The organism is Buchananella hordeovulneris (assembly GCF_001907235.1).
Classification (GTDB): Bacteria; Actinomycetota; Actinomycetes; order Actinomycetales; family Actinomycetaceae; genus Buchananella; species Buchananella hordeovulneris.
Genome location: NZ_MQVS01000002.1, coordinates 1 through 57,207, shown reverse-complemented (window position 1 = coordinate 57,207; position 57,207 = coordinate 1). Strand labels below are relative to the sequence as shown.

The window sequence follows — 57,207 nt, the reverse complement described above, 5'->3', positions numbered from 1 at the left end:
CAGCCGCTCCGAAGTCATCGCCTGGGCCAACAAATCCATTCGCGAGGGCACGCAATACGTGCGGGAGAACGCCGCCACCCTGGCGGGCGAGGTGCTGTCCAATGCCTCCGTCATCGCCCTCATAATGACCGTGCTCGCGCTTTCGGCGTTCGTCGGCATCTGTCTGCTGCTGTCGGGAGACAAAATGTGGCTCTGGTTCGTCAACCAGCTGCCCGCCCACGTGCGCGAGCGCACCCACCGAGCCGCCTGCGCCGGGTGGTATACCTTCTCCGGCTACGCCCGCGGCACCATGATCGTGGCCGGTTCAGACGCGCTCTTTGCTTTCATTTTCCTGTCGATCCTCGGGATCCCCTTGGCTGCTCCCCTGGGGCTACTGGTGCTCATCGGGGCCTTCATTCCCCTGATCGGGGCACCCGCCGCGATGCTGGTGGCGATGATCGTGGCGCTGGCCTCCAAGGGGCTGATGGCCATGCTGATCGTCGGTATCGGCATCACCCTCATCGGCCAGTTCGAAGGCCACGTGCTCCAGCCCCTGGTGATGGGCAAACAGGTCTCGCTGCATCCCATGGTCGTGGCGGTGGGGGTGGCCGCCGGAACATTCTGGGCCGGGCTGATCGGGGCGTTCCTCGCCATCCCCCTCATCGCGGTGTGTTGGGCCGTCTACAACGTGCTGCGTCCCTTGGATCCACCGGAAAGCGCGCCCCTGCCGACCGTGCGGGAAGTGATGGAAGCTACCGCCAACCTGCGGTGAGCTGGTAGCTAGCGAAAATCGCGCGCAGCGGGAGCGCACACCAACGCCAGCGGCACCAACTGGTCAGCTAGCAGATTGCAGGCCCCATCGTTGGTCTCCAGGATGCCGCGCACCACCAAAGCTTTGCTCGTGCGGGCCAGCACGCGGTAGCGCTGCCACAGCCCGCGCGAGCAGACCACATTGACGATTCCGGTTTCGTCCTCCAGCGACAAGAAGGTCACGCCCCCCGCGGTGGGGGGCCGCTGCCGGTGCGTTACCACCCCCGCCACCCGTATGCGCCGCCCAGCCGGGGCCGCGGGAACCTCGGCGGCCCGCAGCACACCGGCGGCGGCCAGTTCCGCCCGCCGCAACCCCACTGGGTGCAGGTGCGGGCTGACCCCAGTCAATGTCAGATCCGCTGCCACCACCTCCCCCACCTCTAGCGGCGGCAAAGGCGGGGCGCTGGCCCCGATCTCCAGTCCCGGTAACGGCGGCTGGTAGGCCTGCCCCGCCGGGGCGGGCCCGGCGTAAGCGTCGGCCAGTGCCCCGGCGGCCCAAATGTCGGCGCGCCGCGAGCGCCCCAGGGCCCGCAGTGCGCCCGCGCCCGCCAAGGCTTCGCGTTGGGCGGTAGTCAGCGACACGCGCGCGGCCAGGTCAGCGAAGCTGGTGAAGGCTCCGGCTTGGCGAGCCTCCACGATCCGGTGTGCTGCGGCTTGCCCGAGACCGCGAATGTCGCCCAGTCCGAGGCGCACGCACAGTTCGGGGTGCGGGTTTACTAGCCCGGCGACGAGCGGTGGGGCAGGGTGGGCGGAGGGGGGATGGTGCTCGACGCGGGCGTGTACGTCGGAGCGTTGGACGCAGGGGCGGGCGGTGCGCACTCCGAAGCGTCGGAAGTCTGCGACGAGGGAGGCGGGCGAATAGAAGCCTAGCGGTTGGGCCGCGAGGAGGCCGGCCAGGAAGTCCTCGGGGTGATGCACTTTCAGCCATGCCGAGGCGTAGACCAGGTGGGCGAATGAGAACGAGTGGGATTCGGGGAAGCCGAAGTTTGCAAAGGCGCGCAGCAGCGCGAATATTTCTTCGGCGACGGGGCGCGGGATGTTGTTGGCGAGCATGCCGTTGATGGCCTGGTCGCGGAGGCGGTCCATGCGGGCGAGGGAGCGTTTGGCGCCCATGGCTTTGCGGAGTTCGTCGGCCTGCCCGGGGGTGAAGTTCGCGCAATCCATGGCGATTTGCATCAGCTGTTCCTGAAACAGGGGCACCCCGAGGGTTTTTTCTAGTGCGGGGCGTAGTTTTGGGTGCAGGTAGGTGACTGGTTCGCGGCCGAGGCGACGTTTTATGTAGGGGGTGACGGCGTTGCCTTGAATGGGACCCGGGCGGATGAGGGCCACCTCCACGACGATGTCGTAGAAGTTTTGGGGGCGGAGGCGGGGCAGTGTCTGCATCTGTGCCCGGGATTCGACTTGGAAGACTCCCACCGTTTCGGCAGCGCACAGGAGGCGGTAGACGGCGGGGTCCTCGTTGGGCAGGGTGTGCAGTGTGAGGGGCTGGTCTGGGCGGTCGGGGCAGTGCACGCCGCGCGCGGCTAGTGAGGTGAAGGCAAGGCGCAGGGCGGTGAGCATGCCTAGACCGAGGAGGTCGAATTTGACTAGGCCTGCCTCCGCGCAGTCGTCCTTGTCCCACTGCAGTACGGTGCGGCCGGGCATGGTCGCCCAGTGCACGGGGCACACTTCGATGACGGGGCGGTCGCACAGCACCATGCCGCCTGGGTGGATCCCTAGGTGGCGGGGCAGGTCGACGTACTGGCGGGCCAGGTCCAGCACGCTGGTGGGTATCTCGTCGCTTTGGTCTGGCACGCTGCGCCACCTGTCGCAGGATTTGGCCCAGGCTTCTGCCTGGCCAGGGCTGTGTCCTAGTGCTTTGGCGGCGTCTCGCAGGGCTGAGCGGGCCCGGTAGGTGACGACGTTGGCCACTAGGGCGGCTTGTTGTCGGCCGTAGCGCTGGTAGACGTACTGGATTACTTCTTCGCGGCGGGCTGACTCTATATCTAGGTCGATGTCGGGTGGGCCGCTGCGGCCGGGTGAGAGGAACCGTTCGAAGAGCAGTTGGTGTTGCACTGCGTCGACGGCGGTGATGCCGAGGGCGAAGCAGACAGCCGAGTTGGCGGCTGAACCCCTACCCTGGGCCAGGATGCCGCGGCGGCGGCAAAACTCCACGATGTCGTGGACGATGAGGAAATATCCGGGGAAACCCAGTTGGCAGATGACGGTCAGTTCATGTTCCAGCATTTGCCAGGCCCGCGGGTGGTGGTGACGCTCGCCGTATCGGCGCCGCGCCCCTTGCCGGGTCAGTTCCCGCAGCCAGGAGGCCTCGTCGTGCCCGGTGGGGACCGGAAAGCGCGGTAGTTGGGGAGCGATCAGCGCTAGGTCGAAGGCGAGGTCTGCTCCGAGGGCGGCGGCTTCCTGGACGGCGCCTGGGCGGCGGTGATGCAGTTGGCGCATTTGGGCTGCGGACCGCAGGAAGGCACCCCGGTGGGGCAGGCTGGCTTCCACTTCACTCAGGTTGGCGCGCTCGCGGGTGGCGAGCAGGGCCTGCACGAGCGGTAGGTCGCGGGGGTGGGCGGCGCGGGCCGCGGTGGTGGCCACTAGGCGTAATCCCGCTTCGTCGGCCAGCGTTCCTAGGGCGCAGGTGAGGGCGGCGTCGTGGGGGCCGGCGTCTAGGTTCAGCTCTATCGCCACGTTGTCCGCTCCGAAGGCCTCGCGTAATTCGGCGATGACTGTGCGGGCCGCGGCGCGTCCTGCCGCGAGCGCGCGGCGCAGGGGGCCGTGCCGGGTGCCGGTCAGGGCAAGCCAGTCTGGGTGGGCGGCGTCGGCCAGTTCGGCCAGGCAGAAGCGGGGGTGGCGGGGAGCGGGGTCGGAGGGGAGGGACAGGTGGGCGCGGGCGAGGGTGGCGGATAGGGCCGCGTAGCCGGCGGGAGAGCCGACGAGGAGGGGCAGGTGGGTGTCGGTGAGGCTGGTGGGAGCGGGGGCGGGGTGGGAGTCTGGAGGGCCTGCGGGGCGGGGTGGCGGGGAGCGGTGGACGCCTGCGGGAGCGGCGGGGTCGCGCAGGGTTAGTTCGGTGCCGAAGATGGTGGCGGGGACGGGGCCGCCGTCGGCTTGTTGTTCGCGGGCGGCTTGGGCGAGGGCGACGACGCCAGGCAGGCCGGTGGTGTCTGTCAGGGCCAGGGCGGTGAGTTCGAGTTCGGTGGCCCGGCGCAGGAGCGTGGCGGGGTGGGCAGCGCCGTCCAGGAAGCTGTAGGAGCTGTGTGCGTGCAGTTCCGCATACGATTCGAACACATGTTCGATTCTAGTTGGCGGGGGGCGGGTTGTCGCGCTCGGCTTTGTAGGGCAGTTGACCGCCGGCTTGCAGGTAGCAGGCGCCGCAGAGGGACTCGTAGCCAACATCCACCCCGTCGATGGCTACTTGGTCGCCCGCGAAGACGAAGACGTCGGCCACTTTCCGGCCGTTGAATATGGCTTTGCGGCCGCAGCGGCAGATGGTTTTGAGCTCTTCGAGGCTGTGGGCCACTTCGAGCAGGCGGAGGGCCCCGGGAAAGGAAATGGTGCGAAAGTCGGTGCGGATGCCGTAGGCCAGGACGGGGATGTTGAGGGTGACGGCCACTTCCACGAGGTCGTCCACTTGGGCGGGGGTGAGGAACTGGGCCTCGTCTATAAGGAGGCAGGAGATGGCGGCGGCGGGGAGATCCGGCAGGAGGGCAGTGGCGTCGTGGCCGCGGGCTCGGTCGGCGACGAGGGCGAAGAGGTCGGTTTGGGGGTCGACGAGGAGGTCGACGGTGCGGCTGACCCCGAGACGGGAGATGATCTGGTTGTCGCCCTTGGTGTCGATGCGGGGCTTGGCAAGGAGGACTCGCTGTCCGCGTTCTTCGTAGTTGAAGGCGGCTTGAAGCAGGGCGGTTGATTTGCCGGAGTTCATTGCCCCGTACCGGAAGTAAAGCTTGGCCACGTGCCGTCCTTTCGCCGGTGTTTGATCGTACCGGTTGGGGGCGGGCTGCTAGTCGTAGACACCGTCCAGGTGCCATGTGTCTGCCCAGTGGGCGAGCAGGAGGGCGGGACCGCGGTCGGTTTCCAGGGCAAGGTAGGCCCGGGCGGGCAGACCGGCGGAGAGCCACCATTGGCCACTAAAGACCCAGGGCCAGCTGTAGCCGGTGATTTGGTAGCGCCCGGCAGGCAGCAGGAAGTCAGTGGCGGCAGGCAACAGGAGCTGGGTGGGGGTGGCGCTGAGGGTGCCGTCCGCTTGGATGGTGACGGGGGCGGCGGCGGCGTCCAGGAGGCGCACCACGGGCGGGGTGGCGGGAAGCAAGGTGGGGGAAGGGGCAGGCAGGGCATGCGGCCACGGCCCCGGCTGGCTTGGTGGGGACGGCAGCGCCTCCCCCCAGGCCACGACACCGGTGCGGGAGCGAGGATCGTTGCCGGGGTGGGCGAAGGGCCGCACTACGGCCGCGGGGCCGAGGATGCCCTGCAGGCGGAGGGCGGCGCGGTTGGCGGCCTGCTCGGCGGCGGTTTGCTTGCCCCATAAGCCTGCTTGGGCCCCGCTGGCCGGGTAGGTGTCGGTGCCGCGCAGGCGGAGGCGGTGCAGGGGCCCGTCGCCGGAGTGAGCGGGGCGGGCGGCGAGCCAGCCGTCGAGTTGCCAACGCACGCGATCAGTGAGGTCTGTGGCGCTGGGCGGGGCAGTTAGGGACCAGATGCGGCTGCGCCAGGTGCCGTTGGTGGTGCAGGCCGCGATTTCCAGGCTGGCGCAGGCCTGCCCGCGTTCGGCCAGCCCGGCCAGGAATTGCGCCACCAGTGATTTGGCGACGAAAGCGGCCACGTCGGCGCGGTGCACGGGCGGGTCCAGTTCGCGCGTGACTGCGAAGTCACGGGGGCGATCGGCGGGCCGCGTGGGGGTGACCTCGTTGCCGCTGGCTAGGCGGTGCAGCAGCTGCCCCAGCTGGCCGAATCTGTCTGCCACTTGCGCTGCGGGCAGCTGGGCGAGCTGCCCGAGCGTGCGGATGCCTAATTGGTCCAGTGTTTGCTGCAGCGCCGTCAAGTCGTGGCCGGGCAGGGCCCGCCCGGCTGCCCGCAGCGGCCAGGGAGCCAAGAATTGCTGTTCCTGCCCAGCGGGGATGAAGCGCTGCGCCTGCGCAGCGAGGATGGCCGTCAGGGTGCCGCAACCGCCGCCGACTTGCACTTCCTGCCCGGAGCCTTCCGCCACTGCAGCGCCGAGTTTTTCGGCCAGTTGCTCACGGCCCCCCGCCCAGCGGGCGGGCCCGCGGGCAGGCACCAGCACCAGGCCAGGACGTACCACGTGCACGGCGGCAACCACTTCGTCGAGGTCCCGTAGCACTTGCTCGAACACTCGGGTTTGGCGGGCCGGATCGTCGCGGTGCACGGCCAGTTCCGGGCACAGCTCGTGCGCGGTACGCACTGTCATGCCGGGCTGTACACCGCGGTGGGCGGCCGCCGGGGTGGCGGCCCGGATCCGGTTGCGCACGGTCAGGGCTACGGGGGCGGCTGCCAGTTCCGGTGCGCCAACTAGCAGGGCCGCTAGCGGCCAGTTCGGCACCCAGGCGCATAGCCATTCCCGCCCGCTCATCGCCCGCTCCGCACTTGCCGCAAGGCGATTACCTGCCGTTCGGCCCGGCGCGCGCTCGCTGCCTGCAGGCCGTCCCCGTCCCAGGCGACCGTTATTGGCGCATACCCGGGCCTGTCGGCACGCGTCACGCGCCAGCTGGCCCCGGCTATGCGCCCCTCCCCCAGCCCCAACTGCGGACAGGTCACCTTCTGGGCCACCACGTGCGGCACCCCCGGCCAGGCCTGGGCACTCAGCAAGAAACCTTCTTGCCGCCACAGCTTTTGACCGATGGTGCGCTGCTGGGGCGCAGACAGCTGCACCGTTGGCCCCACCACCAGCACTCCTCCCACCTCACTGAGCACCCCCAGCACGCGGGCGGCAGCACTACCGGGGTCTGGCACCGCCACCACGCGCCCCAGATCAATGCCCGCCTCCCGCGCTGCATCCCACCCCAAGGTCGGAAAACCGACGATGGCCCCCCAGTCGTCGGCCCGCATGGCCGCCGCCCACACCTGCAGCAACAACGCACTAGAACCGCTGACCGCCACCCCCAAGCAGCGGGCCCCCAGCAGGCCGTGCAGGACCGTCGGCACCGGGCGCCCCCCAGGGGCAGCAAGCGGGCGTTTCCGCACCCCCACCCGCTCCTCCGCCGCCGCGAGCGCGGCGCGGGCCTGGGCTAACCGGTTGGACAACTCCCCCACCCCCTCGAACGTTTGTTCGATAAGTCTACGGGGTGGGGCTAACTTTTTCCTTCTCCCCCTAGACTGCGGGCAGCCCCACACGGAAGGAGCCACAATGAGACTGGATCGCCCAGTTGCCCCCGACCCGTACGCGCTGCTGCCGCAGTTTCCCTCCTTCACGCTGCGTTCCAACGACTTTGCTGACGGGGAGTCATTGCCGCCATTGCACAGTGCACAGGGGGGCAACGTCTCTCCGCACCTGGCGTGGAGCGGATTTCCGGCGGAGACTCGTTCCTTCGTGGTGTCGTGCTTTGATCCCGATGCCCCCACCCCGGCCGGATACTGGCACTGGACGGTGGTCGACATCCCGGCCACTGTCACTGAGTTGGCGCAGGGCTTGGGGGAAAGCGACCTGCTGCTGGACGGCGCCATGTTCCACGTGCGCAGCGACGGGGGCGCACACGCCTATGAGGGTGCCGCGCCCCCGCCGGGGGATCGGCCGCACCGCTACATCTTCGCGGTGCACGCCCTGGCGGTGGACAGCCTGGAGCTGACTGACGAGGCCTCCCCCACCGCGGTGGCGTTCACGGCGCTGGCTCACACGCTGGCGCGGGCGACGTTGACGGGCACGTTTGCCCACTAGGGTGTGCTGCTGGGGGGACGTGGGAGGATGACGCCCATGTTGCGTCTTTGTTTTTTCTCCCCGCGCATTCCCGGTAACACCGGGTCTGCTATCCGCTTGTCGGCGTGCACGGGAGCGCACCTGCATTTGGTCGATCCGCTTTTTGCCATGGACGACGCCAAGTTGCGGCGGGCGGGCCTGGACTACCACGACCTGGCGCATGTGGAGGTCAACGAGTCGATCGAGGACGTTTACGCGTTAGCGGCCCCGGGGCGCATCTTTGTTTTCACGGGGCAGGCCACAACGCGCCACACTGAGGTGGCCTACCAACAGGGGGATCTGTTGGTGTTTGGTCCAGAGCCGACGGGGCTGCCACCGGAGATGATCGCCGATCCGCGGGTGCAGCCCGTGCGGTTGCCGATGGTGCCCGCGGCCCGTAGTTTGAACCTGTCCAACGCTGCGGCTATCGCCTTGTACGAGGCTTGGCGTCAGTTGGGTTTCGTCGGCGCGGTGTAGGGGCAGGGCCCGCTCCGGTAGGTGGGGAGGGCGGGCGGGGCCTACCATGGAGGCATGACCGCTATTTCCCTAAGCAGCAAAGATGTTGCCAAGTTCTCTGCCGATGTCGTCGTTTTTGCCGTGTCTGGTGCGCAAGTCCAGGGCGTAGCCAACAAAAAACTTGCCAAGGAGCTGGAGCGCCTGGCTGCCCTGTTGCAGGTGCGCGGCAAGGACGGGGAGTTTGTGCAGTGCCCAGCCCCGGCGGGGGTGGGGGCCCCGGTGGTGGCTTTTGTGGGCCTGGACGCGGAGCGCTACAGCGCCACGGAGGCGCGACGGCGGGCGGCGGGCAGTGCCGTGCGGGCGCTGGCCGAGACCGCGCACGTGGCCCTGGCGTTGCCCGCAGACACGGAAGACCAGCTGCAGGCGATCGTGGAGGGAGCTTTGCTGGGGGCGCATTCCCCGGGCCTGTACAAGTCGGACGCGGACGCCGTCGCGGCGCAGGTAACGGTGCTGGCGGCCGGGCCGCGGGGCACCGACTTCGCGGCGGCCTGCAAGCGAGGCCAGATCCTGGCCACGCACGTGTTGGGGGCACGTGACCTGGTCAACTCCTCCCCCAACCACCTCTACCCGGAGGCGTTTGCCAAGCACGCGGCGGGGTTGGCCAAGGGGAAGGTCAAGGCCAAGGTGTACGACGCCGCGGAGCTGGCCAAGATGGGGTGCGGCGGCTTGGTCGGGGTGGGGCAAGGCTCGCACCGCCCCCCGCACCTGGTGAAGTTGACGTACACGCCTGCCAAGGCGGGGCGGCACGTGGCCTTGGTCGGCAAGGGCATCACTTTTGATTCGGGGGGCCTGTCCCTCAAGCCCGCCAAGGGCATGGAGGAGATGAAGTCGGATATGGCGGGGGCGGCCGCGGTGCTGCACACCGTCTTGGCGGCTGCCGAGTTGGGGCTGCCGGTGAAGGTCACTGCGTGGTTGGCGCTAGCCGAGAATATGCCGGGCGGCGGGGCGCAGCGCCCCAGCGACGTGATCACAATGCGCAACGGCAAGACGGTGGAGGTGCTCAACACTGACGCGGAGGGGCGGCTGGTGATGGCCGACGCGTTGGCGTTGGCAGCGGAGGAGAAGCCAGACCTATTGCTCGACATGGCGACCTTGACGGGCGCCCAGGTTATTGCGTTGGGCACCGAGATTGCCGCCGTGATGGGGTGCGAGTCTGTGCGCGAGGCGGTGGTGGCGGCCGGGGCGGCCAGCGATGAGCAGGTGTGGCCGATGCCGCTGCCACAGGCCCTGCGCGAGGGCCTGCAGTCGCCGGTGGCGGATTTGGCCAACATTGGCGGGCGTGAGGGCGGCATGTTGAGCGCGGGCCTGTTCTTGCGGGAGTTTACCGATTCGCTGTCTTGGGCCCACATCGATATTGCGGGTCCGTCCTTCCGTGCCGGTAAACCCGCCAACTACGTCTCAACCGGCGGCACGGGCTACGGGGTGCGGTTGCTGACGGCGCTGTTGGCCCAGTAGGCGTAGATTAGGGGCTTGGGACTTTCGTCTCGCACGCCTCGCGCACCGTCGACGCCCGGCGGTGCCACAATTGCAGAAGTCAGGCTTTCTCGTTAGAGGAGAAATTGGTGAACGATCCCCAGTACGACATCGTTATTCTCGGTGGTGGTTCGGGCGGTTACGCGGCCGCGTTGCGTGGCGCTCAGCTTGGGCTAAAGGTGGCCCTCATTGAGGCCGACAAGCTCGGTGGCACGTGCCTGCACCGCGGCTGCATTCCGACTAAGGCCCTACTCCACGCCGCTGAAACCGCCGACGCGGTGCGCGAAAGCGCCGCCTTTGGGGTCCGCTCGGCCTTCGAGGGCATCGATATGGCGGGCGTCAACAGCTACAAAGACGGCGTAATCTCGCGTCTCTACAAGGGCCTGCAGGGTCTGGTGAAGTCGCGGGGAGTGGACTACGTCCAGGGCTGGGGCGTAGTCAAGGACGCACACACGGTGCAGGTGGGAGACCAGCAGGTCACGGGCAAGAACCTGGTGCTGGCCTCGGGCTCCTACTCCAAGTCCCTACCGGGCCTGGAAATCGGCGGCCGGGTGCTGACCTCGGAGCAGGCCTTGGCCCTGGACTATGTGCCGCAGCGCGTAGTCGTGCTGGGAGGCGGGGTCATCGGGTGCGAGTTCGCCTCGGTGTGGAACTCTTTTGGCGCCAAAGTCACCATTTTGGAGGGCCTGCCCCACTTGGTACCCAACGAGGAGGAGGTCATCTCTAAGGCGCTGGAGCGGGCCTTCCGCAAGCGCGGCATTGACTTCCACCTGGGGACCCGGTTTGCGGGGGTGGAGCAGCACGCCGATGGCATCGTCGCCCGGACCGAGGATGGCAAACAGGTCGAGGCCGACCTACTGCTGGTGGCTGTCGGGCGTGGCCCGGCTACCGCCAACCTCGGCTATGAGGAGCTCGGGTTGCGGATGGACCGCGGCTTCGTGCTCACCGACGAGCGCCTGGCCACCAATGTGCCGGGAGTTTACGCCGTGGGCGACATCGTGCCGGGCCTGCAACTGGCGCACCGCGGATTCCAGCAGGGCATCTTCGTGGCAGAAGAGATCGCGGGCCTCAACCCGCAACCATTGGTGGAGTCCAGCATTCCGCGCGTTACCTACTGCGAACCGGAGATCGCCTCAGTGGGGCTTACCGAGAAGCAGGCGCGGGAGAAGTTCGGTGACGCCGTGCAGACCGTCGAATACAACTTGGGCGGCAACGGCAAATCCCAGATTCTGGCCACCACCGGCTTCATTAAGCTGGTGCGGCAGGCTGACGGCCCGATTGTTGGCTTCCATGCGATTGGGGCGCGCGTAGGCGAACTGGTCGGTGAGGGGCAGCTGTTGGTGTCGTGGGAGGCCTACCCGGAGGACCTCTCGCCCCTCATTCACGCCCACCCGACCCAAAACGAAGCGCTTGGCGAGGCTGGCTTGGCTTTGGTCGGCAAGCCTTTGCACGCCCACAACTGACCACCTAGGAGACGATTTTCATGTCCGAATCAGTAAAGATGCCCGCCCTAGGCGAGTCGGTCACCGAGGGCACGGTCACCCGCTGGCTCAAGGCCGTCGGCGACCAAGTAGCGGTGGACGAACCCCTGCTGGAGGTCTCCACCGACAAGGTCGACACCGAGGTCCCCTCCCCGATCGCGGGTGTGCTGGAGCAGATTTTGGTGCCTGAGGACACCGATGTGGCCGTCGGCACCGACCTAGCAATCATTGGTGACGGTTCTGGCAGTGGTGCCGCGGCGGCGCAGGCCCCGGCTGCTGAAGCCGCGGCGGCTGAAGTCCCGGCCCCAGCCGCGGAGCCCCCGGCTGCCGCAGCCCCCTCCCCCGCACCGCAGCCTGCGACGCCGGATGCCGCGGGCACCGAGGTCCTGATGCCCGCCCTAGGCGAGTCGGTCACCGAGGGCACGGTCACCCGCTGGCTCAAGGCCGTCGGCGACCAGGTGGCGGTGGACGAACCCCTGCTGGAGGTCTCCACCGACAAGGTTGACACCGAGGTCCCCTCGCCGACTGCAGGCACCCTGTTGGAAATTCGTGTAGCGGAAGACGCTGACGCTGCCGTGGGGGACGTGCTGGCAGTTATTGGCACCCAGGCTGCTGCCCCCGTCGCTGCCCCGGCACCGGCCGCGCCCGCCGCCTCCACCCCGGTCGCCTCCGCTGCTCCGGCACCCGCACCGGCCCCGGCGCCCGCACCGGCTCCAGCACCGGCACCTGCGGCCGCCCCGGCCACACCCGCGCCCGCCGCAGGTGGGGCTGGTGGCTACGTCACGCCGATCGTGCGCAGGCTCGCGGCTGAGAAGGGCGTGGACCTGTCCACTGTCACTGGCACCGGCATCGGCGGGCGTATTCGCAAGGAAGATGTCCTGCAGGCTGCCGAAGCCCAGTCGCAGGCCGCGGCAGCCCCAGCGCCCGCGGCGAGCCCGTCCGCCCCTGCCGAGAAGAAGGCTGCCGCTGTCCCGGCGGTCGACACGCTGCTGCGGGGCAAGACCGAAAAGATGACGCGACTGCGGCAGGTCATCGCCGAACGCATGATGACTTCGCTGCAGACCTCGGCCCAGTTGACCACCGTGGTGGAGGTGGATGTCACACGCGTGGCGGCCGTGCGAGCCAAGGCCAAGGCGAAGTTCGAGGCTGCTGAGGGCACCAAGCTGACGTTCCTGCCGTTCTTCATCAAGGCCGCGACCGAGGCGCTGAAGGCTCACCCGAAGATCAACGCCACGATCGACGGGAAGGAAGTTAAGTACCACGCGGTGGAGAACATCGGCATTGCGGTCGACACCCCCCGCGGGCTGTTGGTGCCGGTAATCAAGGAGGCTGGTGACCTCACCCTGGGCGGCATCGCCAAGAAGCTCAACGACTTGGCGGCCCGCACCCGGGAAGGCGCGGTGGGTCCCGACGAGCTGTCCGGTTCGACCTTCACCATCACCAACACCGGTTCGGGTGGGGCCCTGTTTGACACCCCGATCATCAACTCCCCCGAGGTGGCGATCCTGGGGGTCGGCACGATCGTGAAGCGGCCGATGGTGGTCAAGGACGCGGAGGGCAACGAGATGATCGGCATCCGCTCGATGGTCTACCTGGCGCTCAGCTACGACCACCGTCTCATCGATGGGGCCGATGCCGCGCGTTACCTGATGACGGTGAAGAAGCGCCTGGAAGAAGGCGCCTTCGAGGCCGAGGCCGGGCTGGCCTAACCGGCTGCACCGCCCGGGCGCTTGCGCCCACTGGTGGGGGAACAGGTACTTACCTGTTCCCCCACCGGCGTTAAGGGGAGATCACCGCCCAGACTTTGCCATCTCTCAGCTCGAATTCGACTGCCACGGCGGGCAGTGCGGGCAGCACTCGCCACGCCTGCCCGGCCCGCCGCTCTTGCATCTCCTGCTGCACCAACAGCGCTGTCACGTGCGTATCGTCGCGCTGACGGCACTGGGTGACTGCGGTGTGCAAGTGGCGGTATTCAGTACCGTCACGCTGCAATTCCCGCAACATATCCGCATCCGCCTGGGCGGCTGGAGAGCCGGGCACACTGACGGAAGCCAGCGCGGCGGGATCCTGGGCCACAACGGCCGCATCCCGCCGCGCGGTCAGTTCGCGGACTAAGTCACACAGCGGTTCCGCGGTAGGCACAGGGGGAGTAGTGAAGCTCGCCGCCGCAGGGGAAGAGGCGGGCCTGGTGGGCGGAGCAGGCCCGTGAGGACGAGCAGGACTACCGGTGTCGGCTACCGCCGAGGCAGGAGGATGCGTGGGACCGGACGGCGCCAGCGCAGCATTGGGGCTGGCCCCCGGCGCGAGCGCCACTGCCAAGAACACCAAGGCTCCCACGACCGCCAAGGTGCCGCCAATGCCGCGCACAGCTACCCATACGTCGCGCCGGCCGGGCGGGCGCGTGCTGGCGGCCTCGCCGTGCTTCCTGGCGGTGTCCGCCGGTGGCTGGCGGCGACCCGGGCCCCTGCCCGCCCGCACCCGCTGCCAGGTAGGCGTGGCTGCATCTGCCGGACCGGGGTCCGTCTGTCGGCCGTTACCGGTTGCCGTACCCGTGGGTTTTGCGGTGGCCCCACTCGGCGGCCGCTGCCCACTTCGGGCCCGCCTCCCCCGGCGTTGGCGCCCCGCCTCCTGCCGCCGAAATCTACGCCCCAAGGGGCGGGCGGGGCGCTGCCCCCGTTCAGTTACCTGTAGCAAGGCGGCCCGGCGGAGGGCCTGCGCGGCCAGGACGTCGGCATCGGCCACCTGTAGTGGCTGCCTGCCCGCACTTATCTCCCCTGCCCGCACCATGAGCTGGTCTATGTCTGGCCGCTCGGTGGCGATGGGGCGCAACCAGGGGGCCAACACCTGGGCACAGGTCGCACCGAACTCGCTTTCCGCTCCTCCCGCAGCCTGCACCACGAGGCAGGCTAGAGCATAGAGATCCGCCGCCGGGGCCACTGGCTGGTCGCCGTGCGTCCCTGCCGCCACTTCCGGGGCGGCAAAGCCGACGGTCCCTCTCTCCCCTACCCCTCCCCCGAACCAGTCGAGCAGTTGCACCGCACCGTCAGGGCCCACCAACACATTGGCGGGAGATATGTCACCGTGGGTCATTCCTGCCTGGTGCAGGGCGCGCAGACCAGCCGACAGCTCGGACAGCAGGTAGGCGCACTCGGGTGGGCTCAGCGCCGCGCGGCCAGCCAGCAGGGTGGCCAGGTCCTGGCCCGGCAGGTGCCTACTGACCACCGCTACCCGTCCGTCAGCCAGTGTGTGCACCTCCACGATCGCGGCCACGGCCCGATGCGCCACTTCTACAGCGGCCGCATGCCGTTCAGCCAGTGCCGTCCCCCAGGCCGCCGACCGCAATGTGATGACCACTTCGCAGCGCAAAGCCAGCGACCACGCCGACCATGCCACGCCGCCCGCGCCGGTGCCCACCGGCTCACCTAGTTCGTAGCCCGGAATCTCCATGATGCTAGTTCAGTCCAGTTCGTGTCGGTTGGCAAGGAAAATAGGTGGCCTGTGGATAAGCAGCCTAAAGTAGGGCCGTGCACGTTGAGACTTTGGACCTAGGCAAGCGCCTGGTGGACTACCACGAGGCGTGGCAGCGGCAGCGGCAGGTGCACGCCGCGGTGGTGGCGGGCCACCATCCGGACACCCTGCTGTTAGTGGAACACCCCAGCGTCTATACCGCCGGGCGCCGCACCGCCCACTACGACCGCCCCACCGACGGCACTGAGGTGATCGACGTCGACCGCGGCGGGCGTATCACCTGGCACGGACCAGGTCAGCTCGTGGTCTACCCCATAATTAAATTGCGACCCCCGCTTGATGTGGTGGCTTATGTGCGGGCCCTGGAAGCAGCAGTCATTGAGGTGTGCACGCAGCTGGGGGTGCCGACCGACCGGGTGGCAGACCGAACCGGCGTGTGGGTCAAGGCCGACGAGCGCGGCCGGGACCGCAAGGTGTGTGCCATTGGGGTGCGCACTGCCCGCCACGTGACCATGCACGGCATTGCTCTAAACTGCAATCCGGACCTCTCTCGTTTTGGCCTAATCGTGCCGTGCGGTATCAGCGACGCCGATGTGACGTCTCTCAGTCAGGAGTTGGCGCGGAATGTGCCGATTGCGGAAGTAGTTGAGCCGGTGACGGAGGCGCTCCAGCGCCACCTGACCCCCTTGACGGCGGCATTTGCCCAGCCTGAAATCTCGAAGGAGACATCGTGACCATTGCCCCAGAGGGCCGCAAGCTTTTGCGCGTGGAGGCCCGCAATGCCGCCACCCCGATCGAAAGCAAGCCTGCCTGGATCCGGACCCGCGCGGTCACCGGTCCCGGCTATGAGGGCGTACGCTCCCTGGCGCGGGGCGCCAAGCTACACACGGTGTGCGAAGAAGCTGGCTGCCCCAACATCTACGAGTGCTGGGAAGACCGGGAGGCCACATTCCTCATCGGCGGCGATGTGTGCACCCGCCGCTGCGACTTTTGCCAGATAGCCACGGGCCGCCCAAGCAGCTACGACCGTGATGAACCACGCCGGGTCGCCGAGTCGGTCCGCGAGATGCAGCTGCGCTACGCCACGGTAACCGGGGTGGCACGCGACGACCTGCCCGACGGAGCCGCCTGGCTGTACGCGGAAACGTGCCGACAAATCCATGCCCTCAACCCCGGCACCGGGGTCGAGTTGTTGGTCGACGACTTCCGGGGCTCTACCTCGGCCGCGGCCGAGGTCTATGCCGCCCGTCCGGAGGTATTTGCGCACAACCTGGAGACGATACCGCGCATCTTTAAGCAGATCCGTCCCGCCTTTAAATACGAGCGTTCCCTGGAGATGATCGCGGGGGCCTCGGCCGCCGGCTTGGTCACGAAGTCAAACCTGATCCTCGGTTTGGGCGAGACCACCGACGAAGTGGAACAGACCATGCGGGACCTGCACGCCGCCAACTGCGACTTGCTGACCATCACGCAGTACCTCCGCCCCTCCCCCTTGCATCACCCGATTGCCCGCTGGGTCAAGCCCACCGAGTTCGTGCGGCTACGCGACATGGCGCTGGAGATCGGTTTTGCGGGGGTCATGGCGGGCCCGCTGGTGCGCTCTTCCTACCGAGCCGGTCACCTGTGGGGACAGGCGATGGCCCGCAAGGGCTGGACGGTGCCAGACAACCTCAAGCACTTGACGCAGCCGACCACCATGCGCCAGGAGGCCGAGTTCCTGGTGCAAGCCGGATACGCCGAGGCGGGGACGGACGAAGTGGCGGTGGCACGCCGGTAGACTCCTCCTATGGCCAAATCTGATACTTCTGCCACCCCACCCAAGAAACAGCGCTGGTATCACAATCTGCGCGACGCTTACCGGATTGCCAAACGCACCTACCCGTTTATTGCGTGGCTGGTGCCGCTGATCTTGCTGGGCATGCCGGTGCTGGGGGCGGTGCTGGGATGGCTTGCTAATGACTCCCTCGGTTACGCCATCTACTGGGGGGTGTTGGGCCTGCTGACCGGGGCAGTGGCGGCGATGGCGGTGCTGTCCATCTTCGCGCGACGGGCGGCCTTCACCCAGCTGGAGGGGATGCAGGGAGCCGTCTCGGCGGTCCTGGAGCAGATTCGGCGCGGGTGGTCCATCGAGTCGCAACCGGCGGCGGTCTCCCCCAAGACCCAGGACATCGTGTGGCGAGCGGTGGGTGCTGCGGGGGTGGTGCTGATCTCGGAAGGGTCGGCTGCCCGCGTGGAGCGCCTGCTGGAGGACGAGGCCAAGAAGGTGCGTCGGGTGGCCCCCAATGTGCCAGTGCACCTGCTGCAATCTGGCCGGGAGGAAGGGCAAATCCCGCTGGCCAAGCTCATGCGCGCCATGTCAGCATTGACGCGCCAGACGCCCCGCAAGCAGCGATTGACCAAGGCAGAGATCCCGGCGGTGTCCAAGCGGCTGCGTGCCCTGCAGTCCAGGACGGGCTTGCCGGTACCCAAGGGCGTGGACCCGTTCAAAGCGCGCCCCGACCGCAAGGGCATGCGCGGACGCTGACCTTCTCTTTAAAACTCCTTGACCTGCGGCCCATCGATGCGGGCCGCAGGTCGCTTTTTCTGATCTCTTGTCGCCAAACTCACACGGCCGTGCATGGATTCGCATACTATGCGGCAAAGAGTTCATCTACTCGAGGAGTTTTCCATGAACCGCAAGCCGCGTCTCTTCGCCCTGATTTCGGCCGCTGCACTCGCGCTGGCTGCCTGCGGCTCCACCGACGAGGGCGCCGCCGCGTCCCCAGACGGTGACGTTCGTTTTGACGTATCGACAGTCAAGAAAGTCGACGAAATTGCGGCCTTGCTGCCGCCGGAGATCGCCGAAGCCGGGGTGCTGAAGATCGCCTCTGCCACCGACTACGCCCCCGCCGAGTTCCGGGCCGAAGACGGCCAGACGCCCGTTGGTTACGACATTGAGCTCATCAAGGCCATTGGCAACGTCCTGGGGGTCAAGGCGGAGGTGACCCACGCCCAGTTCGATTCCATCATTCCGGCGGTCGGCACCAAGTTCGATGCCTCGATCTCGTCCTTCACCATCACCGACGAACGCATCAAGGTCGTCAACATGATCGAGTACATCGAGGTGGGCTCGGCCTACGCGGTGCAAAAGGGCAACCCCAAGGGCTTTGACCCGGCCAACCCGTGCGGTAAGCGGATCGCGGTGCAAACCGGCACCTACCAAGACGAAGCTTTGGAGAAGCTCAGCGCCGAAAAGTGCTCCTCCTCCCCCATCGAAATCGTGAAGTACGACGCCCAATCTGAGGCCACCACCAACCTGGTCGGTGGGGCGTTGGATTCCTTCTACGCCGACTCACAGGTGGTGGGCTACGCAATCACCCTGACGGATAACCAGCTGGAGCAGGTCGGGGAAGTGGAAGACTCCGCACCGCAGGGCATCATCGTCTCCCAACAAAACCCTGAACTGACAAAGGCACTCGCCGCGGCCCTCCAACACCTCATGGACGACGGGACGTGGACCAAGATCCTGGAGGCATGGGGATCGGCTGATGCCGCCTTGCCCAAGGCAACCGTGCGGTCGGCCCAATGAGCCACCGGAAGGACGGCGTCGACCTCATCCACGCAGTCCCAGTTCCCCGCCCCTCCCGCTGGATAAGCGCGTTCATTGTCGGATTGTTGGCACTGTTCATTGCGTCCTCTCTCTATTCCAATCCGAACTACAAGTGGGAAGTGGTGGGCCGCAACCTGCTAAACCCCAAGATTGTCTCGGGCGTGGGCTGGACACTGCTGTTGACCTTTGCCGCCATGACGATGGGAATCGTGCTGGCGATCGTTGCGGCAATCATGCGCTCGTCGTCTAACCCAGTGTTGCGGGGCGTGAGCTGGGGCTACATCTGGTTCTTCCGGGGCACCCCCATTTACACGCAGCTGACATTCTGGGGCCTGATCGGCACCATCTATCCCTCCATCTCGGTGGGCATCCCGTTCGGCGATCCGGCCTTTTCCTTCACCACCCCGCCGGTGCTACTCAACGCCATGGTGTTGGCCATCATCGGACTGGGACTAAACGAGGGCGCTTACCTGGCGGAAATCATGCGGGCGGGATTGAACTCCGTGGACCCCGGACAAACCGAGGCCGCCAAGGCCTTGGGCATGCGGCCAAGCCAAATCATGCGCCGCATAGTCCTGCCGCAGGCCATGCGGGTGATCGTCCCCCCGACGGGCAACGAGACAATCTCGATGCTGAAAACCACGTCCCTCGTGCTGGCCGTGCCCTTCACCCTGGAGCTGCAGTTTGCCGCACGTACCCTCGGCAACCGCGCTTTCCAACCGGTGCCGTACCTCATCGTGGCGGCCCTGTGGTACCTGCTGATCACCTCTATCTTGATGGTGGGGCAGTTCTACCTCGAACGGCACTTCGGCAAGGGCTTCGACGCTCGGTCAGCCAAACAGAAGATCTCCAAGCACGACCGCGCCGCCGCGATCGCCGCCGCCGATACTACAAAGCAAAATCCGTTCCTGGATGTGACGCCATGACACAACCGAAAGCGACACCGAAAGTCCTCTTGCAGGACGTCCACAAGTTCTTTGGTGACGTGCACGTGCTGCGCGGCATCGACTTGACTATCGAGCCCGGCGAAGTGTGCGTGGTGCTCGGTCCTTCCGGCTCCGGCAAGTCCACGATGCTGCGCTGCATCAACCTGTTGGAGACCATTCAGGCGGGCAGCATCGAGGTCGACGGGGAGCTGATGGGCTACCGCTGGCGCACCAAAGGCGGCAAAAGGCGCTTGCACGAGCTGTCAGATAAGGAGCGGGCTCGGCAGCGTGCTCACATCGGCATGGTGTTCCAGCGGTTCAACCTCTTCCCGCATCTGACGGCGTTGGAGAACGTGATGGAAGCACCCGTGCGGGTGTTGGGCAAGTCACGCGACCAGGCGCGCCTGGACGCCGAGAAGCTCCTAGAGCGGGTCGGACTAGCCGACCGGGCAGACTACTATCCCGCGGAACTTTCCGGCGGCCAGCAGCAGCGCGTGGCCATCGCCCGGGCGTTGGCCATGGAGCCCGAGTTGATGCTTTTCGACGAACCCACCTCAGCCCTCGACCCGGAACTGGTGGGGGAAGTTCTTAGCGTCATGAAGGACCTCGCCGCCGCCGGTATGACGATGATCGTGGTGACGCACGAGGTCGGCTTCGCGCGGGAAGTCGCTGACAATGTCGTCTTCATGGACGGCGGGCAGGTGGTCGAAGCGGGTCCCCCACAGGAGGTCATCGACAACCCGCAGACCTTCCGCTTCCGCGATTTCCTCGGCAAGGTCCTGTAGTGCCGGGGCGGGGCGCCAGCGGTGCCCCGCCCCGCCTTCCCCTAGGCGGGGGCCGGGCGGGCCAGGAAGTGCTCCTCCACCAGGCGGCGGGCGTGGCGCGCGCGCCGCAGGTAGTCCTCTACCGCCGCCTGCGCGTTTGGCGGACTGTGGCCCAGCAGCACCGCTAGCTCCGTCAGCTCCCGGCCCGGCGGCGGCACGACGTCTAGCTTGGTGCCGCTCACCCGGCCAGTGGCCAGCACGCGTGCCGCCCGCACTCTGCTGGCCGCCCGCCAAGCCCGCGCCAACTCGTCGGCCACCGCTGCCTCGACAATGCCCGCCGCCTGCGCGGCCGCCAACGCCCCTAAGGTATCTTGGCGCCGCAGGCTTGGCACCTGATGCGCGTAGTCCAGCTGCAGCAATTGCACGGTCCACTCGACGTCGGTCAGTCCCCCCGGCCCGAGCTTGACGTGGCGGGCCGGCTGCACTCCGCGGGGCAGCCGCTCGGTTTCCATGCGGGCCTTGAGCCGTTTTATCGCCCGTCGTTCTTGCTCGGGCAGCCCGCCCGCCGGATAGCGCACCGGATCGATCATCTCCACGAACTCGGCCGCCAGCTCTGCCTCGCCCGCCACCGGACGAGCCCGCAAGAGAGCTTGCCGTTCCCAGGCCGCCGCCCAGTTGGTGTAGTAGTCCCGATAAGAGGCCAACGAGCGGGCCAACGGCCCGTTCTTGCCCTCGGGGCGCAAAGCGGCATCAACCACCACGCCCGGCTCCGGCCCGACGAAGCCGAGCAACTCCCGCACACGCGTAGCCAGCGTTATGGCCTCCTGGGCAGCTTCTTCCTCCGCTACCCCCGCCAAAGGCTCGAACACATGCATAACGTCGGCGTCCGAGGCGTAGCTGGACTCCCCGCCCCCAAACCGTCCCATCCCCACCACCAGGTGGCGAGCCCGCGGGGCAGCTATCTCGCGCAGTGCGATAGCAAACGCGCCGCGGACGGCCGCCTCCAGGCACGGGGCGATGATGGTGCGCGCGCGCTCCGGGTCGACTCCCTGCAGCACATCGGCCAGTGCCGCCCGCGTCAATTCCCGCCGTCGCACCGCCCGCACCGCTAGGGCGGCGTCCTCCGCCTGGTCGTGCCGCGCCAGGAGCGCGGTGGTCTCCTCCGCCAATTGGGCCGGGCTGCGCAGTTGCAGGTCGTCGGTGTCCAGCCACTGCACTGCCTCGGGCAGCCGGGGCAGGGCCTGCGCCACGTACAGGCTGGTGGCGAGCACCGTGCACAGGCGCCGGGCCGCCACCGAGGAGTCACGCAGCAGCCGCAAGTACCAGGAGGTCTCTCCCGCTGCCTCCGAGAGCTGCCGGAAGGCGAGCAGGCCCTGGTCCGGGCTGACGCAGTCAGCAAACCACCCAAGCATGACGGGCAACAACTGCCGTTGAATGGTGGCGCGGCGCGAAACCCCGTCGGTCAAGGCTCGCAGGTGATGCAGGGCCCCGCGCGGGTCCCGGTAGCCGATGGCAGCTAAGCGGGCCTGGGCAGCGGTGGCCTCCAGGGACAGATCGGCAGCGGTCAGTTGGGCGGTGGCGGGTAGCAGGGGACGGTAGAAGATTTCCTCGTGGAGCGCCCGCACCCGACTGCGCGTCACGGTCCACAAGTTCTCCACGTCTGCGTCGGTTGCCAGGTTTATGCCCCGGGCCAGGCGGCGCAGATCTTCCGGGCGGGTGGGCAGCAGGTGCGTGCGGCGCAAGCGGTGCAATTGGATGCGATGTTCCAGGAGCCGCAGGGTTTGGTAAGCGGTCGCCAACTCGGCGGCGGGCGCGCGGCCGATGAAACCGTGGCCGGCTAACTGCCGCAACGCGGTCAGCGTATCGGGGGCGTGTACGGGCGCGGCCCGGCCGTGTACCAGTTGCAGCAGTTGGACGGTGAACTCGACGTCCCGCAGGCCACCTGCTCCGAGTTTTATTTCTCGGTCGGCCGCCTGGGCAGGTAGGAGAGTTTCGACTCGTTGGCGCATAGCACGTGCCGAGTCCACAAACCCTTCGCGTTCAGCGGCCTGCCACACTAGTGGGGTCACCAGATCGATGAAGTCGGCACCCAGCTCGCTATCACCCGCTACGTGCCGCGCCTTCAGCAGGGCCTGGAACTCCCACGACTGGGCCCAACGGCGGTAGTAGCGCGCGTAGGAGTCCAGGGTGCGCACCAAGGCACCATTCTTACCTTCGGGCCGCAGATTGGCATCCAGCTGCCACAATTCAGGTTCCGGGCCCACCCCGCCAACAATCTTGGCGATGGTGGTGGCCAGGCGCGTGCCGAGGCGCACCGTGTCATCCTCGCTCGTCTCGGTCCCCGCGGGGGCAACAACGAACATGACATCGACGTCGGAGATGTAGTTGAGTTCCTGGGCGCCCGTTTTCCCCAAAGCAATGATCGCCAGGCGGATCTGCTGGGCGGGGTCGACCTCGGCGCGGGCAATTGCCAGGGCGCCACGTAAGGCCGCGTCGACGAGTGCCGCCATTTGTCGGCCGACTTGCGGCATGTGCGCCCGCGGGTCGGGAGCGGTCAAGTCCCCAACCGCGATGTGCAGCAGGGCTCGCCGATAGGCGCGCCGCAGGCAAGCGGTAGCCTGCGCCATCCCTCCGGGGGACGCCCCTGACGGGGTGGCCGCCCGCCACGCCTCAGCAACCTCGGCGAGCAGGGAGGGCCACGGCCGCGCCTGCAAGACCTCGCCAACATCGGCGGGATGCCTCACCAGGTGGTCACCGAGGGCCGCAGAAGCGCCGAGCAGCTGGCATAGCGGCCCGGCGCTTTGCGTTTGCCAAGCCGCCCGCAGTTGCGCCAGCTCGGCAGCGGGCAGGACCGACAGCAACCGCAGCAGCGCCAAGAGGGCTTGGTCGGGGTCGGCCGTGTCCGCCAACTCGGCCACCACGGCGGCGGAAGACACCTCCAACACCGCCAACGCGGGATCAGCCAACAGCCGGGCGGCCCGCGTGGTGTCCAGAAAACCGGCGGCCAGCAGGCGGGCGGTGGGGCTAGCTGACCGCACGCTCACCGCTCCGGCAGGAACTGGGCGCGCTCAAAGTCCGTGACCTGCCGCCGATACTCGTTCCACTCGTTTTCCTTGTTGCGCAATACGAATTCGAAGACCTCCTCCCCCAAGGTCTCCGCCACCAGATCCGAGGAGCGCATCTTGTCCAGGGCGTTGTGGAGGGAGGACGGCAGCGCCTCGATTCCCAAGGCCCGCCGTTCAGCGCCACTGAGGGACCACACGTCGTCCTCCGCCTCGGGGGCCAACTCGTAGCCTCCCTCTATGCCCGCCAGGCCGACCCGCAGCAGCACCGCCAGCGCCAAGTACGGGTTGGTGGCGGTGTCGGTGGCCCGGTATTCGACGCGGGTGGAGCTTTCCTTGCCGGGTTTATAGATGGGCACGCGCAGGAGAGCCGAACGGTTGTGGCGTCCCCAGCAAATGTAGCTCGGTGCTTCTCCCCCGCCCCAAAGTCGCTTGTAGGAGTTGACGTGTTGGTTGACGATGGCACTGATCTCGGCCGCGTGGGTGAGAATCCCCGCCATGAATTGGCGGCCCACGCGGGATAGGCCGTACTGGTCGCCGGGGTCGGTAAAGGCGTTGCGGTCCCCCTCGAAAAGGGACAGGTGCAGGTGCATGCCGTTGCCTGGATATTGCGCAAATGGCTTAGGCATGAACGTGGCGATAATGCCCTCCGATAGGGCCACTTCCTGAATGACGGCCCGGAAAGACATGATGTTGTCTGCGGTGGTCAGGGCGTCGGCGCTGCGCAGGTCGATCTCGTTTTGCCCCGGCCCGCCCTCGTGGTGGGAAAACTCCACCGGGATCCCAAACTCCTCGAGCTGCAAGATGGCCTGGCGGCGAAAATCAGTGTTACGACCGCGTGCCACGTGGTCGAAGTAGCCGCCGTTGTCTACGGGTTTGAGCTGCCCAGCTGAGTCCCGGTGCAGCAAATAAAACTCCAGTTCCGGATGCGCATGCAGCGTAAAACCCCGGTCTGCCGCGTGCGCCACGGCGCGCTGTAATACGCTGCGGGGGTCGGAGGCGGCCACGGTACCGTCCGGGTTGCGGATGCTACAAAACAGGCGCCCCACCCCTTCATCGGCGTCTCGCCACGGCACCATGGCGAACGTGGAGGCGTCCGGCCGCAGCAGCAGGTCGGATTCATAGATTCGGCTCATGCCCTGAATAGCCGAGCCGTCGAAGCCGATGCCCTCCTCGAAGGCCGATTCCAGCTCGTTGGCGGCTATCGCCACCGATTTCAGGGTGCCCGTCACGTCGGTGAACCACAGGCGCACAAACTCCACGTTGCGTTCGTGCACCAGGCGCAGCACGTGTTCCTGCTGCCGATCAAGCTGTCCATCCATGGGGCCAGGCTAGTCGGGTCGGCTCGCCCCGCCTAGCGCCCGGCGAGCCACGCCACAGCCGCCACCGCCCCACACCCCAGCCAGGCTCCCAAAATCCTGCGGGTCACCGTATCTTGGGCGAGTAACCCGGCCAGTTCACGCGCAGTGGCGTAGGGCAGATACCACCAGGTGGTTGGCGCACCGACGACGCGCACGCCCGGCCACAACTGGGCCGCCAGGCGGGCTGTGCGCACCGTGTGGAACGAGTTGGTAACTATCGCCACCTGGGCGGCGGGCACAGCAGCCAGCAGCTGGCGGCAATAGCCCAAGTTCTCCCGGGTGGTGGTGGCTTGGTCCTCCAACACGATGGCCGCGGGGGGCACACCTAACTGCGCAACCAGGTAGTGGGCCATAGCGCTGGCTTCACTGCACTCCTCATCCGGCCCCTGTCCACCGGTGACGCATATGCTGCCCTGCCCACCGGCGCGTCGCCACAAGTCGGCAGCGCGGCGTAACCGGGCCGCCAGGGCGCGGGACGGACGGCGGCCGACCAAGCCAGCACCGAGCACCACGAAGGTCCGGGCAGTCACCCGGCGGGGCCACCGACTCCGGAAACTGACGACGGCCAGCAAAGCTGCGTAGGCGACCCCAGCCGCCCATCCCCCGCCTGCGAGCGCGGCACCAACCAGCGCCCCGCCACTGGCAGGCAGGCGAGTCAGCAGCACTGGAACCCCCACCAAAGTGCTCACCAGTCCCCCAGCGAGCACCCCGGACGCAAGCGCCTGCCAGCTGGCTGTGACCCGGGCGCGGGTGGTGGGAGATGAGATACGCATGTTCCGCATTGTGGCAGGCTCCGCCCGCAAACTCGGCAATCTTGCACCGTGTGACACGTCTTGCGCCAGTCGTCTGATTACTTTGCCGACACGGAAAGGTAACCTGGTGATCGTCGCCACACGACAATGAGTCACAACCCCCTGGACAGTTAGTGCCGAACTTTCGGCACCAAACTGGCCCATAACAAGCAGATCGGAGAGTAAGTGACTAAAACTACTGACACCGCCGCAGCCATCGTTGCGGCTGTTGGTGGGGCGAGCAATATCGTCCACCTTTCACACTGCGCCACCCGGTTGCGGTTCGAGCTGGCGGATGCCTCCGGCATCTCCCAGGAAGAAGTGGAAGCCATTGACGGGGTGCTCGGCGCGGTCCCCCAAGGCGGAGACCGCTACCAGGTAATCATCGGCGGGGCGGTCGGCACCGTCTTCAACGAGATTAACGCGCTGCCGGAAATGTCCGGAGGCGGACTGTCGGACGCCGATGTCAAGGCAGCGGCCCGCGCCAAGGCCCGCGGCAAGAGCGCCCTGGTGGACTCGTTCTTCGAATTCCTGTCCGATTCGTTCCGTCCCATTCTTGGGGCCCTGCTTGGTGCATCCCTCATCATCACCTTCATGGCGCTGATGGGTTCCCTCGGCGTGATCGGCAACTGGGCCGACTCCCGCGTCGTGCTGCCACCCACCTGGCAGTTTGTGAACCTGATGTGGCAGTCGGTCTTCTACTTCCTGCCCCTCATGGTCGCCTACAACGCCACCAAGAAACTCGGCGCTGACCCGTGGGTGGGCTTTGCCTGCATGGCGGTGCTGCTGCTACCGGGTTTTGCCGGCCTGACCAATTCCCCGGCGGCGGAGACGATCAAGGTATTCGGCTCCGAAGTGAAGGTGCTGGAGCTCTTTGGCTTCCTGCCGTTGTCACTGCGTGACTACGGTTCCCAGGTCTTCCCACCCCTGCTGATGGCCGCCGTCTTGGCGCCGTTGTACAAGGGGCTGAAGCGGATCATCACGCCGAACCTGCAGCTCATCTTCGTGCCGTTCTTGACGATGCTGATCATGATTCCGCTGACGGCCTTCCTCATCGGCCCGCTCGGCATCTACGCCGGTGCCGGTATTGCGGCGGTGTTGAAGAGCATCAACGGCGTGTCGGCCCTGATCTTCGCGATTGTGGTGCCGCTGGCCTACCCGTTCATGGTGCCCTTGGGCCTGCACTGGCCTATCAACGCCATCATGCTGCTCAACATTAAGGAGTTGGGCTACGACTTCATCCAGGGTCCGATGGGGGCCTGGAACTTCGCCTGTTTCGGCGCAACCGCCGGGGTGCTGTTCCTGGCGGCACGCGACAAGGACACCCAGATGCGGCAGACCGCGACCGGGGCGCTCGCGGCCGGTCTGCTCGGGGGGATTTCCGAGCCCAGCCTCTACGGTATTCACCTGCGGTACAAGCGCATCTATCCGCGCATGCTCGTCGGGTGTGTCGTCGGGGGGCTGATCATTGGTTTGGGCGGCGGGGTCCACACCAAGGGCTTCGTCTTCACCTCGCTGCTGACCATCCCGGCGTTCGACAACATTCCGCTGTACGCCGCCGGGATCGCGTCCGCATTCGTGGTGGCGATGGTGCTGGTCATCGTCTCCGACTACCGCACCCCCGAGCAGCGCGCTGAGGTGCTGGCGCGCCGCGCCGCTGCCGACGCCGCGGGAACTGACAGCCCCGCAGCTGCCCCGGCCGCCGCCGCGACCGGCACCGCCCGGCCCAAGCCACCTGCCCAACAGCCGGGCGCTGTCACGATGGTGGCGGCACCGGTGGCGGGCCGCCTCCTGGCGATGTCCGACGTTCCTGACCCGGTCTTTGCCTCCGGCGCGGTTGGCCCGGGTGTGGGCATCGAACCCGAAGGTCAGATCGTGGTCACCGCTCCCGCTCCCGGCAAGGTAGCGATGGTGCAGAAGTCCGGCCACGCCATCGGGCTACTGCTCGACTCTGGCATTGAACTGCTGATTCACGTTGGCTTGGATACCGTGAACATGGACGGCGCAGGGTTCACCGTGCACGTTAAGCAGGGCCAGTATGTTGACACTGGTCAGGTCCTGATTGAGGCCGATCGTGAAGCGATCCTGGCCGCTGGCTACTCGCTAGTGACCCCCGTGTTGGTGACCAACGCCAAGAAGTTCGGCGCGGTCACCGTCACCGCGGAGGGCTCGGTATCGGCGGGCGCTGACCTGCTGCAGGTAGAAGCCAAGTCGGCCTAGCCGTCCTTACTGCCCCCAGCCGGGAGGGGTGGTTGCGGCCTGCGGGCCGCAACCACCCCTCCTCTTGTTCTCCGCTGGCGGCAGCAAGTGGGGGGCCCGCCGGTAGACGGGCCCCCCACTTACGCGGCACTGCTACAGCGGCAGCCCGCCCTCAGTGGGTGGGTCCAGCTGAATGGCGTTACCTGCGGGGCGCACGTCCTGCGGCACCCGCCCCGAGCTGGGGCCGGTATCGGCACGGTCGGCTTCGCGCGTGGCAGCCTGCACTTCTTGGCGGGCCTCGGCCAGTGCCTCCCGCGGGTCTTGCAGGCTCACTTCCTCCATTGCCGACGTGCCTCGCTCCTTGAACTGCACTCCTGTCGGTTCGTCCCCACTGGGAGAAACGGGGCCGAAAGCAGCGGTGATGGACGACAGGGCAGCGGTGAACTCGGTGGGCACCACCCAGATCTTGGACGACGTGCCGTTGGCGATCTGCGGCAGCGTCTGCAGGTACTGGTAGGCCAACAGTTTGGGGTCGGCGTTGCCGCGGTGGATGGCGTCGAAGACCTCCAGGATCGCCCGGGATTCACCTTCCGCCCGCAAAATGGCCGACTGGGCCTGCCCTTCGGCCTTCAAAATGGCGGACTGCTTCTCGCCTTCTGCGGTCAAAATAGCGGCCTGCTTGACCCCCTCGGCTTCCAGGATGGTGGCACGGCGGTCACGTTCGGCCCGCATCTGCTTCTCCATCGTTGCCTGCACCGAGGCCGGCGGATCGATGGCCTTCAACTCGACCCGGTTGACCCGGATGCCCCACCGGGACGTGGCCTCGTCCAGCACGCCGCGCAGTTGCCCATTGATCTGGTCGCGAGACGTCAGGGTCTCCTCCAGATCCATCGACCCAATGACGTTACGCAGCGTCGTCACGGTCAGCTGCTCAATGGCCGAGATGTAGTTAGCGATCTCGTAAGTGGCTGCCTTCGGGTCGGTGACCTGGTAGTAGATGACCGAGTCGATGGACACCACCAGGTTGTCGGAGGTGATGACTGGCTGCGGCGGAAACGAGACCACCTGTTCCCGCAAGTCAACCGCGGTGCGGACCCGATCCAGGAATGGGATCAGCAGGTGTAGCCCGGCGTACATCTCGCCCTGGAACTTACCCAGCCGCTCCACGATGATCGCCACGCCCTGCGGGACGATCTGCACCGCCCGGATCAACGAGACGACAATGAAAATAACGAGGGCGCCCAGAATAACCAATGCCAAGATGGCCAATGGGTTATCAGCTGGCATTTCACTTCCTTTCTGTGGCGGGTGCCACAATGGCGTAGGCGCCATCGATACGTAGCACCCGCAGTTTGGTCCCGGCCACTACCGGGGACGTTTCACTCTCCGCCAGCCGCGCACTCCACACCTCGGATCCCAAGCGGACCCGCCCGTCCGTGCGGTCGACCGCGGCGATGGCGATGGCGTCCCGTCCCACCAAGGCCTGGGCGTTGGTATTGATGTTGGGACCCGAGCGGGCCAAACTCCGCCGCAAAAACGGCCGTACCGCCAGGAGCAAGAGCACCGACACCACCGCGAAAACCACCACTTGGATGGTCAAATTGTCAACGAGTAGCGCCGCCCCCATTGCTGCCAGAGCGCCACCGGCAAACATGAGAAAAGTCAGGTCAACTACCAGCATCTCTATTACCCCCAGTACGAGGGCAGCCAGTAGCCACAAGAGCCACGCCATGGACTTAATCCTTCCTTCAATTTGCGGCTTTGGCGCGCCGAGCCGGTCTGGTGGTCGGGGCGGCCATCGCTACAAATCGTCCGTGTTGGTGCGTCACCAGTAAGGGAGTACCGTACGCTGCGGAAATATTCTCACTGGTGAGCACCTGTTCGATTCGTCCGCCAGAATGAACTTTGCCCTGCGACAGGATGAGGGCGTGGGTGGTGCCCCGCGGGATCTCCTCCACGTGATGGGTCACTATCACCACCACGGGTGCCCCGGGGTAGCTGGCCAGCTCGGTGAGAGCCGCCAGTAGCTGCTCGCGCCCCGCCAGGTCGAGACCGGCAGCCGGCTCGTCAAGAACCAGTAGTTCTGGGTCGGGCATGAGCGCCCGGGCGATGGCCACGCGTTGCTTCTCCCCGGAAGACAAGGTGCCGTAGGCCCGGTCCGCCAGGTGGGCCACGCCCAGTACCCGCAGCAGGTCGGTCACGCGCGCGTCGTCGATCTCTTCGCTTTCCTCCTTCCAGCGCCCCGTGGTGCCGTAGGCGCCGGTCAAGACGACGTCGCGAACCTGCTCGTGGGCGGGAATGAGGTCTGTCAGGGCACTGGAGGCAAACCCGATGCGTTGACGCAGCTCCCACACGTCGACGGCCCCCAAGCGCTCACCTAGCACCTCCACGCTCCCGGTAGAGGGAAATTCCCGGGCCGCCAGCATCCGCATGATCGTGGTCTTGCCGGCCCCGTTATGGCCGAGGACCACCCACCGTTGTCCCTGCTCTACCTCCCAGGTCACGTCGGTGAGGATCTGGGTGCCTGCTCGCCGAAAGCCGACGCCGTTTAGCCGTAAAACACTGGTCATGGCGTCACCCTACCCGCACGTGCACTTTGGCTTTACGCAACACTCAGGCCTGTAAGACCCGCTGGTAGAGGTCCACTGTCTGGTGGGCGATCTGCTGCCAGGTGAAGTGCCTCTCGACCCGCTGGCGACCCGCCTGCCCCATTTGGGCCGCTGTGGTGGGATCGGCCAACACTTGGACCAGGGCGGCAGCCAGATCCGCCTCGAAGGCTCGCGGATCGACCGGGGTGCCGGTGCCGTCAGGCACCTGATCAATTGGCACCAGCAGACCGGTCTTTCCATCGACAATAACCTCGGGGATTCCACCGGTGGCGGTACCAACTACCGGCAGATTAACCGCCATTGCCTCCAGGTTGACGATGCCCAGGGGTTCGTAGATGGAGGGGGTGACAAAAACGTTCGCCGCCGTCATGACGGCGATCAGCTCCCGCCGTGGCAACTTCTGCCCAATCCAGACAATGCCGTCACGTTTCTCGCGCAGCCGGTCCACCAGCTCCTTGACTTCCTGCTCAATATCGGGGGTGTCCGGCGCCCCGGCACACAGGATGAGCTGCACCTCGCTCGGCAGCTGCTCGGCCGCCCGCAGTAGATGAGGTAGGCCCTTTTGCCGCGTTATTCGACCGACAAAAACCACTCCCGGGCGGGTTTCGTCTATCCCCCATTTGCGACGCACTTGCGCCACAAATTCGGCGTCGGCCTCCCCCGGCGCTACCCAGTCTGTCAAGTCGATACCGTTGTGAATGACCTCGATCTTGTCTGGGTCCAGATGCGGGTAGGCGCGCAAAATGTCGTCACGCATCCCGCCGGAGACCGCGATGATGCGGGCGGCCGCCGTGTAGGCGGTGTGCTCGGCCCACAGCGACAGGCGATAGCCACCGCCCAGCTGCTCGGCCTTCCACGGGCGCAGCGGCTCCAACGAGTGGGCCGAGATCACGTGCGGCACATCGTGCAGCAAGCTGGCTAGGTGCCCGGCCAGGTTGGCGTACCAGGTGTGGGAATGCACCAGCTCCGTGCCCTCCACCCCGGCGGCCATCTGCAGATCGACCCCGAAAGTTTTCAAGGCCGGGTTGGCCTGCGCCAGCTCTGGCATGTCGGAGTAGCCGACGACCCCCGGCTCGTCCCGCTGCCCATCAAAGGTGTGGACCCGGACCTGCACCAGCGGCCGCAAGACCCTGGCCAGTTCCTCCACATGCACGCCCGCCCCTCCGTAAACGTGAGGCGGGTATTCCCGCGTCAGTAAATCGATCCGCATGGCACCTAACTCCTTTGCTGGCCTACAGGCTCAACGCTACCGGGCCCGGGACAGGTACAGGGAGCAATACAACCGGGAAATCTTGTCCGTCGTTTGCTGCCCGCAGGCTAGGGAAGCGCCATAGAGTATGACCATGCCTGCACACAGAGTTCTTTGTATTGTCCTGGCCGGGGGCGAAGGCAAACGGTTGATGCCGCTGACCGTTGACCGCGCAAAACCAGCCGTTCCGTTCGGCGGCACCTATCGGCTGATCGACTTCGCCCTGTCCAACATCGTGAACTCCGGGTATCTCAAGGTAGTGGTGTTGACACAGTACAAGTCACACAGCCTAGACCGGCATATCGCCAAGAGCTGGCGTTTGTCTAACTTGTTCGCCAACTACATCGCGCCCGTACCGGCGCAGCAGCGGCGCGGCAAGCACTGGTTTTTGGGCAGTGCCGACGCCATCTACCAGTCCCTCAACATTCTGGACGACGAGCGGCCCGACTACGTCCTCATCGTCGGAGCGGACAACATCTACCGGATGGACTTTTCCCAGATGGTGGAGCATCACATCGCCTCCGGCCTGCCGCTGACGGTCGCCGGTATCCGCCAGCCGAAGTCCCAGGCGGATCAGTTCGGCATCATCGAGACGCTCCCCGAGGCCCCCGGGGTAATTCACCAGTTTGTGGAAAAGCCTGCCTCCACCCCGGGGCTGCCCGATTCGCCGGACGAAGTGTTGGCTTCAATGGGCAACTATGTTTTTTCTGCCGCTGCCCTGCAGGACGCCCTCACGGTGGATGCTAGCAATGAAGAATCTAAGCACGACATGGGCGGCTCGATCGTGCCGTGGTTTGTGGCCCAGCAAGCGGCCGGGGTGTACGACTTCACGTTCAACGACGTGCCCGGCTCAACTGATCGGGATCGCAACTATTGGCGCGATGTGGGAACCCTCGACGCATACTTCGAGGCCAACCAGGACCTTATATCGGTCACCCCCATCTTTAACCTCTACAACTCGGCCTGGCCGCTCTACGCCGGGGTGGATGTCACGGTGCCGCCGGCCAAGTTCGTGTACGGGGCCTATGAACGGCAAGGCCACGCCATCGACTCGATTGTCTCCCCGGGGGTGATCGTCTCCGGCGGCGAGGTGTTCAACTCGGTACTCTCGCCCGGGGTCCGGGTCAACTCGTGGTCCTCGGTGCGCCAAGCTGTGCTGCTGGACGGGGTCAACGTCGGACGTAACGCAGTGGTGCAGCACGCAATCGTGGACAAACACGTAACCATCCAGGAGCACGCCCAGATCGGGATGGACCGCGAACATGACATTGCGCGCGGCTTCACGGTCACCGAATCCGGACTGACGGTGGTCCCCAAGGGCGCTATAGTCACGCCGTGACCGACTTTGCTTCCGGGTGGGCTGGGCGTTGCCTGGCCCACCCGCGCGCTGCCACCGCCGTGCCGCAGCTGCAGGCGGCCCTCCAAGCCGCCGGGGTCGTGACGTCCTCCACCGTACAAGAGTGGGCGCCGGACCTGGTGGTGGTGGATCTACAGAGCGCCACCCCCCTGACCGCGGCGGCCCAAACCGTGCTCGCACGCTGGCCAACGGCAGCTGAGGAGGGCTGCGACATCGTTGCCGTGCCGAGCGCCGCCCGGGGTCCGATCCTCTTGGTTTCCGACGTTGATTCCACGCTCATCGCCGAGGAAGTAATCGAAGAGTTGGCGCAGGCGGCGGGCAAACGCGCGCAGGTGGCGGCGCTGACAGAGGCCGCGATGCGCGGCGAGTTGGACTTCGCGACCAGCCTGACGGCGCGGGTGTCCACGCTCGCCGGGCTGCCAACGAGCACCCTGACGGCAGTTGCCGCCTCCCTCACCCCCCGGCCCTTTGCTGCGCAGCTAGCGGCCATGGTGCATGCGTACGGCGGACAGATCGGTGCCGTCTCTGGAGGCTTTAGCGAAGTGCTCGCGCCCCTGGCGGCCCAGCTCGGGTTGGACCTGACGGCAGCCAACACGTTGGGCAGTCAGGCGGGTCACCTGACCGGCACCACCGTCGGCCCGGTAATTGATCGGGCTGCTAAGGCCGCCCTGTTGCGCGACTGGTCGGCGCGCAGCGGCTTGCGTGACACCGTGGCGGTCGGTGACGGCGCCAACGACCTCGACATGTTCGCTGCCGCCGAGCTGTCGATCGCCCTGTGCGGCAAACCCGCTGCGCGAGCCGCCGCCGACGTTGTGCTCACACTGCCGCACCTCGGCGCGGTCGCGGCGGCAATCTGGCGGCACCCTCAGTGGGTGTAGATCACTTCCAGCAGGTCCCCCGGCCCCTGCCACCCCGCTGGCATCGCCAACACCAGCGCCGTGCCCGTGGGAATACCGAAAGCGAGAGCGTCGGCGGGCGCAGGCTGCGAGGTCAGCACGCTACCGGCTCCCGAAATGGTCGGCTCGTGCCCGACGAAGAGCACCGTGTCCAGTTCGGGGGCCAGCTCGGCGACACTCGCCAACAGTTCCCCCACCGAGGCGTTGTAGAGGTCAGCCGAGCGCTCGTAGGCAGCCACGGGCAGACTCTGCGCGGCCAGCGAATAGGTCTCCTGGGTGCGGGCGGCGGCCGAGACAATCGCTAGGTCGACCGCTGGCACCCGCTTGGCCAGCTCAAAGCCCAGTTTGATGGCACACGCCTGTCCCTTGGCGGTCAGGCGGCGGGCCGCGTCGGTTATGGCGTCGAATTCGGCTTCCGCGTGCCGGGCGAGGATCAAAGTTTTGCTCACGCCTCCAATAAGGACCGCCGGGCAGCTACTTGTCAACTACCCGGCGGTCGCGGCGGCAATCACTGTCCGAGGGCGTGCACCCCGCCGTCGACGTGCACGATCTCCCCGGTGGTCGCCGGGAACCACTCCGAGCACAGCGCCACCACGGCGCGGGCGGTCGGTTCCGGGTCGTTGACGTCCCACCCCAGCGGGGCGCGCTCCCCCCACCGGGACTCCATCTCCGCGAATCCGGGGATGGAGGTGGCCGCGGTGGTGCGGATCGGTCCAGCAGACACCAGATTGACCCGGATTCCACTCGGCCCCAGATCGCGGGCCAAGTAGCGGGCCGTCGACTCGAAAGCGGCCTTCGCTACCCCCATCCAGTCGTACACGGGCCAAGCCACGGAGGCGTCGAAGGTCAGCCCCACGATCGCTCCCCCAGCGCTCAGCAGCGGCTGCGTGGCCACCGCCAGCGATTTCAGGGAAAAGGCTGAGGTTTCCACCGCCACGGCCACATCACTCCACTGCCCGGCCAGGAAGTTACCTCCCATCACGGACTGGGGGGCAAACCCAATGGAGTGGACGACCGCGTCTAACCGGTCCACGTGCTGGCCCACCCGCTCGGCCAGGGCGGCCAGATCGTCGTCGTTGGTGACGTCCAGCGGGACGATGGCAGGCGCGGTGGGCAAGCGCCGGGCGGCCAGCTCAGTCAGCTTGGCGGCCCGCCCGAAGGCCGTGAGCACCACAGTGGCGCCCTGTTCTTGCGCCAGGCGTGCCACGTGGAAAGCGATCGAGTTGTCGCGCAGCACCCCAGTGACCAGAATGTTGCGACCAGCGAGCAGAGACATAGCTACCTTTCGTTCAGTGACCCATGCCAACGCCACCATCTACCGGCAGCACAGCACCTGAGATGTAACCGGCCTGCGGGGAGGCAAGGAAGCCCACCGCTGCCGCGATGTCGTCGACCTCACCGAAGCGTCCGGCCGGAATGCGTTGGAGGTAGTCGGACTTGAGCTTGTCCGGGAGCACCTGTGTCATGGCGGTATCCACGAAGCCCGGCGCTACCACATTGGCAGTAATACCCCGTCCACCTACTTCGCGGGTGAGAGAACGCACCAAACCGATCAGTCCCGCCTTGGCGGCCGCGTAGGCCACCTGCCCGGGCGAACCCAACATGCCCACCACGGAGGAAATGGCGATGATGCGCCCATGCCGGGCCTTGATCATCGGGGTAATAGCCCGCCGCACGACGCGCTGCACCCCGGTGAGGTTAGTCGCGATGACATCGTCCCAATCGGCCTCGCTCATGCGCATCAGCAGCGTGTCACGCGTGATGCCCGCATTGGCCACCAGCACCGAGACGGGGCCGTGCGCGGCCTCCGCCGCCGCGAAGGCCGCCTCCACGTCACCAGCATCGGCGACGGAACCGGCCAGGTTCAGGGCGCCCTGCGGGCCCTTTCCGGACCGCGACAGGGTGGCGACTTGGTCTCCGGCCGCGAGGAAATGCGCGGCGATGGCGGCCCCAATGCCGGTCGAGGCCCCGGTTACAAAAATAGATCGGGCTTGAGTCATACCTCCAATCGTGACACTCGCGGCGCGCCGGAGCGACCACCAATTCCCACGAACCTCCGGGAAGGTTCTGTGCGTGCCACACAAAATCCGACCTCCGGCAGGTCTTGGCGGGCGGGCAGGACCGCGCTAAGGTCTGGCGCGTGGAGATATGCCGTGCCCGCCAATGTGGCGCCGCCGCGACCGTGCTGGTGCGCTGGCGCAACCCGAACCTGCCGTGGGCCCGTGCCAAGGACTGGCCCAGCTGCGCTACGCATGCCCCGGATTTTTTGGACTACGTCACCGCCCGCAACTGGCACGCCGAGCTGGTTGCCCTGGAGCCTGCCTCAGGCGAGATTGACGAGCGCTAAGTAGTCCTCGCTCCACAGGTCCTCGTCGCCATCCGGCAGGAGCAACACCCGATCGGGGGCCAACGCAGTGACGGCACCGGGGTCGTGCGTCACCAGCACGACCGCCCCCTCATAGGTGGCCAGCGCCCGCAGGACCTCGGCCCGCGAGGCCGGGTCCAGGTTGTTGGTGGGTTCGTCCAGCAGCAGCACGTTGGCTGCGCTCACCACCAGGGTGGCCAGGGCCAAGCGGGTCTTCTCGCCGCCCGACAGCACCGCCGTCGGCTTGTCGGCGTCCGCCCCGGAAAACAGGAACGAGCCCAACACGGACCGCACTGCCGTGTCATCTAGGCCCGGCGCGGCGTGGCGGAGGTTCTCCACGACCGTGGCCTGCGGATCCAAGGTCTCGTGTTCCTGCGCGTAGTAGCCGAGCCGCAGGCCGTGCCCGGCCTCCACCCGCCCGCTGGTGGGTTCCTCAATGCCTGCCAGCAGCCGCAGCAGGGTGGTCTTGCCCGCCCCATTCAAACCGAGCACCACCACGCGCGAGCCGCGGTCGATGGCCAGGTCCACCCCACGGAAGACCTCCAAGGAACCGTAGTCCTTGGTCAGGCCCGTCGCCGCGAGAGGGGTTTTGCCGCAGGGAGCCGGGGTCGGGAAACGCAAAGCCGCGACCTTTTCCCGGACGGGGGTTGCCGCGGTCCCCGCCAGCAGCTCCTCGGCCCGCCGCAGCATTTGCTGCGCGGCCACGGCCTTCGTGGCCTTGGCGCGCATCTTCTCCCCCTGCGCCCGCAACGCGGCCGCCTTCTTCTCGGCGCTGGCCCGCTCGCGCGCTCGCCGTTTGTCGTCGTCGGCTCGCTGCCGCAGGTAGGCGTCCCAACCCAGGTTGTACACGTCTAGCACGCCCCGGTTCGCGTCGAGGTAGAAAACGTGGTTGACGGTGTCGCGCAGCAGCTCCACGTCGTGGGAGATCAATACCAGACCCCCCGGGTAGGCCCGCAGGTACTCCCGCAGCCACAGGATCGAGTCGTGATCCAGGTGGTTGGTGGGCTCATCAAGCAGCAGGGTGTCCGCCTCGGAAAACAAGATGCGGGCGAGCTCAACGCGCCGCCGCTGCCCACCTGACAGGGTCTGCAGCGGCTGGGACAGCACCCGATTGTCCAGACCGAGGGCCGCACAGATGCGGGCCGCCTCGGCATGCGCGGCGTAACCGCCCGCTACCGCAAACTCGTGGTCCAGGCGCGCGTAGCGTTCCATCGCCTTGACCTGCTTATCCCCCGTTTCCTTAGCCATGGCGGCCTCGGCCCGCGCAATGCGCTGCAGCAGCACATCTATGCCACGCGCCGCCAACACCCGGTCCCGGGCCAGCTGCGTAAGATCCCCGGTGCGTGGGTCTTGCGGTAGATAGCCGATCGTGCCCTTTTTCCGGATGGTGCCCGCATAGGCAATAGCGCCAGTTTCCAGCTCGCTGGTCCCGGTCGCGCCCCCGCCTTCAGCCAACAGCTTAGTGAGCGTCGTTTTCCCAGCGCCATTGCGCCCCACTAACCCCACGCGCATGCCCGCGTCGATACGGAAAGTGGCGGCGGACAGCAACTGCCGGTCGCCAATAGCAATCGAGACATCCTGGGCACTAATCACAAGGAGGGATGCTACCTGCGTAACATGGCGGCAAGGAAAATAGGGGGAAGCCATGACTTTCAATGACGGAATCCGCACCAACCCCAATCGGGTGCGCCGCCGCTCTGGCCCGCAGATGGCGGGCACCATCGGCGGCGTGGGCATCGTGGGAGCGCTACTGTTAGTGCTCCTTTCCAATATCACCGGAGTCGATCTCACCGGTTTGGCCGGCGGCGGGGCACCCGCACCCGCCGTAAACGAGGCCGACCGGGCGGGCGGCGGCCAAGACGACAGCCTCGCCCACTGCGTCGATGGGCTGGCCGCTAACAAGGACGTGAACTGTCGTATGTTGGCCACCATCGAAAGCGTGGACGTCATGTGGAGCAAGGTGCTGCCGCAGGAAGCAGGCATCAAATACGTGCAGCCCGAGATGGAGCTGTTCACCGGCTCCACCCGCTCCGGCTGCGGGCAGGCTTCGTCAGCCACCGGGCCTTTCTATTGTCCGTTGGATCAGTCGATCTACATCGACACATCGTTCTTCCAGCTGCTGGAGACACAACTGGGTGCCCAGAACGCGCCGCTGGCCCAGGCCTACATCGTGGCCCACGAGGCCGGGCACCACATTCAGCAGCTGGAAGGCACCTTCGACCGCACTAACCGACGGGACACCGGCCCGAAGTCCGATCAGGTTCGTATCGAGCTGCAAGCCGACTGCTACGCCGGCATGTGGGTTGGCCACGCCGCCAACACCATCGATCCGGAAACGGGCGTAGCGTTCCTGGCCCCGCCCACCGAGGCCGAGGTCCAGTCGGCGCTGGATGCCGCCGAGGCCGTGGGCGACGACCGGATTCAGGAGGCGCAATCCGGCCAAGTCCGTCCCGACACGTTTACGCACGGCTCCGCCGCCCAACGTATGAAGTGGTTCAAGATCGGTTACGAGCAGGGCACGATGGCGGCGTGCAACACGTTCGCCACGGACGATCTCTAGCCGGATTGCGCGTGGGGGGCGGGGCACTTACCGTGCCCCGCCCCCCACTTTGCTTGGTCAGACGTTGAATCCCAAGGCTCGCAGCTGCTCTCGCCCATCGTCCGTGATCTTGTCTGGTCCCCACGGCGGCATCCATACCCAGTTGATTGTCGTGGAAGTCACCAAACTGGCCAGCGCCTGGGAGGCCTGGTCTTCAATGACATCGGTCAGTGGGCAGGCCGCCGAGGTCAGGGTCATGTCCAAGGTGGCATTGCCTGCCCCGTCCAGATGGACCCCGTAGAGCAGTCCGAGGTCAACGACGTTAATGCCCAGCTCCGGGTCAATCACGTCCCGCAGGGCTTCCTCGACGTCGGCCGCCGTCGGGGCGGTCTGGCCGCAGCCCGACTCTTCCTGCGGTTGCCCGCAGCCGCAACCACCGCTGCCACCCCCGCAACCGCTCCCCTTGCCCGCGAGCTTCTCGGGGCCGTGGTCTTGCGGCGTGGGCGCCGCCATCGGGTTGTCCATCACAGTCCTTCCTCGCCGCCGGAGGCGGCCATCGCGTCCTTGGCTGCCATCCAGCCCAACAGTGCGCATTTGATGCGGGCCGGGAACTTGGCCACGCCCGTAAACGCCACCCCGTCTTCCAGGGCCTCTAGGTCCAGTCCTTCCGGGTTGCCGCGCGCGTGCATCAACGCCGTGAATTGGTCTATCAGCGCCAACGCCTCCGCCACCGGGCGCCCGACCAGCAGTTCGCTGAGTACCGACAGGGAGGCTTGCGAGATGGAGCAGCCTTCCGCCTGCCAACCGATCTCCTGCAGCCGCCCGTCCCGCACCACGACGTCGAGGTCCACCTCGTCCCCGCACGTGGTATTGACCTGGTGCGAGGAACCGGTGGGCTGCGCCAAGCGGACAGACCCGACCCGACGGCGGGCATGGTCCAGGATCACTTGCTGGTATAGATCCGCAAAGTCACTCATTACTGCACCCCGAAAAACGAACGTACTTGCGCCAACGCTTGCGCGAAGACCTCGATATCGGCCCGGGTGGTCACGGGGCCTGCGCTGGCACGGCTGGACGACTTTACCCCAAAGTGGGCGTGCAACGGTTGGGCACAGTGGTGGCCGACACGTACCGCCACGCCCTGCGAATCCAGGAACTGGCCCACGTCGTGCGGGTGCACCCCGTCCACGGCGAACGCCACGATCGGCAGCCGGTGGTCGGGCTGGTCCGGGCCGAGCAGGCGCACATGCGGCACCCGCCTCACCGCTGCCAGTAGTAGCTCCGTCATCTCGGCCCTGTGGCGTTGTAACGCCGCCGAGCCGAGTGCCCGCAGGTACTTCACGGCGGCCGCCCACGCCACCGCCTGAGTCACGGGCTGTGTGCCCGCTTCCAGGCCCGCTGGGGCGGCGTGAAATTCTGCCTTCTCCATGGTCACCGTGGTCACCATGGAACCACCGGTGAGGGTGGGGGGCAATTGCGCCAGCATCTCGGCGCGCCCGTACAGCGCCCCGATACCGGTAGGTCCGCACATTTTGTGGGCGCTCACGGCCGCGAAGTCGACGCCGAGGGCTGGCAGGTCGAGTTGCCCGTGGGCCGCCGACTGGCAGACATCGAGCACCGTGACAGCCCCCACCTGACGAGCAGCGGCCACGATCTCGGCGACGGGCGTGAGCGCACCGGTGACGTTGGAGGCGTGGGTGCAGGCGACGACCTTGGTGCGCGAGTTGATCACCGGCAGCGAGGCCAGGTCAATGCGTCCCTGGGCGTCCAACTCCAGCCAGGTCAAGCGAGCCCCTGTGCGGGCGGCCAGCTCCTGCCACGGCACCAGGTTGGCATGATGCTCGGCCCGGGTGACGGCGATCTCGTCTCCTGGTCCCAGGCGCAGCCACTTGCTGCCCCGCCAACCGGTCGCTGCTAATCCCAACCCACCGGCCACCATATTCAGGGCGGCGGTGGCACCGGACGTCCACACCAGGTTGTGGGCCTCGGCTCCCAGGTAGCTGGCGACCTGCGTGCGAGCTGCCTCGAAGGCCTCGGTGGCCCGATCCGCTAGTAGGTGAGTTCCCCGGTTCACCGCGCCATAGGCCTGCTCGGTGAACTCCACCTCCGCCGCCATCACCGCCTGCGGGCGCTGGGCGGTGGCCGCCCAATCCAGGTAAACCAGGCGGCTGCCTCCCCGCGGGGCTTGCTGCAACGCGGGGAAGTCAGCTCGGAGACGGTCTGGGTCGTATGTCATCAGGCGCCGAACCGGTCGTAGCCTTCTTCTTCCAGGCGGGTGGCCAGTTCTGGCCCGCCCTGCTCAGCCACCTTGCCATCGACGAACACGTGCACGAAGTTCGGGCGAATGTAGTTGAGGATGCGGGTGTAGTGGGTGATCAGCAGGATGCCCGCCTCGGTCTTGGCATGCACCCGGTTGACCCCTTCCGAAACCACCCGTAGGGCGTCAACATCCAGACCCGAGTCGGTCTCGTCGAGCACCGCAAACCGGGGCTTGAGCAGTTCCATCTGCAGGATCTCGTGGCGCTTCTTCTCCCCGCCAGAAAAGCCGGCATTGACGTCCCGCTGGGCGAAGGACGGGTCCATGCGCAGCTGCGTCATTGCCTCCTTCACCTCCGCGATCCAGGACCGCAGTGCCGGGGCCTGCCCGGAGATAGCGGTCTTGGCGGTGCGCAGGAAGTTAGACACCGACACCCCCGGCACCTCCACCGGGTACTGCATGGCCAGGAAGAGGCCCGCCTTAGCGCGCTCGTCGACCTCCATCTCCAACACTTCCTGCCCGTCCAGCAGCACCGAACCGCCGGTGACGTGATAGGAAGGGTGGCCCGCGATTGAGTACGCGAGGGTCGACTTTCCAGAACCATTGGGGCCCATGACGGCGTGAATCTCACCCGAGTTAATGGTGAGGGAGGCGCCCTTCAGGATCGGCTTGGCACCTTCCTTCGTTTCGACCTCAACGTGCAGGTCTTTGATCTCCAACTTCGACATTTGCGGGTTCCTTTCTCAGGCGTCAACGTCGACGAGGACGTCGTCGCCGTCAAGAATTACGGAATAAACAGTTATAGGGCTGGGGGCGGGCAGGCTGCCCTGCCCGGTCACCAGATTGAAGCGGGCCCCGTGGGCCCAGCATTCGATTGTGCAGTCCTCAATGTCCCCCTCCACGAGGGAAACCTGCCCATGGGTGCAGTACTCGGAGACCGCGTGCACGGTGCCGTCCTCGGTGCGCACAATAGCCAAGGCCACGTCCGCCCCCGTGTGGTCCCGCACCGTGGCTGCCACCGCCTGGCCGGGGGCCAGCGTGGTCAACGACGCGACTAGTTGGGCGCTCACACCGCCGCCCCGGCGGCCTGCGCACTGTCCAGTTCTGCCTCGATGGCCGCCATTACCAGCTCAACCACCTCGGGTACCCCAATCTCGTTGACCACCTCGGCGAAGAAGCCGTGCACCACCAGGCGCCGGGCGGTGGCCTCGTCGATGCCGCGACTCATCAAATAAAACAGCTGGTTATCGTCGAAGCGGCCGGTCGCGCTCGCGTGCCCGGCGCCCTCGATCTGGCCGGTTTCGATTTCCAAGTTGGGAATGGAGTCGGCCCGCGCCCCCTCGGTCAGCACCAGGTTACGGTTCTGCTCGTAGGAGTCGGTGCCCAGCGCCTCTGCGCGGATCAAGACGTCCCCCACCCAGACGGTGCGGGCGTCCTGTCCTTGCAGTGCCCCCTTGTAAGTCACACGAGACACGCAGTTGGCGGTGTTGTGATCCACGAAGGACCGGTGTTCTAGGTGCTGCCCAGCGTCAGCAAAGTAGACCCCGAGCAGGTGGGCGCTGCCGCCCTGCTCCGTGTAGGCCACATTGGCGTTCAAGCGGACCAGGGCTCCCCCCAGAGTGACCACCACGTGCTTGAAGTTGGCGTCCTTCCCGACGACCGCCTTGTGCTCACCGGTGTGGATGGCGTCATCGTTCCACCGCTGCAGGGACACGACCGTCAACTCGGCCTCATCCTCCACCTTGATCTCGACGTTGCCGTTTAGGCGGGCGCTACCCGTGTGGTCCAGGATGACCACCGCGCGGGAGCCTGTCCGCGCCTCCACCACCACGTGTCCGTAGTTGGTTTCCGACCGCCCGATGCCAGCAATGTTGACCCGCACCGGCTCGGCCAGTTCGCGTCCGGCCGGGATGGTCAGGTACAGCGCTTCGTCTGTCAGGGCCGCGGCAATGGCCGACAGGCGGTCAGCGGGGGTGAGCACCGTGTCCCGCGGCTGCTGGCCGTGCCGCAGGCTAGCAACATCCGCGCCACCGTGGAGCACCTGCCAGTTGATGCCGTGTTCCTGCACGGGCGTGGGCGTGAAGAACTGCTCCAGCTGGGTGATGGGGGTAAAGCGCCATTCTTCTTCGCGGCCGGTGGGCAGTGCAAAGTCGTCAATATTGAACGACGTGCGGCGATCTGCGCGCGAGCCTTCTGGCTTGGTCACGCCCCGCCCGTCACTGTGGGCACCCACCAACTGGGCGCGGGAGTGGTCAGTGCTGGCGTTCACTCAGCCCACCGATCCTTCCATTTGCAGCTCGATCAGTCGGTTCAACTCGAGCGCGTACTCCATCGGCAGTTCGCGCGCGATCGGTTCCACGAACCCTCGCACGATCATCGCCATTGCTTCCTTTTCTTCCAAACCACGACTCATCAGGTAGAACAACTGATCCGCGCTCACCTTTGAAACCGTGGCCTCATGCCCCATCTCCACGTCGTCGGTCCGCACGTCGACGTACGGGTAGGTATCGGACCGCGAAATATCGTCCACCAGCAGGGCGTCACACAGCACATTGGATTTGGAGTGAGGCGCCTCGGGCAGCACCTGCACCAGCCCCCGGTAAGCCGAGCGGCCCCCGCCGCGCGCCACAGACTTCGACACGATGGACGACGACGTGTGGGGCGCCATGTGCACCATCTTGCTGCCGGTGTCCTGGTGCTGCCCCTCGCCCGCAAAGGCGATGGACAGGGTCTCGCCCCGGGCGTGCTCGCCCATGAGGTAGACCGCCGGGTACTTCATGGTCACCTTGGAACCAATGTTGCCGTCGACCCACTCCATGGTGCCGCCTGCCTCGACCGTGGTTCGTTTGGTGACGAGGTTGTAGACGTTGTTGGACCAGTTCTGGATCGTCGTGTAGCGCACCCGCGCGTCCTTCTTAACGATGATTTCCACCACCGCGGAGTGCAGGGAGTCCGAGCTGTAAATGGGCGCGGTGCAGCCCTCGACGTAGTGCACGTAGGAGCCCTCGTCCGCAATGATGAGCGTGCGCTCGAATTGGCCCATGTTCTCGGTGTTGATCCGGAAGTAGGCCTGCAGCGGGATATCCACGTGCACGCCCGGGGGCACGTACACGAACGAGCCGCCGGACCACACAGCGGTGTTCAGGGCCGCAAACTTATTGTCCCCGGTTGGCACCACCGTGCCGAAGTACTGCTGGAAGAGCTCGGGGTGTTCCTGCAGGGCCGTGTCCGTATCCAGGAAGATCACGCCCTGCCGTTCCAGGTCCTCCCGGATCTGGTGGTAGACCACTTCGGATTCGTACTGGGCAGCCACCCCGGCCACCAGGCGCTGCTTCTCGGCCTCCGGGATCCCAAGTCGGTCATAGGTGCGCTTGATGTCCTCTGGCAGCTCGTCCCACGTGGTGGCCTGCCGCTCCGTGGAACGCACAAAGTACTTGATCGAATCAAAATCGATACCCGACAGGTCAGCTCCCCAGCGTGGCATTGGCTTTTTATCGAACAGCGCCAGTGCCTTCAGGCGCCGCTTCAGCATCCATTCGGGTTCGTTTTTCAACGCCGAGATGCGCCTAACAACGGCCTCGTTCAGGCCCCGCTCGGCGTTGGCACCGGCCTCGTCTGAGTCGTGCCAGCCGTAGCCGTACGCGCCGATCGACGCGATGATCTCCTCATCGGTCTGCGGCCCTTGCGTAGGCTGCGTGGTATCCATATGTGTCCTTCCGGTCACTAGTTCTTTCGGGGCTTAGCGCCGCCGCCCTTGCGCGCCCCACGTATCGTCGGTATGCCGAGCGGAATGTGGGTGGTGCAGGCGTGGGCGCCGCCAGCCAGGGTCGCCAAGCGTTGGATGTGAACATCCAACAGGCGTGCGAACGCGGCGGTTTCCGCGTCACAAAGTTGGGGGAACTTGTCGGCGACCGCCCGCACTGGGCAGTGGCCTTGGCAGAGTTGCACGGCGAATGTACCGTCCCCGATGTCGCGGACGGTAGCAGCGTAGCCGTCTTCGTTGAGCGCATTGGCGAGCGCTTCGGCACGGTCGTGGTGGTCGTCCCCCACAGCGTCAATGATCGGCCGGTACCGACGTTCGATCTCGCGGGAGCGGGAAGCGGCAAAACTCTCGACGGCCGCCTCCCCGGCCACCTGGGCCAGGAAGGCGATGGCACGATTGGCCAGCATCGAGTACTCGTCGGGCAAGTGGTCGTGGGCCGCGGAGGTGGCCACGTAGGCCCGGGCCGGGCGCCCGCGCCCTCGTTTGCCCACCGGGTTGGCGTCCCGGGCCTCGATCTGCCCGGCCGCCTCCAGCGCGGTGACGTGGCGCCGTACCGCCGCCGCGGTGAGGCCAAGGATGCGGGCCATGGTGGAGGTGGTGACCGGCCCCTTTTCCACAATCAGGTCCAGCACTGCCGCGCGGGTGCCGATCTCGTCAGTCACGTTGCCCCCTCCACCCTGGTGTGCCCTGTTTGCTTGCCGGTACTAACGTCCCACTATAGGTCATTACGCAACATACGACTTCCCAATTCCCGGCAGGTCGCTTTTTCGGCTGTATTCCTTGTCACGTCACCGAATCGCGAAGGTGGCATCGCCCACGTCTGCGCATTCACAGGCACCGCACAGGCCAGCGGACGGCAGAAGTTGCTTAAACTGGTTCGGGCCGCGCGCCCCGCGCCCCGGATGCCCCTCACAAACGAACAGGAACAGGGATGACGCGACTCGGCATTGACTTCGGCACCACCCGCACGATCGTAGCCCTCGCGGACCGCGGTAACTACCCGGTGGCGCAGTTTCTTGACCCCGAAGGCAACGCGCACTCCTTCGTCCCCACGTTGGTGACCTGCCTGCCGGACGGCACCTTGTTGTGTGGGCACGCCGCCCAGGCCCGCCCGGAGCTGCCCATGCTGCGGTCGTTCAAGCGGCTGCTCGCTGACCCACACCTGACCATGGAGACACCGGTAACCATCGGCAAGCACACCTACCTGCTGCTTGATGTGCTCACCGCTTTCTTCACGTCGCTGCGCATGGCCCTGGCGGCCTCCACATTGGCCGCCCACCTAGACTCCGACCAGCCGCTGGAGGCCGTGGTGGCGGTGCCTGCCCGCGCCTTCGGGATGCAGCGCAAGATGACACTGGAGGCCTTCCGCCGCGCGGGCTTCAAGATCACGGCGTTGCTGAACGAACCCAGTGCCGCGGGTTTCGAGTTCACGCACGCCCGCCCCACCTCGATGACATCGCAGCGCACGCGAGTCATCGTCTACGACTTTGGGGGCGGCACGTTTGATGCTTCCCTGGTCGCGATAGACGGACAAGACCACGAAGTGATCGCCACGGCCGGGGACAATCACCTCGGGGGCGACGATGTCGACCTGGTGCTGCTAGAGATGGCGTTGAAGGAGGCGGGCAAGCACCGGAAGGATCTGTCGGTTACCGACTTCGATGACCTGTTGATGCAATGCCGGACCGCCAAGGAAAACCTGGTGCCCCAGTCGCGGCGGATAGTGCTGGACGTGGCCGGGGAGGTGGTGGCCCTGCCGGTTGCCGAGTTTTACGACTCGCTGACTTCCATCGTGGACCGCACCATCACCGCCATGGCCCCCCTACTGCCCTCCACCGGGGCCCAAGCCCTGAAGGACGAGGACGTGGCCGGCATCTACGTGGTCGGCGGTTCCTCCTCGCTGCCGCTGGTACCGCGGGCCCTGCGGGAACGTTTCGGGCGGCGGGTGCTGCGTTCCCCACTGCCCGCCGGCTCGGTGGCTGTCGGCCTGGCCATTGCCGCCGACGATGTCGGTTACGACCTCTCGGACCAGCTGTCGCGTTCCTTTGGGGTCTTCCGGGAAGGAGACGCCGGGGCCCAGACGACGTTCGACGCCATCGTGGGGGCCCACGAGACGCTGCCCAGCTCTGGGGTACGCACGCTCACGCGCCGCTACCACGCGGCCCACAACATCGGGGTCTTCCGGTTTGTCGAGGCCCGCGAGCTGGACGAACACGGGCTACCGGTCGGGGACGTGGCGCCGTTCGCGTGCGTGACGCACCCGTTTGCCCCAGACCTGGAGGGGATAGAGGATCTGGCGGGCTACCCGGTCTTGCGCGATGAAAGCTGGCAGGAGATCGAGGAACGCTACGAGTTGGACGCCGCAGGCATGATCTCGGTGACCATCCGCAACCTGGGGACGGGACACGAACGCGCCTACCGCCTGGCTTAACCCAAAACTGCGACCCAGCTCACTAAACTGACGGTGGCCGGTATAGTGTCTTTGCGGCGGGAGGCTGGAGTGCGCAGATTCTGGGGCCTGGCTTGGCCTCTGCTCCTGGCCGGGGACTTAACCGGGTGCGGGGCGGGACAGGTTACCTGCCAGGATGTTCTTAACCCCTCACCGGAAAAAGCGGTCGCGGTGGCGCAGCGGATCAATGCCGCTCTCGCCGCCCGCGGCATTGATCCGCAAGACACCACCGATGCGCGGGCAACCGTGCTGCTCTCTCGCCTGACCAGCTTCTGCGCTGAGCGGGGCAACCTCGCGCGCGACATCGACGAGGCCTTCCCGTAAGCGGGCGTTTGCCCTCTCTTACCGTAACCAGTGTGCGTCCACAGGGCGCAGGCGGCGCGGGTCAGCAAGGGCCGAGGCGGTAGCTAACACGCCGACCACGGCAGACGGGTTGTGCAGGTGCCCGGCGTGCACGGCCTGCACCGCCTGGCTCAGCGGCACCCACCGCAGCTCCATGTCCCGCTCCTCCGCCTGCCGGGTGAATCCTGCCGGGAGAGGGGCGGCCTGCAGGTCGCGAGCCAGGAAGATGCGTAAGGATTCGCTGTTGCCCCCGGGGGTGGTGAAGTAGTCGACGAGCACGTCCCACCGGTCGGCCCGCAAGGAGGCTTCCTCGGCCAATTCCCGCGCCGCCGCCGCGGCGGGGTCCTCGCCCTCGACGTCGAGCAGGCCGGCGGGCACCTCCCAAAGCAGGGCCCGCACCGGGTGGCGATACTGCCGCAACAACAGCACCTCGGGCTCGCCTTTTTCTTCCCGGAGCGCCACGATTGCCACTGCGCCAGGGTGATCGACAAAGTCACGCGTGGCGGGGTGCGGATCAGCGGGAGCCAACAGGACATCTTCACTGACTAGCCCAAAGGCAAATCCGCGGAATATTTCGCGGCGAGCTACGACCGCGCGGGATAGGTCTTTGCTGTCTTGCAACTCTGCCATTTTTACCTACTCGGTTGCAGCGGGGCTGGGGGTATCGGTGGGTTGCGGCGCGGGCGTCGGCGGTGCTTCACTGCCCTCCAGGCCCGCCGCGCCGGGCAGCTGTATCGCCGGGGCCATCCCTTCGGTAGCGGAGGGGGACACCCCGTAGGCGCCGTGCTTACCGCTGACCGCGGCAGCCAAAACCCGGGGCGTGAAAACTGTGGCCGTGGGGGTGCCGATCCCGTCAAGCGTGGAGACAGCCTTACCCGAGGCACGGAGCGTGGAAACAAGATCATCGCTGTCGGTGGCGGGGCCGACCACAATGCCGCCGCGCGCCGCTGCCGCCAGCTCTTCAGCGAGGATCAGGTGGGCGCGCCGCTGCGCCTGCAATGCCTCATCCTGCGTCGTCAACCCGAGGGCATCCACCAGGTCACTGTCGCTGCGCGGGGCAAGCACCACCACGCTGTGCGCAACATCCTGCTGCTGCCCCGCCCCCGTCACAAATTTCGTCTCGGTTTGCGCGAGGAACTCGGTGATCGTGGCGGAGCCCTCCCCGGTCTTGGTCAGCATAGTGGCCAAAGCCTGGGCAAATACCGTGTCGGCGTCTGCCTGGGCAGCTGGCTGCGGATCCAGGTAGCTGCGCAACTGGCCCGCAAAGGTCGACCGGTAGGTGGCCTTCGTCGGGTCGCCCCACGCGGGCGTAATGGCCACGTCGGCCACCACCTGTGCGCCTGCCTCCGCGAGCACGGTTTTGGTCGCCTCCACGTCCGCCGGGTCGGTGCCGGGCAGACTCACCAGGGCCACCTGCAGCCCGGGCAGGGTGCCGGGGACAAGTTCTCCCCGCAGCGATTCCACCAGATGGTCGTGCCCGGACAACTGTTCGGTCAGCTGCCCTACCTGGCCCTTGTAGTCGTCCCGGGCCTGCCGTGCCTCAACCAGCTGGGAGGACAGCAGGTTGCCGACTTGCCGCTGCAAAGGTCCCGCTCCGAGCACCACCCCCAGCGCCAAGGCCAGGAACACCGCGATCAAAGACACCACGTGGTACCGAAAGTTCAACACAGCGCTACCTCCTTCACGGCGGCCGAGTCAGCCGCTGCCGACAACAGGAAAGTCAAAACGGACCGCCCGGCCTCGGTCACTGCTAACGCCACCCCCAGGGCCGCCAAGGCTGCTACCAGCATGGTCAACAGCAGCCAGGTTGGCACCTGCCGCCGACTAAGTTCCACCACGGCGTGGGTGGTCACTACCCGATCGCTGGCCCGCAGCCGCGCCAACAGATTGGAGGCCATGGTGGCCTGGCCACGGTCGAGAAACTCGTCGATGCTGTGGCCAATACCTGCCGTGACTATGAGGCTTGCTCCCGCGGCCTCCGCCAGCAAAATCGCCAAGTCGGTGGCGTTAATGGCAGAGTCGACGGTTTGGTAGCCCACCCCCAGCTCCCCGAGCAAGGTCGAGCCGGTGCGAAAACCCGGGGCGTGCGTGGTCAGCACAAACTCGGCGGCAGATTTCAGGTAGCTCTCGGACAGCGTGGCAACATCGCCAAGAATGATGTCGGCTTGCAGGCGGGCGGCACGCAGTTCCTCGCAGGCGTCGTCGACCGCAATGATCACCGGCCGGGCATCACGCAGATAGCGCCGGGCCCGACGCAGATCGGTGGCCAGATCCGCGCCCCGCGAGGCAATAAAAACGTGCCTGCCCTGCAGGTTGGTGGCCAGCTGCGGCAGCCCCGCACGTTCCAGCAGCAGGGACCGGTCCCGCTCCAGATGATCAGTCAGGGAGGCTGCGAAGGCATCCATCTGGATGGCCAGTCCGGTGCGGGCCTGGTCGAGGGCCGCCAACACGGCCTCTTTCTCGAGCCGCTGTCCCTCGGCGATGAGCTTGTTCTTGCGCAGCACCTGCCCGGCGCGCACGCTGATCTTCTGCCCGTCCCGGATAGCCAACATGTCTGGCCCTAGTTGGTCAACCACCGGGATACCCGCGTCCAGGAGCACGCGCGGCCCGAGGCTCGGGTACCGGCCAGAGATACATGCTGAGGCATTCAATACTGCGGCGGGCTGCCGCCTGACAATGGCGTCGGCCGTCGCTCGATCCAGGTCCACAATGTCGATCGCCAAGATCTGCCCGGGCGCAAGCCGGGACAAGGCGCGGGCTTTGGGATCGACCCGTACGACGCCTGTCAGCTCACCGTCCACATTTTGTTCGCTAGCGGCTCTCACGTTTCCGATAGTCTCACGCGGGCCGCCGCAATCAGTTCTTCGCCATGCCTGAAAGCGGTAGGAGTGTCGTCACTGCCGGAGAGCATGCGGGCCACTTCCCGCACCCGCTGCGCCCCCTGCACCGGCCGCACCGTCGTCGTGCCTTCCTCTTTCGTGACCGTCAAGTGTTGGTCGGCGAAGGCCGCTACTTGCGCCAGGTGAGTGACGACGAGCACTTGGTGGTGGCGGGCCAACTGCGCCAGCCGGAGGCCCACTTCGCTGGCCGCCTTGCCGCCTACGCCCGCATCGACTTCATCAAAGATCAACGTGCGCGCTTCCCCCTGGCGGCGAGCCAAGACGACTTCCAGCGCCAGCATGATGCGTGAAAGTTCGCCACCGGAGGCCGAACTCGCTAAGGGGGCAGCGGCGAGGTGGGGATCTGTTTGCAGCAGCAACGTCACCTCGTCCCCGCCGTGGGCTTTGACGGGGCCGGGTTGAATATCGACAAGCAGGCGGGCCCGCGGCATTGCCAGGGCCGCCAACTCGGCGGCTATCTCGGTTGCCAAACGTTCAGCCAAGGCGGTGCGGGCCCTCGTCAGGGTCGCGGTGGCCGCCTGCAACTCACGATGGGCGGCTGCTGCCTGCTCCACTAGCTCGGTGGTGCGATCCTCTCCCCCACCGATCTCTGCGAGTCGGTCCCGGGCGGCCGCGCACCAGGCAAGCAGCTCCGTGACGTCGGTAGCCCGCCCACGCAGCAGCTGCGTCAAAGCGGCCCGGCGGGCGTGCACCGCCTCCAGCCGCTGCGGATCGGCCTCCAGGCCCTCCAGATAGCTGCCCACCTCCGCTGCCACGTCGGTCAACGCGGTGCGGGCGCCGACTACCGTCTCTTCCCACGAGCGCGGGGCCGGATCGAGCTGGGCGATGTCCGTAATGAGGCGCACCACCGTGCTCAGCAGGTCGGTGACACCCCCTTCGGCGTGCAGCACCTGGTGGGCCCCAGCTGCGGCGGCCCGCAGGTCCTCGACGTTAGTGAGCCGCTCGGCCTCGGCCCGCAGCTCTTCTTCTTCCCCTTCCCGTACCTCCAGCGCCTCCACCTCGGCCAGAACCGCGCTCAGCGTCTCCACCTCGCGGGCCCGCTCTGCGGCCGAGGCAGTCCAGTCGTCGGCTGCCTGCTGCGCTGCGCGCCACCGGTGGTAGGCCTGCGCGTGGGCGGCGAGCAGCGGCTGGTGGTCGGCTCCCCCGAAGGCATCGAGCACCTCCCGCTGGCGGGCTGGCTTGCGGAGCGCCAATTGGTCGGCCTGCCCGTGTACTTGCACCAGCAGGGACACGACGTCGGCCAGCACTGCCCGGGGGACGGTGCGGCCTCCTAGGTGACACCGGGAACGGCCCGCGCGTGGTTGGGTGCGCGTCACGATGAGGGCGCCGTCGTCCAAGGTGCCCCCGGCTTCCTCCACCATTTCCTCCACCCGGCGCGCTTGCGGGCCGGGAGGGAGAACGAAGGTGGCCTCCACGCGGGCCGCTTCGGCGCCTGCGCGCACGAGCGACGCATCGGCCTGAGCCCCGGAGGCCAATGCCAGTGAACCGAGCAGCATGGACTTGCCTGCCCCCGTCTCGCCGGTAATGACAGTCAGGCCACTGCCCAGCAGCACCTCGGCCTCTTCCAGCACCCCGATTGAAGAAATCCGTAGTTCTTCTAGCACTAGTCTCCCGCCCGCCAACCTTGCACCGGTAGCTGGAACTTGGCCACTAGTCGCCCCGAGAAGGGGGTGTCGTTTATGCGGGCCAGACGCACCGGCTGACTTCCTTTGCGCACCGAGATGTGGGCCCCGCGCGGCACCACGCAACGGCGACGGCCGTCGAAACACAACTCGGCGGCACAGGTTGATCGTCCGGTCACTTCGACCTCCAGCACCGAGGACGGGCCCACCACCAGGGGACGCGTGAAAAGGGCGTGCCCCGCGATGGGCACCAGCAGCATGGCTTCCACATCCGGCCACACCACTGGGCCGCCGCCGGAGAAGGCGTACGCAGTGGAGCCAGTGGGGGTAGACATGACCAGACCGTCGCAGCCAAACGAGGACATGGCCCGGCCGTCCACCCCTATCGTCACATCCACCATGGAGCCCCGCAGGGTTTTTTCCAACGCGGCCTCATTCAGGGCCCACCCGTGGGTGAGGGTGCCGTCCAGGTGAGTGACGGTCACATCGAGGGTCATGCGTTCTTCCACCGTGTAGTCACGGGCCGCGATCCGGCCGACTACGGTGCTGAGGTCCTCCGGATCGGCCTCCGCTAGGAAGCCCACGTGTCCCGTATTTATCCCGATGATCGGTACCTGGTCCCCGCGGCCCTGTTCAACGGCTGACAGGATCGTTCCGTCCCCGCCGAGCACGACGGTGATCTCCACCTCGCCAGGAGCATCCGGCCCAACCGGCTCCATGCCGTGCCGACGTAGCTCGCCGCGTACCCGTTCCGCTGCCACCCGCGATTCGAGGCGGCGCCGGTGGTGAATGACCCGGACCCGCCTTCTCACTGCCGCTCCCCTGCGGGCCCAGCACTGACTGCCGCCGCCACCGCAGCAGGCAATTCCTCTGCGGCCAGGGCGGGGTAGTCTGCGCGGCGGGTCATGGACACAAAGTACTCCACGTTACCGGCGGGGCCGGGCAGCGGGCTGGCTTGAATGTGGCGAATGCGCAGTCCTTGCTGGCGAGCCGCCTCGGCGACGGTGAGCACAGTTTCGCGATGCAGGGCTGGGTCGCGCACGACACCGCCCGCGCCAAGGCGTTCCTTGCCCACCTCAAATTGGGGCTTGACCAGTAAGAGGAAGTCGGCGTCCGGGGCGGCGGCCTGCACCAGGGGTGCCAACACCAGGGTGAGCGAGATGAAGGACAGGTCACCCACCACCAGGTCGGGGGCGGGGGCGACGGCGGCCGGGTCCAAGGTGCGCACATTAGTGCGGTCCAAGGCGGTCACCCGTGGATCGCTGCGTAGCGACCACGCCAACTGACCGTAGCCGACGTCTACCGCGACGACGTGGGCGGCCCCGCGCCGCAGTAACACGTCGGTAAACCCCCCGGTGGAGGCACCGGCGTCTAGGCACCGGCGGCCCGCGATGATCGGGGCGCGCTCGCCGAGGGCATCCAGTGCCCCGGCCAGCTTCAAGGCCCCGCGAGAGACGTAATCGTGGCCGCCGGTTTGCCGTACCTCGACTGCTTGCGCCGGGTTGACTTGCCGGGCGGCCTTCGTCACGACGGCACCGTCGAGGGTTACGAGTCCAGCCTCTATTAGTTCAGCGGCCTGGGTGCGGGAGCGAGCTAGGCCCCGGCGCACCAGCTCACTGTCTAGGCGAATCAGGCGCGCCATGTCAGGCCGTCCCCCCTTGGAGGGCCGCCCGCAGCTGCTCCTCGATCTCGGTCAGGGCCGCCGGATGAGCCGCCACGTCCAGGAACTCCAGCTGTTCAATGGCGGGCCGCAGGTCCGGGGCTTGGCCGACGGGACCGGGCTTGTTCAGCATGCTGCCTGCACCGTGAAGTGGGGCACCGTAACTGCCCGGTGAGCGTCGCGGGCTGCCCACACTGCACACACCACCGCCCGGTATTGGTCACCAGTCAGCTGGGCGCCCTCCTGCAGGGGGTGGCGGTCTATGCGCACGTGCCCCTCTACTACCACCGCCTCAGCTTGGCGACAACGCGCGCCGTCGGGTAACGCTTCTACCTCAGGGTGGACCTCGTGCAGGCCACGTAGATCGACAGCCAGGTAGGCGGGCCGCTCGGCGGGATCGGCAAGGGCCACGTCCCGCGCATCGTTGACCCCAGTCAACACATGCAGCGAGGGCACGGCGGCCGCGGCTGCGCCCCGAATGTCGGTGCCGAGCCGGTCACCTACTCCCAGCGGGTTCCGTGCACCGCTGCGGGCCACCGCCCGGGCGAAGATACCCGCCAACGGCTTGCCCGCTGGGGTCGGAGCAACACCGGTGGCGTGCTGCAAGGCCGCGACCAGTGCTCCGTTGCCGAGCGCCATGCCCCGCTCAGTGGGCAGGGTCGAGTCCAGGTTGGACGCGTAATAGGCGGCCCCGCGGGAGATAGCCAGCGTCCCTTCGGTCAGCCGCTGCCAGTCCAGGGTCTTGTCTAGGCCCTGGACGACGGCCACTGGGGCGTCGTCCACCGAGCTAACCGGCCGCAGTCCTTCGGCTTGTACTGCCTCGCTCAAGGCCGGACTGCCAACAACCAAGACGGCTGCCCCGGCGGGCAACTGCTCGGCCATGATGGCGGCCACGTCCTGCGCGGCGGTCAGGACCTGGTCTGCTTGGGCCGCGATCCCCAATTCCCGCAGGTGCGCCGCCACCTGCTCCGGGGTGCGCGAGGCGTTATTCGTGACGAACTGGTGTCGCAGCCCGGCCTTGTGGGAGGCGGCCAGCGCCGCCGCGGCGTGCGGGATGGGCAGTTGCCCGGCGTAGCACACGCCGTCTAGGTCCAATAGGGCCACATCGTGTGCCTGCGCCAGCGGTTGCGTGCTGTCGGCCAACCACGTGCGAGCCGTCACTGGTCGTCCTCCAGCGAGAAGAGGTCCGGCGCGGGCTCCTCCTGACCGTCGGTTTCCGGCTCGGAGGCCCGACTCGGGGGCTCTGAGGCCGCGGCTGCCGGGGCCGAATCGGCGGTAGGCACCACGTCGGCCGGTGGGGTATCCGCGGTCAACAGCTCCTCAACCTCCGCCGCAATGTCGGCTGCCCCGTACTGCTGGGCGGCGGCGACCTCCGCTGCCTCCGTCGGCGTCAGTTCGGCGACAACCTGCTCCGCCGCGGCGGCGGCCGGGAGCTCCGGGGCGGCGGCGGCCGAAACGGGATCAGTCTTGGGGAGCGACGGTTGGTCATGCCGCTCCTCAGTAAGTGCCTGGTTGTCCCCCTCCGTTGCTGCGGGTGCCGACAGTTCCGTAGTGGCCGCGTCCGCGGCACCAGCCGGAGCTTCCTCTTCCTCCGTCTCGACGAGCTCGGTCAGGTCGTGGATCTCGATGGTTTCTTCGTCGGTCAGACCGTAGTGGGCGACGAGGGCGTCCGCCTCGGCGGCGCGGTCCAGCAGCCGCAGGGTATCGACCTTGACGGACACGAGGCGCAGCACCGTCTCCTCGTCGGCCTGCAGGGAGGACAACGCGTGGTCGATGACCAGTAGTGCCGCCTCCGGCTCGCCCAGCTCCATGCGGATGCCGGCTTCGACCATCGCCAGCTCGGCCCGCTCGATGACATCCATCGTGTACCGGGACGAACCCGCGATGATCTCCAGGGCCTTGCTGTGGCGACCTAGCGCCCGCTCGGCGTCTGCCTCGATGGCCAGATGCACGTGCCGCCCCGACAGGCGGCGCAGGGCCCGCACCTCGCGCAGCGTTTCCTGGAAGTGTCCGGCGGAGTAGGCAGCCAGGGCCGCAGCTTCCCGGACGACGTCGATGCGGCCGGCCTGCCGGACCGCGCCCTCGGCGTGGGCCCAGGCCAGATCGGGATCGTCGACGAGGTGCTTTTGCACCATGAGCAGGTGCAATGCCACCCGGCCCGCCGTCTCCTCGGACAGGGAACGCAGACGCATCCGCGTCGGCTTGTCTAGCTGCTTGGCATCTAGGTCGGCGGGGAACTCAAGGCCTGCCGACGTCCGCACGGCCGCCTGGGGGGCCGCGTCGCTGTCCTGGGGCGCGGACGGGTAGCCTTCGTGCTCCTGCGCCGGGCGTTGCTCGTCTCGATCAGTGTGTCGCCCAGCGCGGTCAAACCGCCGCTCACCCCGGCCCTCGCGCTCGTCCCACTCGCGCCGCGGACCCCGCTCCGCCCAGCCGCGCTGATCGCGGTCGGCAAAACGTCGGCCCTCGTCGCGGTCGAAGCGGCGCTGGCCCCGACCGTCGCGCTCGTCCCACTGTCGCCGCGGACCCCGCTCCCCCCAGCCGCGCCGCTCATCGCTCCGCTCGCCCCGAGCAAAACCTCGCCCGGCGCGCGGACCACGCTCTTGCCGCCGGTCATCGGCCCCAAAGCCACGCCCACCGCGCTCAAACCGGCGCTCACCACGCCCACCCCGGCCCTCGTCCCACTCGCGCCGCGGACCCCGCTCCTCCCACCGACGCTGTCCATCCCGGGAACCGCCGCGCTCGCCCCGCTCTTCGCGGCCGTCCCACTCCCGCCGCTCGTAGGTGCGCTCGCCCCGAGCAAAACCACGCCCGGCGCGCGGACCACGCTCTTGCCGCCGGTCATCGGCCCCAAAGCCACGCCCACCGCGCTCAAACCGGCGCTCACCCCGGCCCTCGCGCTCGTCCCACTGTCGCCGCGGGCCACGCTCCGCCCAGTCGCGCTGATCGCGGTCGGCAAAACGTCGGCCCTCGTCGCGGTCGAAGCGGCGCTGGCCCCGACCGTCGCGCTCGTCCCACTGTCGCCGCGGACCCCGCTCCCCCCAGCCGCGCCGCTCATCGCTCCGCTCGCCCCGAGCAAAACCTCGCCCGGCGCGCGGACCACGCTCTTGCCGCCGGTCATCGGCCCCAAAGCCACGCCCACCGCGCTCAAACCGGCGTTCGCCCCGGCCGCCGCGGTCTGCCTCGCCCTGCCGGTCCGCGCGCGGGCGCCGATTGAACCGGTCGCCGTCGGCACGCCATGCATGGCCTTCGTCTGTTCGGCGGGGGTCTCGCTCTTCGTTGCTGCGGGCGTTATCGTCGTTAGCCATGCTGCTTGCCATCCTCTGGATTTCTTAAGTCTCGACCATACTAACCAGCCTCCCCTCCCCCGCCGTCGCTTGGGCTTGCGCGCGGCGTGAGGTATGGCCCACGCGCACCTGTCTGCCAGCCCGCGGGAAGTGCTCTAGGTCAGGCGGTCCGCGTCGCCCAGGAATTGGACGCCGGCAGATGCGCAGGTCGCAAGTGCCAGCCCACCGATAGGTGGTTGTGGTTGTGGGCCCCGCAACTGTGTTGTTGGGGGGCCCACTGGGTGTGGTGGCGGCGGTGTCCTACTCTCCCACACCCTGGCGGGTGCAGTACCATTGGCGCTGTCAGGCTTAGCTTCCGGGTTCGGTATGGGTCCGGGCGTTTCCCTGACGCTGTGACCGCCGCACGTTTATTTAACTCACCATGTTCCCCCCCCCTTGGGGGGGTGTTGTTTGGTGGGTTTGTAACTGTAGAGCGGGTGTGTGCATGCGTGTTGGTCGTGTCTGGGTTTGTGTTTAATGTGTTGTGTTTGTGTTGGTTTGTAGTTGTTGGTCTATTAGTACCAGTCAGCTCCACACGTTACCGTGCTTCCACGTCTGGCCTATCAAC

52 protein-coding genes and 1 rRNA gene (1 of these 53 only partly in view) are annotated in these 57,207 nt (G+C 67.0%); 19 read left to right on the top strand and 34 right to left on the bottom strand.

Annotation, left to right across the window (positions count from 1 at the left end; all coding sequences use genetic code 11):
• Positions 1 to 751, top strand: partial view of an AI-2E family transporter gene (locus BSZ40_RS02100; RefSeq protein WP_084542547.1) — the 3' portion only. The gene continues 506 nt to the left of window position 1, outside the view; 751 of the gene's 1,257 nt are visible here — the last part of the coding sequence; the start codon falls outside the window, past its left edge; its stop codon occupies positions 749 to 751.
• Positions 752 to 759: 8 nt separating this feature from the next.
• Here the strand turns inward: BSZ40_RS02100 and BSZ40_RS02095 are convergent, their stop codons facing one another.
• The 4 genes from BSZ40_RS02095 to BSZ40_RS02080 are packed head-to-tail and all read right to left on the bottom strand — an operon-like array spanning position 760 to position 7,029.
• On the bottom strand, positions 760 to 4,062 hold the full coding sequence (locus BSZ40_RS02095) for an error-prone DNA polymerase (RefSeq protein WP_073822857.1): 3,303 nt from the start codon (positions 4,060 to 4,062) through the stop codon (positions 760 to 762).
• A gap of 10 nt (positions 4,063 to 4,072) precedes the next feature.
• Positions 4,073 to 4,729, bottom strand: a complete 657-nt coding sequence (locus BSZ40_RS02090; protein ID WP_073822855.1) for a thymidine kinase — start codon at positions 4,727 to 4,729, stop codon at positions 4,073 to 4,075.
• A 48-nt stretch (positions 4,730 to 4,777) separates the two neighbouring features.
• Entirely contained in the window at positions 4,778 to 6,358 is a 1,581-nt protein-coding gene (locus BSZ40_RS02085) for a DNA polymerase Y family protein (protein WP_073822853.1), read from the bottom strand.
• On the bottom strand, positions 6,355 to 7,029 hold the full coding sequence (locus BSZ40_RS02080) for a hypothetical protein (RefSeq protein WP_073822851.1): 675 nt from the start codon (positions 7,027 to 7,029) through the stop codon (positions 6,355 to 6,357). Before BSZ40_RS02080 ends, BSZ40_RS02085 begins: the two co-directional genes overlap by 4 nt.
• Before the next feature lie 103 nt (positions 7,030 to 7,132).
• Between BSZ40_RS02080 and BSZ40_RS02075 the strand changes: the two genes are divergently transcribed.
• The 5 genes from BSZ40_RS02075 (at position 7,133) to sucB (ending at position 12,857) form a co-directional block, all read left to right on the top strand.
• A complete protein-coding gene (locus BSZ40_RS02075) occupies positions 7,133 to 7,660 on the top strand; it encodes a YbhB/YbcL family Raf kinase inhibitor-like protein (protein WP_073822849.1) in 528 nt (175 codons plus the stop codon).
• A 36-nt stretch (positions 7,661 to 7,696) separates the two neighbouring features.
• Positions 7,697 to 8,155 (top strand): tRNA (cytidine(34)-2'-O)-methyltransferase, encoded by a 459-nt coding sequence (locus BSZ40_RS02070; protein WP_073822847.1) that lies wholly within the window; start codon positions 7,697 to 7,699, stop codon positions 8,153 to 8,155.
• Between the two features lie 54 nt (positions 8,156 to 8,209).
• Entirely contained in the window at positions 8,210 to 9,649 is a 1,440-nt protein-coding gene (locus BSZ40_RS02065; protein WP_073822845.1) for a leucyl aminopeptidase, read from the top strand.
• Between the two features lie 107 nt (positions 9,650 to 9,756).
• Positions 9,757 to 11,130, top strand: a complete 1,374-nt coding sequence (lpdA, locus tag BSZ40_RS02060) for a dihydrolipoyl dehydrogenase (RefSeq protein ID WP_073822843.1) — start codon at positions 9,757 to 9,759, stop codon at positions 11,128 to 11,130.
• A 20-nt stretch (positions 11,131 to 11,150) separates the two neighbouring features.
• Positions 11,151 to 12,857, top strand: coding sequence for a 2-oxoglutarate dehydrogenase, E2 component, dihydrolipoamide succinyltransferase (sucB, locus tag BSZ40_RS02055; protein WP_073822841.1), 1,707 nt, complete (start codon positions 11,151 to 11,153; stop codon positions 12,855 to 12,857).
• Positions 12,858 to 12,927: 70 nt separating this feature from the next.
• Here sucB and BSZ40_RS02050 read toward each other — a convergent pair whose 3' ends face one another.
• A complete protein-coding gene (locus BSZ40_RS02050; RefSeq protein WP_073822839.1) occupies positions 12,928 to 14,595 on the bottom strand; it encodes a serine/threonine-protein kinase in 1,668 nt (555 codons plus the stop codon).
• A gap of 77 nt (positions 14,596 to 14,672) precedes the next feature.
• Here BSZ40_RS02050 and lipB point away from each other — a divergent pair, with 77 nt between their 5' ends.
• The 6 genes from lipB to BSZ40_RS02020 all read left to right on the top strand — a co-directional run bounded on the left by lipB (position 14,673) and on the right by BSZ40_RS02020 (position 19,916).
• Positions 14,673 to 15,350, top strand: a complete 678-nt coding sequence (gene lipB / locus BSZ40_RS02045; RefSeq protein WP_073822837.1) for a lipoyl(octanoyl) transferase LipB — start codon at positions 14,673 to 14,675, stop codon at positions 15,348 to 15,350.
• Positions 15,347 to 16,393, top strand: a complete 1,047-nt coding sequence (gene lipA, locus BSZ40_RS02040; RefSeq protein WP_073822835.1) for a lipoyl synthase — start codon at positions 15,347 to 15,349, stop codon at positions 16,391 to 16,393. Before lipB ends, lipA begins: the two co-directional genes overlap by 4 nt.
• Before the next feature lie 9 nt (positions 16,394 to 16,402).
• A complete protein-coding gene (locus BSZ40_RS02035; protein WP_073822833.1) occupies positions 16,403 to 17,140 on the top strand; it encodes a DUF4191 domain-containing protein in 738 nt (245 codons plus the stop codon).
• 144 nt (positions 17,141 to 17,284) lie between these two features.
• On the top strand, positions 17,285 to 18,184 hold the full coding sequence (locus tag BSZ40_RS02030; RefSeq protein WP_073822831.1) for an ABC transporter substrate-binding protein: 900 nt from the start codon (positions 17,285 to 17,287) through the stop codon (positions 18,182 to 18,184).
• The gene (locus BSZ40_RS02025; RefSeq protein ID WP_073822829.1) at positions 18,181 to 19,131 is read left to right on the top strand and encodes an amino acid ABC transporter permease; all 951 of its coding nucleotides are present in this window, start codon (positions 18,181 to 18,183) and stop codon (positions 19,129 to 19,131) included. The genes BSZ40_RS02030 and BSZ40_RS02025 overlap by 4 nt, the downstream gene beginning before the upstream one ends.
• Positions 19,128 to 19,916, top strand: coding sequence for an amino acid ABC transporter ATP-binding protein (locus BSZ40_RS02020; protein ID WP_073822827.1), 789 nt, complete (start codon positions 19,128 to 19,130; stop codon positions 19,914 to 19,916). Before BSZ40_RS02025 ends, BSZ40_RS02020 begins: the two co-directional genes overlap by 4 nt.
• A gap of 41 nt (positions 19,917 to 19,957) precedes the next feature.
• On the opposite strand, the gene BSZ40_RS02015 is transcribed toward BSZ40_RS02020, so the two are convergent.
• From BSZ40_RS02015 to BSZ40_RS02005, 3 genes are read right to left on the bottom strand one after another with little or no spacing between them, the layout of a single operon-like run.
• Complete coding sequence (locus BSZ40_RS02015) at positions 19,958 to 22,939, bottom strand: bifunctional [glutamine synthetase] adenylyltransferase/[glutamine synthetase]-adenylyl-L-tyrosine phosphorylase (RefSeq protein WP_073822825.1); 2,982 nt, start codon at positions 22,937 to 22,939, stop codon at positions 19,958 to 19,960.
• Complete coding sequence (locus tag BSZ40_RS02010; protein ID WP_073822823.1) at positions 22,936 to 24,279, bottom strand: glutamine synthetase family protein; 1,344 nt, start codon at positions 24,277 to 24,279, stop codon at positions 22,936 to 22,938. Before BSZ40_RS02010 ends, BSZ40_RS02015 begins: the two co-directional genes overlap by 4 nt.
• A gap of 32 nt (positions 24,280 to 24,311) precedes the next feature.
• Positions 24,312 to 25,091, bottom strand: coding sequence for a YdcF family protein (locus BSZ40_RS02005; protein ID WP_073822821.1), 780 nt, complete (start codon positions 25,089 to 25,091; stop codon positions 24,312 to 24,314).
• Between the two features lie 204 nt (positions 25,092 to 25,295).
• On the opposite strand from BSZ40_RS02005, the gene BSZ40_RS02000 reads away from it, so the two are divergent.
• Entirely contained in the window at positions 25,296 to 27,329 is a 2,034-nt protein-coding gene (locus BSZ40_RS02000; RefSeq protein WP_073822819.1) for a glucose PTS transporter subunit IIA, read from the top strand.
• 132 nt (positions 27,330 to 27,461) lie between these two features.
• Here BSZ40_RS02000 and BSZ40_RS01995 read toward each other — a convergent pair whose 3' ends face one another.
• Genes BSZ40_RS01995 through glgA form a run of 4 tightly spaced genes read right to left on the bottom strand, consistent with a single transcriptional unit; the run spans position 27,462 to position 31,127 of the window.
• Positions 27,462 to 28,595, bottom strand: a complete 1,134-nt coding sequence (locus tag BSZ40_RS01995) for an SPFH domain-containing protein (RefSeq protein WP_073822817.1) — start codon at positions 28,593 to 28,595, stop codon at positions 27,462 to 27,464.
• Between the two features lies 1 nt (position 28,596).
• Complete coding sequence (locus tag BSZ40_RS01990) at positions 28,597 to 29,040, bottom strand: NfeD family protein (protein WP_073822815.1); 444 nt, start codon at positions 29,038 to 29,040, stop codon at positions 28,597 to 28,599.
• Between the two features lie 16 nt (positions 29,041 to 29,056).
• A complete protein-coding gene (locus BSZ40_RS01985; RefSeq protein WP_073822813.1) occupies positions 29,057 to 29,878 on the bottom strand; it encodes an ABC transporter ATP-binding protein in 822 nt (273 codons plus the stop codon).
• Positions 29,879 to 29,921: 43 nt separating this feature from the next.
• Positions 29,922 to 31,127, bottom strand: coding sequence for a glycogen synthase (gene glgA / locus BSZ40_RS01980; RefSeq protein WP_073822811.1), 1,206 nt, complete (start codon positions 31,125 to 31,127; stop codon positions 29,922 to 29,924).
• Positions 31,128 to 31,260: 133 nt separating this feature from the next.
• On the opposite strand from glgA, the gene BSZ40_RS01975 reads away from it, so the two are divergent.
• Both BSZ40_RS01975 and serB read left to right on the top strand, forming a co-directional pair.
• The gene (locus BSZ40_RS01975; RefSeq protein WP_073823263.1) at positions 31,261 to 32,505 is read left to right on the top strand and encodes a glucose-1-phosphate adenylyltransferase; all 1,245 of its coding nucleotides are present in this window, start codon (positions 31,261 to 31,263) and stop codon (positions 32,503 to 32,505) included.
• Positions 32,502 to 33,401 (top strand): phosphoserine phosphatase SerB, encoded by a 900-nt coding sequence (gene serB / locus BSZ40_RS01970; protein ID WP_222842725.1) that lies wholly within the window; start codon positions 32,502 to 32,504, stop codon positions 33,399 to 33,401. The genes BSZ40_RS01975 and serB overlap by 4 nt, the downstream gene beginning before the upstream one ends.
• Here serB and BSZ40_RS01965 read toward each other — a convergent pair.
• Genes BSZ40_RS01965 through fabG form a run of 3 tightly spaced genes read right to left on the bottom strand, consistent with a single transcriptional unit; the run spans position 33,389 to position 35,419 of the window.
• A complete protein-coding gene (locus tag BSZ40_RS01965) occupies positions 33,389 to 33,868 on the bottom strand; it encodes a SixA phosphatase family protein (protein ID WP_073822809.1) in 480 nt (159 codons plus the stop codon). The two genes, serB and BSZ40_RS01965, sit on opposite strands and share 13 nt — an antisense overlap.
• Positions 33,869 to 33,927: 59 nt before the next feature.
• Entirely contained in the window at positions 33,928 to 34,695 is a 768-nt protein-coding gene (gene fabI / locus BSZ40_RS01960; protein ID WP_073822807.1) for an enoyl-ACP reductase FabI, read from the bottom strand.
• Positions 34,696 to 34,708: 13 nt separating this feature from the next.
• Positions 34,709 to 35,419, bottom strand: coding sequence for a 3-oxoacyl-ACP reductase FabG (gene fabG / locus BSZ40_RS01955; RefSeq protein ID WP_073822805.1), 711 nt, complete (start codon positions 35,417 to 35,419; stop codon positions 34,709 to 34,711).
• A 140-nt stretch (positions 35,420 to 35,559) separates the two neighbouring features.
• Between fabG and BSZ40_RS11470 the strand changes: the two genes are divergently transcribed.
• The gene (locus BSZ40_RS11470; protein ID WP_073822803.1) at positions 35,560 to 35,766 is read left to right on the top strand and encodes a hypothetical protein; all 207 of its coding nucleotides are present in this window, start codon (positions 35,560 to 35,562) and stop codon (positions 35,764 to 35,766) included.
• Here the strand turns inward: BSZ40_RS11470 and BSZ40_RS01945 are convergent.
• Positions 35,743 to 37,377 carry an ABC-F family ATP-binding cassette domain-containing protein gene (locus BSZ40_RS01945; RefSeq protein ID WP_185695816.1) on the bottom strand — a complete coding sequence of 545 codons (1,635 nt, stop codon included), beginning with the start codon at positions 37,375 to 37,377 and terminating at the stop codon, positions 35,743 to 35,745. The genes BSZ40_RS11470 and BSZ40_RS01945 overlap by 24 nt on opposite strands.
• A gap of 52 nt (positions 37,378 to 37,429) precedes the next feature.
• On the opposite strand from BSZ40_RS01945, the gene ypfJ reads away from it, so the two are divergent.
• Positions 37,430 to 38,344 (top strand): KPN_02809 family neutral zinc metallopeptidase, encoded by a 915-nt coding sequence (ypfJ, locus tag BSZ40_RS01940; RefSeq protein WP_073822799.1) that lies wholly within the window; start codon positions 37,430 to 37,432, stop codon positions 38,342 to 38,344.
• A gap of 57 nt (positions 38,345 to 38,401) precedes the next feature.
• Here ypfJ and BSZ40_RS11205 read toward each other — a convergent pair whose 3' ends face one another.
• The 8 genes from BSZ40_RS11205 to BSZ40_RS01900 are packed head-to-tail and all read right to left on the bottom strand — an operon-like array spanning position 38,402 to position 45,005.
• Complete coding sequence (locus BSZ40_RS11205; protein WP_245793772.1) at positions 38,402 to 38,848, bottom strand: metal-sulfur cluster assembly factor; 447 nt, start codon at positions 38,846 to 38,848, stop codon at positions 38,402 to 38,404.
• The gene (gene sufU, locus BSZ40_RS01930) at positions 38,848 to 39,300 is read right to left on the bottom strand and encodes a Fe-S cluster assembly sulfur transfer protein SufU (RefSeq protein WP_073822797.1); all 453 of its coding nucleotides are present in this window, start codon (positions 39,298 to 39,300) and stop codon (positions 38,848 to 38,850) included. The genes BSZ40_RS11205 and sufU overlap by 1 nt, the downstream gene beginning before the upstream one ends.
• Entirely contained in the window at positions 39,300 to 40,559 is a 1,260-nt protein-coding gene (locus tag BSZ40_RS01925) for an aminotransferase class V-fold PLP-dependent enzyme (protein WP_073822794.1), read from the bottom strand. Before BSZ40_RS01925 ends, sufU begins: the two co-directional genes overlap by 1 nt.
• Positions 40,559 to 41,308, bottom strand: coding sequence for a Fe-S cluster assembly ATPase SufC (sufC, locus tag BSZ40_RS01920; protein WP_073822792.1), 750 nt, complete (start codon positions 41,306 to 41,308; stop codon positions 40,559 to 40,561). Before sufC ends, BSZ40_RS01925 begins: the two co-directional genes overlap by 1 nt.
• 15 nt (positions 41,309 to 41,323) lie before the next feature.
• Positions 41,324 to 41,650, bottom strand: coding sequence for a Rieske (2Fe-2S) protein (locus BSZ40_RS01915; RefSeq protein ID WP_073822790.1), 327 nt, complete (start codon positions 41,648 to 41,650; stop codon positions 41,324 to 41,326).
• The gene (sufD, locus tag BSZ40_RS01910) at positions 41,647 to 42,849 is read right to left on the bottom strand and encodes a Fe-S cluster assembly protein SufD (RefSeq protein WP_073822788.1); all 1,203 of its coding nucleotides are present in this window, start codon (positions 42,847 to 42,849) and stop codon (positions 41,647 to 41,649) included. Before sufD ends, BSZ40_RS01915 begins: the two co-directional genes overlap by 4 nt.
• Positions 42,850 to 44,286, bottom strand: a complete 1,437-nt coding sequence (gene sufB, locus BSZ40_RS01905) for a Fe-S cluster assembly protein SufB (RefSeq protein WP_073822786.1) — start codon at positions 44,284 to 44,286, stop codon at positions 42,850 to 42,852.
• A 17-nt stretch (positions 44,287 to 44,303) separates the two neighbouring features.
• On the bottom strand, positions 44,304 to 45,005 hold the full coding sequence (locus BSZ40_RS01900; protein ID WP_073822784.1) for a helix-turn-helix transcriptional regulator: 702 nt from the start codon (positions 45,003 to 45,005) through the stop codon (positions 44,304 to 44,306).
• A 269-nt stretch (positions 45,006 to 45,274) separates the two neighbouring features.
• Here BSZ40_RS01900 and BSZ40_RS01895 point away from each other — a divergent pair, with 269 nt between their 5' ends.
• Entirely contained in the window at positions 45,275 to 46,774 is a 1,500-nt protein-coding gene (locus BSZ40_RS01895) for an Hsp70 family protein (protein ID WP_073822782.1), read from the top strand.
• A 69-nt stretch (positions 46,775 to 46,843) separates the two neighbouring features.
• Positions 46,844 to 47,116, top strand: a complete 273-nt coding sequence (locus BSZ40_RS11465) for a hypothetical protein (protein ID WP_143180851.1) — start codon at positions 46,844 to 46,846, stop codon at positions 47,114 to 47,116.
• A gap of 18 nt (positions 47,117 to 47,134) precedes the next feature.
• Here BSZ40_RS11465 and BSZ40_RS01890 read toward each other — a convergent pair whose 3' ends face one another.
• The 10 genes from BSZ40_RS01890 to rrf form a co-directional block, all read right to left on the bottom strand.
• Positions 47,135 to 47,764, bottom strand: coding sequence for an NUDIX domain-containing protein (locus BSZ40_RS01890; protein ID WP_073822780.1), 630 nt, complete (start codon positions 47,762 to 47,764; stop codon positions 47,135 to 47,137).
• Positions 47,765 to 47,770: 6 nt separating this feature from the next.
• Positions 47,771 to 48,802, bottom strand: a complete 1,032-nt coding sequence (locus BSZ40_RS01885; protein WP_073822778.1) for a copper transporter — start codon at positions 48,800 to 48,802, stop codon at positions 47,771 to 47,773.
• A complete protein-coding gene (gene steA / locus BSZ40_RS01880; RefSeq protein ID WP_124852011.1) occupies positions 48,796 to 49,959 on the bottom strand; it encodes a putative cytokinetic ring protein SteA in 1,164 nt (387 codons plus the stop codon). Before steA ends, BSZ40_RS01885 begins: the two co-directional genes overlap by 7 nt.
• Entirely contained in the window at positions 49,956 to 51,638 is a 1,683-nt protein-coding gene (gene recN, locus BSZ40_RS01875; protein ID WP_073822774.1) for a DNA repair protein RecN, read from the bottom strand. Before recN ends, steA begins: the two co-directional genes overlap by 4 nt.
• Complete coding sequence (locus BSZ40_RS01870) at positions 51,638 to 52,468, bottom strand: NAD kinase (RefSeq protein WP_073822772.1); 831 nt, start codon at positions 52,466 to 52,468, stop codon at positions 51,638 to 51,640. Before BSZ40_RS01870 ends, recN begins: the two co-directional genes overlap by 1 nt.
• Positions 52,465 to 53,298 carry a TlyA family RNA methyltransferase gene (locus BSZ40_RS01865; protein ID WP_073822770.1) on the bottom strand — a complete coding sequence of 278 codons (834 nt, stop codon included), beginning with the start codon at positions 53,296 to 53,298 and terminating at the stop codon, positions 52,465 to 52,467. The genes BSZ40_RS01870 and BSZ40_RS01865 overlap by 4 nt, the downstream gene beginning before the upstream one ends.
• Position 53,299: 1 nt before the next feature.
• A complete protein-coding gene (locus tag BSZ40_RS11815; protein ID WP_158020852.1) occupies positions 53,300 to 53,449 on the bottom strand; it encodes a hypothetical protein in 150 nt (49 codons plus the stop codon).
• A complete protein-coding gene (locus BSZ40_RS01860) occupies positions 53,443 to 54,477 on the bottom strand; it encodes an HAD hydrolase-like protein (RefSeq protein ID WP_073822768.1) in 1,035 nt (344 codons plus the stop codon). Before BSZ40_RS01860 ends, BSZ40_RS11815 begins: the two co-directional genes overlap by 7 nt.
• Positions 54,474 to 56,621 carry a hypothetical protein gene (locus tag BSZ40_RS11460; protein ID WP_143180850.1) on the bottom strand — a complete coding sequence of 716 codons (2,148 nt, stop codon included), beginning with the start codon at positions 56,619 to 56,621 and terminating at the stop codon, positions 54,474 to 54,476. The genes BSZ40_RS01860 and BSZ40_RS11460 overlap by 4 nt, the downstream gene beginning before the upstream one ends.
• Before the next feature lie 266 nt (positions 56,622 to 56,887).
• Positions 56,888 to 57,004, bottom strand: a 5S ribosomal RNA gene (gene rrf / locus BSZ40_RS01845).
• Positions 57,005 to 57,207 lie beyond the last annotated feature (203 nt).

Bases quoted from the DNA above. Each gene is read 5' to 3' on its own strand.
- BSZ40_RS01895 (WP_073822782.1), top strand. From the start codon at position 45,275: ATGACGCGACTCGGCATTGACTTCGGCACCACCCGCACGATCGTAGCC.
- BSZ40_RS11815 (WP_158020852.1), bottom strand. From the start codon at position 53,449: ATGCTGAACAAGCCCGGTCCCGTCGGCCAAGCCCCGGACCTGCGGCCC.
- BSZ40_RS01865 (WP_073822770.1), bottom strand. From the start codon at position 53,298: ATGGCGCGCCTGATTCGCCTAGACAGTGAGCTGGTGCGCCGGGGCCTA.
- sufC (WP_073822792.1), bottom strand. From the start codon at position 41,308: ATGTCGAAGTTGGAGATCAAAGACCTGCACGTTGAGGTCGAAACGAAG.
- BSZ40_RS11460 (WP_143180850.1), bottom strand. From the start codon at position 56,621: ATGGCTAACGACGATAACGCCCGCAGCAACGAAGAGCGAGACCCCCGC.
- BSZ40_RS02050 (WP_073822839.1), bottom strand. From the start codon at position 14,595: ATGGAGATTCCGGGCTACGAACTAGGTGAGCCGGTGGGCACCGGCGCG.
- fabG (WP_073822805.1), bottom strand. From the start codon at position 35,419: ATGACTCAAGCCCGATCTATTTTTGTAACCGGGGCCTCGACCGGCATT.
- BSZ40_RS02065 (WP_073822845.1), top strand. From the start codon at position 8,210: ATGACCGCTATTTCCCTAAGCAGCAAAGATGTTGCCAAGTTCTCTGCC.
- ypfJ (WP_073822799.1), top strand. From the start codon at position 37,430: ATGACTTTCAATGACGGAATCCGCACCAACCCCAATCGGGTGCGCCGC.
- BSZ40_RS02010 (WP_073822823.1), bottom strand. From the start codon at position 24,279: ATGGATGGACAGCTTGATCGGCAGCAGGAACACGTGCTGCGCCTGGTG.
- BSZ40_RS02085 (WP_073822853.1), bottom strand. From the start codon at position 6,358: ATGAGCGGGCGGGAATGGCTATGCGCCTGGGTGCCGAACTGGCCGCTA.
- BSZ40_RS02020 (WP_073822827.1), top strand. From the start codon at position 19,128: ATGACACAACCGAAAGCGACACCGAAAGTCCTCTTGCAGGACGTCCAC.
- sufB (WP_073822786.1), bottom strand. From the start codon at position 44,286: ATGGATACCACGCAGCCTACGCAAGGGCCGCAGACCGATGAGGAGATC.
- fabI (WP_073822807.1), bottom strand. From the start codon at position 34,695: ATGTCTCTGCTCGCTGGTCGCAACATTCTGGTCACTGGGGTGCTGCGC.
- sufU (WP_073822797.1), bottom strand. From the start codon at position 39,300: ATGAGTGACTTTGCGGATCTATACCAGCAAGTGATCCTGGACCATGCC.
- BSZ40_RS01990 (WP_073822815.1), bottom strand. From the start codon at position 29,040: ATGGCGTGGCTCTTGTGGCTACTGGCTGCCCTCGTACTGGGGGTAATA.
- BSZ40_RS01975 (WP_073823263.1), top strand. From the start codon at position 31,261: ATGCCTGCACACAGAGTTCTTTGTATTGTCCTGGCCGGGGGCGAAGGC.
- glgA (WP_073822811.1), bottom strand. From the start codon at position 31,127: ATGCGGATCGATTTACTGACGCGGGAATACCCGCCTCACGTTTACGGA.
- BSZ40_RS01925 (WP_073822794.1), bottom strand. From the start codon at position 40,559: ATGACATACGACCCAGACCGTCTCCGAGCTGACTTCCCCGCGTTGCAG.
- BSZ40_RS02025 (WP_073822829.1), top strand. From the start codon at position 18,181: ATGAGCCACCGGAAGGACGGCGTCGACCTCATCCACGCAGTCCCAGTT.
- BSZ40_RS01995 (WP_073822817.1), bottom strand. From the start codon at position 28,595: ATGCCAGCTGATAACCCATTGGCCATCTTGGCATTGGTTATTCTGGGC.
- BSZ40_RS02075 (WP_073822849.1), top strand. From the start codon at position 7,133: ATGAGACTGGATCGCCCAGTTGCCCCCGACCCGTACGCGCTGCTGCCG.
- sucB (WP_073822841.1), top strand. From the start codon at position 11,151: ATGTCCGAATCAGTAAAGATGCCCGCCCTAGGCGAGTCGGTCACCGAG.
- BSZ40_RS02030 (WP_073822831.1), top strand. From the start codon at position 17,285: ATGAACCGCAAGCCGCGTCTCTTCGCCCTGATTTCGGCCGCTGCACTC.
- BSZ40_RS02005 (WP_073822821.1), bottom strand. From the start codon at position 25,091: ATGCGTATCTCATCTCCCACCACCCGCGCCCGGGTCACAGCCAGCTGG.
- BSZ40_RS01890 (WP_073822780.1), bottom strand. From the start codon at position 47,764: ATGGCAGAGTTGCAAGACAGCAAAGACCTATCCCGCGCGGTCGTAGCT.
- BSZ40_RS01985 (WP_073822813.1), bottom strand. From the start codon at position 29,878: ATGACCAGTGTTTTACGGCTAAACGGCGTCGGCTTTCGGCGAGCAGGC.
- BSZ40_RS11205 (WP_245793772.1), bottom strand. From the start codon at position 38,848: ATGGACAACCCGATGGCGGCGCCCACGCCGCAAGACCACGGCCCCGAG.
- BSZ40_RS02035 (WP_073822833.1), top strand. From the start codon at position 16,403: ATGGCCAAATCTGATACTTCTGCCACCCCACCCAAGAAACAGCGCTGG.
- BSZ40_RS02070 (WP_073822847.1), top strand. From the start codon at position 7,697: ATGTTGCGTCTTTGTTTTTTCTCCCCGCGCATTCCCGGTAACACCGGG.